The organism is Streptomyces sp. NPDC052301 (genome assembly GCF_044593395.1).
GTDB lineage: Bacteria > Actinomycetota > Actinomycetes > Streptomycetales > Streptomycetaceae > Streptomyces.
Genome location: NZ_JBIUBE010000009.1, coordinates 1 through 54,279, shown reverse-complemented (window position 1 = coordinate 54,279; position 54,279 = coordinate 1). Strand labels below are relative to the sequence as shown.

The window sequence follows — 54,279 nt, the reverse complement described above, 5'->3', positions numbered from 1 at the left end:
GTCACGCACGTTCGCTCGGCCACCGGCCCCTCCCCCTTCGCCGCACGCTGACGGCCCTTCGGGCGCGCACGCGGCTCTTCGGGCGCACTCATGCCACCCTGTTGTGATCTTATGAGCGGCAGGGCCGAGGGGGACCAGCGTATGAGCACGGCTTCCAGGGACACGACGGCGGACCCCGCCGTGCCCGGCGACGAGCACACTGCACGGCCCGGCCGCGGCCGCCGCCCGACCCTGCCCCCCGCGGTCCGGCCGTATCTTCCCGCACTCGTCCTGTTCGGGGTCACCAAGATCGTCGGTCTCTCCGTGTTCGCGTACCTGCTGGACCACGCGGGCGACTACCGGCACAAGGAACCGCGCTTCGGCGGGGGCGCCCACTGGTGGGACGTGCTGTCGACCTGGGACGGCTGGTGGTATCTGCAGGTCGCCGGGCACGGGTACGACCCGAAGCCGCTGCAGCCGCTGCCCCCGGGCGGGGTCTTCACGGTCCAGCAGAACTCGGTCGCCTTCTTCCCGCTCTACCCGGGCCTGATCAGGGGCGTGTCCGAGGTGACGGGGCTGAGTCTGGCCGGTGCCGGGATCCTGGTATCCGTGGTGGCCTCCTTCGTGGCCGCCGCCGGCATCTACGCCGTGATCTCCACCCTCGCCGGTGCCCGGGCGGGCACGATCGCGGCAGGGCTGTGGGCCGTCGCGCCCGGGGCGGGCGTCGAGTGGGCGGTGTACTCCGAGTCCCTGTTCGTCGCGCTCGCCGCCTGGACCTGCCACTGCGTGATGCGGCGCCGCTGGGTCGCGGCCGGGCTTCTCGCCTTCGCCGCGGGCCTGAACCGGCCGACCTCGGCGGCACTGATCGGCGCGGTGGGGCTGGCCGCCCTGGTCACGCTGGTGCGCCGGGACAGCCGACGGGAACAGGGGATCTCCGGGCCGGTGTACGCGATGATCGCGGCGCCGCTCGGTCTGCTCACCTACGTCGTCTGGGTCGGGCTGAGCATGGGGAACCTGACGGCGTACTTCACGCTGCAGCGCGAGGGGTGGGCGCACTACTTCGACTGGGGCGCGTACACGCTGGACGTGCTGCGCAACGTCGCGGTCGGCCGCAACGGCTATCTGTTCGCCTTCTCCACGCCCGACCTGCTGGCCGTGCAGGTGGTGATCGCGCTGCCGTTCCTGATCGCGCTGATGCTGCGCAAGCGGCCGCCGCTGGTGCTGGTGGCGTACACGCTGGCGAGCATCGTGACGGTGCTGGGCACCCAGCAGATGTTCGGCAACACCGGCCGCTATCTGCTGCCCGCCTTCCCCCTGCTGCTCGCCCCGGCCGCCGCCATGAGCCGGCTGAAGTGGCCGAGCCTGACGGTGTTCTTCACGACGGCGGCGGTGGCGTCCGGGTGGTACGCGCACTACGTGATCTTCGAGTTGGGGATTCCGTAGCAGGAGTTCGGCTCGGAGGGGACGGCGTTCGAATCGTCGCCCGCCCGGCGGGCCCGGCGGGCCGTGCCGCGGGCCGCCCGCTCGGCCGCGAAGACGTCCTCCAGCCGGAACAGCTGGGCCCGGCCCGCCTTGCCGGCTGCCGTCAGATGCCCCAGCTGGACCCACTTGCGGATCGTGGCGGGGGCGACACCGGCCTCCTGGGCCGCGAGGGGGCCGGGGATCAGGGTGGGCAGGACCGGGTTCGGCCGACCGCTCGTCTCGCAACCGCTCATCGGCCGTCCTTCCCCTCGGTCGTCGTACGTTCCCACTCCCTCGCGTCCCAGGTGTGCCGGTAGGCCGGGTCGTCGTGGCAGCCGCACAGCGCTTCCGTGCAGCGGCAGCCGGGGTTGATGCACAGCACCGCGGCACGGTCGGGGAAGGCCCGCAGCGACACCGAGTCGCACCAGGGGCAGCGCCCGGACACCCGTACGACGGTCTCGGTGTCCCCCAGTGCGCGGGCGCAACGGCGAGCCATGCGGCGGGTCTCGTCGCGCACGTGGGCGGCCAGGACGGGGTCGGCGGACACACCGTCGAGCAGCTCGGCGATCCGGCGCAGCCGCTCGGGCACCTCGGCCCTGCGCACGCGGGGCAGGCCGAGCCGGTCCCGGACGGCCTCCTCCAGCTCGATCACGCCGTCGGTGATGTCGCGGATGGTGTCCGAGATGTGCAGGCGCAGCGGTGCGGCACTGTATCCGGGGGCGACCAGGCCGTGCTGCTGCCGGAGGAGCAGGGCCTCCTCGCGTTCCTCGCGGAGCCGTTCGGCGAGATCGGCGGGCGGCGGGGCCGGGGCACGGTGGCCCGGGGCGGCACGGCCGGGAGCGAGTTCGGTGGCCAGCTCCGGAAACTGCTGCAGGAGCATGCCGATCCAGAGGGCGGCTTGGGCGGTGGGGCGGTCGTCGGGGGAGGGGTGGGTGCCGGAGGCGGGCCGGTCGCCGGAAGTCGGGCGCTGGTCAGGCAACGCGGCCTCCGTCGTGGGCGGCGTGGGGGCCGGTGACCGGCACGGCGCGGTGGACGCCGGTCGGCGTGACGAAGTCTGCGGGGAGCTGGACGGGACGGCCTCGGCGCCAGAGGCGGCCACCGCAGACGCCGTCGAACCAGTTGTCCGCCGGAGCGACCGCCTTCTCGCAGTTGCGGCGGACCGGGCAGCCGACGCAGGCCCGCAGCGCGGGCGCGGCCTCCTTCACCTTCTTGGAGAAGACGACCCGGGGCGGCAGCCCGGCGCAGGCGGCGGCGGACTGCCAGCCCGGGGGGTCGAGCGGCGGGATGGCGCGGGCCGCCCCGGGAGCGGGGTCGGAGTGTGCGGCGTCACTCAGGTGCGGGGCGTCGTGAAGGTCCGGTGGGCAGGAGCCGGAGACGGACATGGGACCTCCTGGTGGGGCGGCTGGGGCACGAGCGCACTCAGACTTACAGATTGCGCGCGCGCTCGCAACAAACTTTGTCGCCGGAGGCCCTCTTGCGCGTTTTGCGCGGCTTCTTCACAGTGCTTGCACGAAAGCACGTAATACCGTGCGCGCAAGCAAGCTAAACTCGTGGCCTCCGAAGGAAGCGAGCACACAGATGACCAGCCAGGATCTGGACGCGTTCGCCGCATGGGTCGAGGACCTCATGCGCGACCGCGGATACGACATCGACAGCCCGCGCGGGGGCGGGAAGTCGAAGATCGCGGACGAGGCGGGGGTGCACCGGGCCGCCGTCACCCGTCTGTTGCAGCGACAGAGCATGCCGGACCTCGAGACCACCCGCCGGCTCGCTCGCGTGCTCGGTGTTCCGGTGCGCGAGATGCTCATCCGCTCCGGCCGGCTGACCGCCGAGGAACTGGCGGACCCGCATGAGCACTTGGCCTCCCCCGCGCCCAGCGCCGAGTTCGCCCGCCGGCCCACGCTGGAGGAGGTCGCCGAGCTGCTGGGGATTCCCGCCGACCGGCGCGAGATGTTCGTGAAGGTGGTCGAGCAGTTCCTGCCGCACGAAGCCGAGCCGCCCGTGACACAGGTTCCCGAAGAGCCTCGGATGCCGGTGGAGACGGGCGTCGGGAGGGCGACCGTCGGCGGCTGATCGCCGACCTCCCGCGCCCCGAACCGAGAAGAGCACCCGCGCACCGACGGGTGCATCGGCATGTTCGGGGTCCGTTCACAACTGCCCCCCATCCCCCTCGCGTAACGGGAATCCCCGTCACCCACCCTGTCTGACGATTACTCCCCGCGTTCAGTTCCCCACACAGGCTCCCCTTTCGGGCTCCCCACGCCCGACTCCCCGCTCGCCCCCCTCTCCGGCCGTCCTCGCGGGCGCCGACGCACCCCACCGGCCCCTCCCCCAGGCGTCGGCCTCGCCGCTTCGCTGCCCGCTTCCCCCTCCTCCCGCAGGCGCCCTGGCACCCCTTCCGTGCGCGACACCCCACCTGGCTCACCAGCCCCGAACATCGACTCGCCGTTTTAGTTGCGTGCGCGCACGCTCCTCTGTCACAGTTGGTGCAGCGGCGGAGCTGTGACCGCAGCCCGGAAGGGCCGGACGGACGGCTCCGCGCCGCTCCGCCGGGCCGAGGCGCCGCGCCTCCCCCGCCGCCCCACGCGGCGCCCGCCCGGCGGTCACCGCTTCCGGTGCCGGGGTCCCGGGCCCCGCGCCCGCCACCCACACGGCGCCCCGCGCGCCCCACAGCCCCCGAGGTGACCCGGCACATGACCACACCCACACCCCCGAGTTCCTTCCCGGACGTCGAGGCCCTGGTCGTCGACATCCTGAAGCAGGACCCGGCGCTCTCGACGGCCCTCGTCACCGTCCAGCCCCCGTCCGACTTCAACGGCACGACCGCCGCCGTCCTCGTCAACCGGCGCGGCGGCGCCTGGGTCGGTGAACTCCACGTCGACCAGCCGCTGATCGAGCTGGAGGTGTACGGCCCGACCAAGCAGGCCGCACACGTCCTGGCCAACTCGGCCCGGCGCGCGCTGCTGGCCACGGCCGGCAACCGGTACGGCACCAACCTCATCACCGAGGTGGAGGAACAGGACGGCCCGCGCTGGCTTCCCGACTACCTCTACCACGCGGCCAACCGGTACGTGAGCGTGCACAAGGTGTACCTCGACGTCTACTGACGCGTACCGGACGTCCCCCGAAGGACGCCGCCCCACAGACCGAAGGCCCCGCCACCCCGGCGGGGCCTTCGCCGTACCCGGAACCGCCGGGTGCGGCACACCTGCGCACCACCCTTCACTCGAGGAGAGACATCACCATGGCAGGAACCAACTCGTCCGAGATCCGCGTCGCGGGCGTAGGCCGCCTGTACGTCGCCACCGCCGACACCAAGGTCCCGACGACCTTCTCCACCGACTCCTCCACCGACTGGGCGAGCTGGAAGAACCTCGGCTTCACCACCGGTGACGGCGTCACCTTCAGCAAGAAGGACAAGCTGGAGCCGATCGACGTGTGGCAGGCCGTCAGCCCGGTGCACTTCGTGTACTCGGACCGCGACCTGACGCTGAAGTTCTCGCTGCTGCAGTTCAACGAGGACACGCTCCCGTTCTTCATGGGCGGCGGCACCGTCGATGCGGTGACCGGTTCCACCGGCGTCTACAAGTACGACATCGCCGAGCGCCCGTTCGCCGACGTGCGCGCCCTCGGCCTGGAGTTCACCGACGTCCGGGCGAGCGACGGCTCCACCGTGACCTACCGCTTCGGCATCCCGCGCGGCCAGGTCACGGCGGCGGACGACATCAAGCTGGCCCGCAAGGCGGCCTCCCAGCTCGGCATCACCTTCACGGCGATGTCCGCGGCCGACGGCTCGGCGCTGGCCTCCTTCGTCATGAAGGACTCGGCCTACGCCGCCGGCTGATCCAGCCGGACCACATGGGTGGGGCGGGCTCCGGCCCGCCCCACCGCCCTCTCGTCACCATCTGACTCACGGACTTCAAGGAGCACCCACCATGGCCCGTTTCGACGTCAACGCAGCCCGCGCCCAGCGCCTGGAAGCCCTCGGCCGCACGTGGTCGTTCGACCTCGACGGCGAGAGCTACACGCTGCCCACGGAGCTGACCCGCGCCACCGCGAAGGCGCTGCGCAAGCTCGACGACAACGACGTCGACGGGCTGCTGCGGCTGCTCATGGGCGAGAAGCAGTTCGCCCGCTTCGAACAGCACGAGATCACCATGCAGGACATCGCCGCCATCCTGGAGGCCTACGGCAAGGAGACCGGGCTCGGCCTGGGGGAAGACTGAGCCTCGTCGGGTTCGTCGACGAACACGCCGAGGCCCTCGAAGCGGACCTGCTCCGCTACTACGGCATCGACCTGCTGGACTGGCACCGCGACCGCCTCTCCGCCCGGCGGCTCGCGGTGCTCATCAAGCAGCTGCCGCGCGACAGCGCCCTCAACCGGGAGCTGCACGGCGAGGCGGCCGACTGGTCGGTGACGGACCATCTGCTGGCGGCGGTCGTGGACCATCTGGCGGCCGCCAACTGGATGTTCGCCTCCGTCAACTCGGGCGAGGGCGAGCAGCCGGAGTACCCGGAACCGGTGCCACGCCCGGTCGACGCGGCGGAGGAGACGGACGGGGACGGCGACGAGGACCGGGACGAGGACGGGGCGGCGCGGACATCCGCGGCCACGGGACGCAGGGCCACCGCACGGCCGGCCCGTTCCGAACCGCGGAGCACCGACCCCGCTTCCGGATCCCCCTCGGCCGTCCAGCTGGCCCGATTCTTCGGCTGACCGTCGGGCCCGGGCACGGCAGAGCCGTCGTACCCGGCTCCGGGCCGCGGGTTCAACCGGAATCCGCGGGCCCGGACGGCTCGTCCTTCCGCCGGCCCGTCGCCCTGCCCTCGAACTCGTCGGCGAGGGCACGGGCCCGGTCGGACAGGCGTGGCCGTTCACCGGCGCGGGCCGCCGGTGCATCGGCGTGTTCCGCCGACTCCGCCCGTCGCCCCTTGTCCCGCCCGGCCCCCGCGTCGGCGGGCCGGGCGAGCGGCGGCACGCTGGGCCGGCCGTTGCGCCGGACCACCGGCCGTCGTTCCACCGGTCCGGTCCGCTTCTCCCGGACCTCACGCGTGGAGAACAGGGCGTCACCGGAAGCCGGGACGGCACCGGTGTGCGGCTGCCCGGTGTCGCCGCGCGAGCCGACGCCGTCGTCCGCCACGTCGTCGGAATCGCTCACGGTCCCGTCGTACGACACGGCCGCCGACGCCAGGGCCGGCCCGCCGCCCGTACCACCGCCGGCCCCCCCGACCGGAAGCCCCGGCCCCGGTGCGGGCACCGGACTGCCGTCGGCCACCGACCGTTCCCGTTGGCCGCGCTGCTCCACCCGCGTCAGTTCGGACGGGGGACGCAGAAGCTGGACATACGGCAGCGGAATGACCTCGCCGCCGTCGTGTTCCCGCTCACCTTCGGGCCGGCGGGCCCGGCGCGGCCGGCGGCCGGTGCGGGCGTCCTCCTGGCCCTGGAGATAGGCGGCGGTGATCCGCTGCTCGTACGCCTGGCGGACGGCCGGGAGTTGCTCGTCCACGACATCGGCCCACCCGGCGCTGTAGGCGGCCAGCTCCCGCCGGTCGAGCTCGGCGCGCGGCATGACCACGAGGTCTTCGGGCTCGTAACCGAGGCGGAGGACGAGCTCGGAGACACGAGCGATGAGATGCGGCAGATCGGAGGCTTGTTCGAGCCAATCGATCACATGCCGCTGCCGCGCGTAACTCGCGTCGTCCACCCCGTTGGCCTTGCTCTCGTCCCTGCCCGATCGCGCCCCCGCGCGAGGACGGCTGCCCTGCCGCCGTCCACCGTCGTGTGACTGAGCTTCAGGTCCTGTGCCAGGCCTTGACGTTCACCCTTCATTCACCGACGGAAGGACGGCCGGATCCTACTCCACAGCTTTGACACACAATCAGGCCGGACCCCCACATCGTCGCAGCTCGCCCCCGCATGACGACGGAGAGTCCTCGACAAACACGCTCCGACACCAGAGGATTCCTCGTACACTAGTTCGAACAGACGCTTCGAACGCCACAGGGGCGCCGCCTGTACCACCAGCACAGCCCAGCGGACAGACCGGAAAGCAGGACGACATGGCGACTCGCACGAGCAACATCCCGGAGCAGCCGATCGACACCTACACCCGCCTCGCCGACCTCCTGCGCTCCCCCGCGCCCGACCGCGAGGCCTTGCTCGACCGGCTGTACGAGGAACTGCTCACGCGGGAGTCGAAGGCCTATGCGGCGGGGTGGACGGACGCACTGACGGAGGCGCGGCGGACGCGACCGCGCGGCTGACCGCCCGGCCGGACGCCGCGGGGGGCAGGCCGGCCGACTTCCACCTCTGAAGAAAGCCCGCCGGGCCGAGCCCGGCGGGCTTTCGGCGTGCGAGCACTTCCGCTGGTATTCACGGCTTGCATGTATAGAAAACGTACATGAGCCCTTCTGAGGCGACCCCTGCACAGAACCAGGCCAGAAATTTCGGGAACGTCGGCCGCTCCATACCCTGCCGCCACCCGATGAACATCAAAAGGGCAACGAAGAGACAGAACAATCCCCCAAGGAAGAAGCAACTGCCGATAACCCAGAACAAGAAGCCGACCATTCATCCCCCCTGAATTCCGCGTCAAGCCCTTGAGGCTACCGGGGATCCGCGACGCGAGCAAGACCCAGAACGGGACAAAGCCCCAGGTGAGCGATACCAACGAGGAGTGGACGCATGGGACAGCACACCACGGACGAGGTCTACGACCGGCTGACCGAAGTAAAGCAGCAGCTGGAGAAGAATGTCACCACCGCTCACTTCGACGACAAGATGGCCGAGCTCAAGACGGCGATCGAGAAGGGAGGCAAGGGGGCCGAGGAGAAGAAAAAGGAAGCACCCAAGACCATTTGGGACATCATCAAGAGCCTGCCCCTTGTCAAGCAGGCTCTGGATCTTTTCCAGCAGCTCAAGGACCTTTTCAACGGTGCGAATCTGATAGGCCAGATGGCTCTGATCGGCACGGTGGCCACCGGCGCCCTCGCTTTCTATCGAAAGATCCGCGAGACGATCACCGGAACCATCGGGAAGATCAAAGGCATTCTGGCGACGCTCAAGAACGCGACGCTGAAGGTCACGGGCCGCTTCTTGGGAGAGCGCAAGTACTTCGGGCGGAACGACCAGGGGAAGTTCCGGCTCCGGCCCGAGCGCACCTCCGACGAGATACGGCGGGCTGTGCGCGAGGGGAACCGGCGGGCCCGTCGGGGAGGGCGCGGTGGTGGCGCCTCAGCTGACTCCGGTGCCGGCGACGCGCGCGATCTCGGACAGGCGCTCGGCAGGGTCAACAGTCAGGTCGAGGCCTTCGACAGGCTGAAGTCGAAGCTCCCGTCCGCATCCAAGATGAAGCGGACGGCCGGCGCCGCAACCAAACTGAGCGGCGCTCTGGAGAAGGTCACCGAACGGCTGCGCCCGGCCGAGCTCGACGAGCTGACCGCGGCCACGGACAGGCTCAACCAGAAGATGTCGGCCTTCGACCACGAGAAGCTCCCCAAGCCCCGGACGCTGAAGGACATCTCGAAGGCCGCCAAGGAACTCCACGACAACGCGGACAAGGTCCGAGAGATGTTCCAGAACCTCGCCACCGCCTCCACCCACGCCGCCGACGCCATCTCCTGATGACCCTGCTTCCTCGAAAGGAGGTGCTCCATGAGTCTCGTCAGTTCCCTGAAGAAGGCCTCCGGCTCCCTTGAGGACTTCAAGTCCAAAGCCTCCGGCGCCGCGACGTCGGCCAAGGGAATCGGCAGCGCCGGCCAGAAGGGCGCCGGTCAGCTGAAGTCCCTCAAGTCGGCGGCCGACGGTTCCGGCAAGGAGCTCAAGGACCTCAAGACCGCGTCGGACAAGGCCGAGAAGTCGCTCGGCAAGGCCGGCAAGACCGGGTCCAGCGCCGGCAAGAACCTCGGGAAGTACGAGTCCGGGGCGAAGAAGGCGGCCAAGGGCCAGGACAAGATGAACAAGTCGATGAAGGGCAACTTCTTCGGCCTGCTCATGCAGTTGCTGCAGCCGCTCATCGACAAGGTCATCGACATGGTGACCAACTCGAAGACCATGCAGAAGGTCCTGAAGCAGGCCTTCACCGTCATCAAGACCGTGATCAGCAGCGTCATGCAGGCCATCGGGCCGATCATGAAGAACGCCGGAAAGCTGATCAAGTCGATCTGGTCCGGCGTCAAGTCGTCGGTCTCGTCCATCTTCAAGGCGATCGTCAGCGTCATCCGGTCCAGCGTCAACGCCTGGAAGTCGGTCATCAGCAACACGCTGAAGGCCATCAGGTCGGTCGTCTCCGGGGCCTGGAACGGCATCAAGGCCGTCATCTCACCGGTCGTCAGCTGGATCAAGTCCGTGATCCCGAACTCCTTCAAGGCCGTCAAGGACCGGCTCTCCAGCATCTGGGGCGGCCTGAAGGGCATCGCGAGCAACGCCTTCAACGGCATCAAGAGCGCGGTGACCAGCCCCATCAACGGCGTCATCAGCATCATCAACCGTGCGATCAGCGCCCTGAACGGCATCCACGTGTCGATCCCGGGCTGGGTCCCGATGGTCGGCGGCAAGACGTTCGGCGTCAGCCTGCCGCACATCCCCGCGCTCGCCACCGGCGGTGTCGTCATGCCCCGCTCCGGCGGCGTGCCGGCGCTCCTGGCGGAGGCCGGTGAGGCCGAGGCCGTGCTGCCGCTCAGCAAGCTCGACCGGCTGCTCCGCAGGGCCGCCGCACAGGGCCGGGCGTACCACGGTGGCTCCGGCGCGGGCGCCCTGCACATCGAGCACTACTACGCGGCCGAGAAGAGCAGCCCGCAGCGGACCGCCGACGCCCTGATGTACCTCGCCAAGGCGCGCGGATGAGCAGCGCGGTCGTACGCAACCCGTTCAAGGGGGCCGTACCCGTCCTGCGCTCCATCCGGACCAGGGCGGAGCAGGCCCAGGCCGGGATGCGGTCCTTCACCGACCGCCTCAAGGACACCGCCCGCGACCTGGACCACGTCGGTACCCCCACGCGCCAGAGTGCCACCGCCGTTCAGAAGATCAAGACGAATGCCGACACCGCCGCCCGTTCGGTCGCCAGGGCCGGACAGACCGCCACCGGCGCCAGGTCGGGCATCAAGTCCATCGGAAGCAAGGTCAAGAGCGCCGGGAAGACGCTCGGAAAGCTCGGTGGCGCTCTCGGCGGTGTCTTCGCCGTCGTAGGCGCGCTCCTCGACGCCTCCGGTGTCCTCGGCGACCTCCTCGACAAATTCGGCCTCGCCATGACCATCGGCTCCGGCGTGATGATGCTGATCAACCTCATCACCAAGGCCAACCCCATCGGCTTCGTCACCGGCATCCTGCTCCCGATGGCTGGCTGGCTGCTGGACCTCGCGATGAACTCCGAGACCGGGCAGCGGCTGATGGACCAGCTCGCCAAGCTCGTCCTGAAGTACGTCGAGAGCGTGCTCACCGTCCTCGCGCCGGTGCTCAAGGTCATCGCGACCGTGGTCGGCACCTACGTGTCCGGCTACCTGCACCTCATCGCCGGCACCCTCAAGGTCCTCAGCACGCTGATCGGCACCGGCTTCGCCGTGCTCAAGGCGCTCACCACCGGCGACACCCGCGCCCTCAAAGGGAAGATGTCGGCGATCTGGAGCGGCTTCAAGGACGCCGTCCGGCCGGTGACCGACTGGATCAGCAAGCGCATCCCCGAGATGTTCCAGCGGGTCAAGGACGCCCTCTCGGGCACCCTGCGCGGGATGGGCCAGTTCGTCACCACCGGCGCGCAGACCGTCGCGGGGGTCGTCAAGGGCCCCATCCAGGGCCTGATCGCGTTCGCCAACTGGATCATCGACGGGCTCAACAGCCTCAGCTTCAGCTTCTTCGGCAAGAAGTTCGGCGTCCACCTGAACAAGATCCCGATGCTCGCGCAGGGCGGCATCGCGGTGCCCGGCGCCCACTCCCACACCGGCCGGGTGCTCCCCCTCACCGCCCTGGAACGGCAGCGCGCGCTGGCCGCCCGCCACCGGACCGGCACCCCGTACCCGCACCGCATCAAGGAGTTCCACGAGAGCCGGAGCGCCGGCGCCTTCGGCACGGCGGAGGACCTGCTCTTCCTGGCCTCCGCCCACGCCTGCGCATGACAGTCACGACAGTGAGGTGACGGCCCCATGGCCGAGACGACCACAATCGCATACACCGACGACGTTGCACCCGGCTCACTCATCACCCTCGACGGGCAGATGCAGTGGGCCGGACTGCTGATGGGGCCCGGCACGCCGTACGAGATCGACAGCGGCGGCCTCACCGGCTGGGAGGACCTGCCCGACTACGACACCTCCGACGCCGACCACCCCACCTCGCACGGCGCCTGGCCGGGCGCCCGCTACGCCAAGCCCCGCAAGGTCGGCGGCACGGTGTGGACCCTGCCGCCGCAGGACGACACCGCCTCCTCGCTCGCCGCGATGCGCGCCCTGCGCCAGGCGCTGCTCCTCGGCGACGAGGAACGCTGGCTGGCGGTGCGGCTGCACGGCGAGACGCTGGCCGTGCGCGCCCGCGTCAGCCAGCGCGTGCTGGCCGCCGACCGGACGTACACCACGCAGGGCGTCTCCAAGGCGTCCGTGCAGTGGTACGCCACCGATCCGCGCCGGTACGCCGTCGACGAGCAGACGGCGGTGACCGGTCCCCCGCAGCCGGAGAGCGGGCTGACCTGGCCGCTGACGTGGCCGCTGTACTGGGGGCAGACGGCCACCACCGGTGACGTCGACGTCTACAACGACGGCTCCGCACCCACCCATCCGGTCCTCACCTTCACCGGCCCGTGCGTCAACCCGACCGTGAACGAGCGCGTCTCCGGCCGTCGGCTGCGCTACGAGATCGGGCTGGCCGCCGGGGACGAGCTGGTCGTCGACACCGCCGCCGGCACGGTCACCCTGAACGGCACCGCTTCCCGCCGGAACACGGCGGCGGCCGACAGCAGCCCCGAGGAGCTGTTCTCCTTCCGGCCGGGCGGTGCCCAGCTGGCCTTCCGGCCCGATTCCTTCGGCGCCGGAGCCCAGATGTCGGTCCGCTGGCGCTCCGCGGAGTGGTGACCGTGCGGCGGACGCGCCCCGCACCCGCCCTGACGGCCCCTCACCCTTCCCGTCCGCTTCGGAAGTCCCAGGAGAGTCTCATATGAACCTGCGCAGCTCATGGGTGGCCACGACCGGCCAGACCCGCGAGGACACCCGCCTGACCCAGATGGGCGCGACGACCCCGGCCGACCCGATCCAGGTCCGCTCCGGCATCCTGCCCGGCACCTACGACGGCCTCTACCGCCTCGGCGGCTTCTGGCTCAGCGGGGACGCGGGCGCGATGACCGCGACCGTGCACGAGGGCCGTGCCGTCATCCAGGCCGACAGCGGCCAGGGAGCCTACCCCGTCACGCTGCCCGAGCAGCTGAAACTCACCTTCGCCGACGGCAACGCCTCGTACGACCGCATCGACATGGTCATCCTCCATGTCTACGACGACATGTACGACAAGTCGGGCTTCAACAAGGTCGAGGTCGAGGTCGTCACGGGCACCGCCGGTCCCACTCCGGTGCCGCCCGCCCTTCCCAAGATCTGCCTGCCCATCTACCAGGTCACCGTCCGCCACGGGGCGAGCGCCGGCTCCGGTGGCATCCACTGGGACACCGACGTGACCGACCTGCGCACGCCGGTCGTGGCGATCGGCGGCATCCTTCCGGCCGTCGGCGAGACCGGGACCGGCGCCTACCCGGGCCAGTACCGGGACTTCGGCGGCGCCCTGCAGCGCTGGGACGGCTCGATGTGGGTGTCGTACCCGAGCGCGCTGGGCGGCATCGCCCCGTCCGGTGCGGTCAACACCGCCACCTACACCGGGCAGTACCGCGACACCTCCGCCGGACTGCAGCGCTGGAATGGTTCGGCGTGGGTGTCGTACCAGCCGAACTGGACCGACTACACACCGGTCTGGGGCGCCGAGGCCGGCACCGCCCCGAGCATCGGCAACGGCACGCTGGCCGGGTCGTACGTGAAGATCAACAACCTGGTGCACGTGCGGATCTACCTCAAGATCGGCTCGACGACCAATCTGTCCGCCCAGGCCTCCGACGGCCGCTGGACCTTCTCGCTGCCGGCGCCGCCGAACTCCAAGCAGGCCTGGAAACTGGACCACCGGTCGCTGAGCATGGAAGCCTTCGACGCCTCGGCCCTCCTCCTGTACCAGGGCTCGGGCCAGCTCTCGGTGACCAACGGCATCGGATACGTCCACGGGATGCGCGACTCCATCAAGCTCGCCACCGGCCTGTGGGGCAAGTCGCTGCCGTTCGCCTGGGCCAGCGGGGACACGCTGTCGATCCACGGCACCTACGAATCCGCTTCCTGAGAGGGGGACCCCCATGACGATCAACTCCGCCTGGCTGTCCCCGGACAGCCAGACCCGGGCGGACACCCGGGTCACCCCGATCGGGGCGGTCACTCCGGTCGGCGAACTGCAGGGCCGCTCGGGTGTCCTGCCCGGCTCCTCCGACGGAAAGAGCCGGATCACCGGCCTGGACCTGACCGGCACCGGTGCCATGACCGCGACCGTCGGTGTGGGCCGGGCGGTGATCCAGACCGCCGCCGCCCGGGGCGCCTACCCGGTGGCCGTCACCGACCCGGTCCCGCTCACCTTCGCCGGCGGCGACGCCCAGTACAGCCGCATCGACCTGGTCGTACTGCGCATCTACGACGACGCCTACGACGGCCTCACCCGCAACGAGGCCGCCGTCGAGGTCGTCAAGGGCACCCCCGCCGCCACTCCGGCCGTGCCGGCCACCCCCGACGCCGCGCTGGCCCTGTTCTCCGTGACGGTCCCGGCCGGCGCCAGTGCCACCAAGGGCATCGACTGGACCACCGCACGCACCGACCTGCGCACCGCCACCGTCGCGGTCGGCGGCATCCTGCCGTCCACCAACGCCGACAGCGTGGCCGGCGCGTACCCGGGCCAGTACCGGGACGCGCCCAACGGCATCCTGCAGCGCTGGAACGGCACGCTCTGGCAGCGGGCCAACACGCCGTACCACGCCTCGTCGCTGGACGCCGGCTCCACCACTTCCACGACGTACACGGCGGCGCTCACGGGCACGACCGTGACCTCGCTGGACCTCGTCTTCATCGCCCCGCCCACCGGCGCGGTGATACTCCACTTCGGGGCCCGCATGTGGACCGCCAACAACACCACCACCTCCGCGCTGATGGCGCCGAAGATCACCGCCCAGGACGGCACCGTGTACTTCGCCCCGAACGACGAGTACGCGTGCTCGCACGGAGGCCCCATAGGCTCCTCCGTCTCGACCATGTGGCGGCTGTACGGCCTCACCCTCGGCGCCACCTACACGATGACCGCCATGCACCGCTCCGGCGACGCCACCGTCACCAGCTGGTTCGACAACATCTTCATGCGCGTCGAGATGTCGAGCTGACCCGACCCCAAGGGAGTTGACCATGCCCGTCCGCTCCGGCTGGCTCTCCGACAGCCAGTCACGTGAGGACACCCGCCTCGTCTCGCTCGGTGCCCTCACCCCTACCTCGCCGACCGCCACGCGCTCCGGCATCCTGCCGGGCTCCCCCGACGGCCAGTCCCGGATCTCCGGCTTCACCCTGACCGGTACCACCGGCACGATGAACGCCACCGTCAGCCCGGGACGCGCCGTCATCCAGGGCACGGACGCCCGCGGCGCCTACCCGGTCGCACTGACCGAGTACCTGCCCCTGACCTTCGCCAACGGCGACCCCCAGTACAGCCGCATCGACCTGGTCGTACTGCGCATCTACGACGACCCCTACGACGGCTCCGCCCGCACCGAGGCGGTCGTCGAGATCGTCCCGGGCACCCCGGCCGCCACCCCGGCCGTACCCGCCGCGCCGGGCCTGTCGCTGCCGCTGTACGAGGTGGTCGTGCCGGCCGGGGCGAGTACGGGCACCACCGCCATCCCCTGGACCACCGCCCTCACCGGACGGCGCAACGCCACGGTCGCCGTGGGCGGCATCCTGCCGGTCACCACCGACACCGCCGGCGGCGCCTATCCGGGCCAGTACCGCGACAGCAGCGGTGTCCTGCAGCGCTGGTCGGGCACCGCCTGGACCGACTACCAGCCGCCGGTCGCCGTCGAGACGGCCACCACCGGAGCCATCTCGACGGGCAACTGGACGCTGACGTCGTACAACGCCCGCCGGACGCGTGGTGTGTGCTCGTTCACCATGGCGCTGACCCGCACGACCGCCAACCTCACCGCCACCGCGGCCGGCACCACCAACCCGGGCAACGTCAACGACGAGCTGATCGGGACCCTGCCGGCCGGCTGGCGGCCCACCACCGACACCTACGCGGTCGCCACCGACGGCTACGCGGACGGCAGCGTCCGGCTCACCCCGGACGGCTCGGTCTACCTGATCACCTGGGCGACGAGCGGCGTGATCCAGGTCGGCAACAGCCTGCGCCTGTCCGCGTGCTTCGTGCTGTGAGCGCCGTCCATCCGCTCGAGAGCCACGGGAGCTGCACCGTATGACCGTCAACACCCCCTACCGCGCGATCTTCTGCGATCTGCGCACCGACCGGACCATCGACATCCTTCCGCTCCGCGACGTCACCGTCGACGACTACATCGGCAAGCCCGGCTCGCTCTCCGGCACGGTCCCCGTCCCCGACGCGGCGATGGCCGTGCGGGTCCGCCGCATCGAGGAGGGCCGGACCTCGGTCTACCTCCAGCGCGGCGACGACCTGTGGTGGGGCGGGATCGTCTGGACCAGCACCCTGCAGAGCGACGACCACGGTGTGATCACCCTGGGCATCCAGGCGGCCACCTTCGAGTCGTACGCGGGCCGACGCATGATCCGGGCGCCCAAGCCCGAGTACGACCCCACCTACAGGCTGTCGTTCCCCCCTGCGGGCCAGGCGCACAGCGATCAGCTGGAGATCGTCCGGGGCCTGTGGGCGGACCTGCAGACCTCGTTGCCCGGAGGTGACATCGGCGTCACCTACGGGAGCGAGGTGTCCCAGCCCCCGCAGTACCGCACCGTCACCTATCGCGACGGCGACGAGACCGTCTACCTCGACGCCATCGACGCGCTCGCCGCGATGGAGAACGGTTTCGAGCACTACATCTCCGTGTACACCGACCCCACCACCAGGGCCCGCGTGCGCCGGCTGCGGCTGGGCAGTCCGAAGATCAAGACCGGCTTCACCGACCTGGTGCTGGACCGGCCGGGCTCGATCCTCGCGTACTCCTTCCCGCGCGACGCGACCCGCGGTGGCACCACCGCCCGGGCCCGAGGAGCGTCGGTCAACGCCAACCAGGCCTCGGAGTCACGCCCGCTCGCCTCCACCGTCGCATCCGCGGACAACCTGATCGGCCAGGCCGGATATCCGCGCATCGACCTGTCCTCCGACCACAACGACATCACCGACACGGCCACCCTGGACGCCTTCGCCCGGGCCGAACTGGCCGCGGCCACGGGGGCGGTGGTGATCCCCGAGCTCACCATCCGCCTCGACGACCTGGTGCCGACCGCGCTGCTCGGCCGCACCGCCCGTGTCCGGATCACCGACGAATGGTGGTCCGAGGGGCTCGACGCCCGCTACCGGATCGTCGGCGTCAAGGTCGACCCGGCGCAGCGTGGGCGTCCCGACACCGCGGACCTGTACCTGGAGGAGGCCTGATGCCCCAGCTGCCCGAAGACATCATCGACCGGCTCACCCAGATGGAGCGGCGGATCCAGCAGCTGGCCACCGCGGTGAACAGCCGCCCCGCCCTGAACAAGATCTCCGGCGGCGGTGTGGAGATCAGCGACGGCGGCTACCTCGCCGTGCGGCCGCCGAGCGGCGGCGACGCCGTCTTCACGGTCGGACGCTGGAGCGGAGACGAGTACGGCCTGGCGATCCGCCGCCAGACCGGCGCCAGAGCACTGACCCTGCAGAACGGCGACGGCACCAGCACCTCGGCGCAGCCGCTGCGCATCTTCGACTCCTCCGGGGACCGCGAGCTGTTCTCCGACGACATCGCCACCGGTGGTCTCGCCCGGCCCTGGCTGCCCATGCTGCCTCCGCAGGACACCTCCACCGCCCGCTGGCCGCAGACCACCGCGACCGCGTGGACGACGATCGCGATGTCCTACAACGTGGTCTGGCAGCCGTACATGCGCCTGCTGGTGAACACCCGGGCCAGCTCCGGCGCCACCGGCTACGTCCGGGTGCTCGTCAACGGCGCCCAGTGGGGCGGCACCGTCACCGTCCCGGCGGACTTCGACAACACCGGACCGATCGCCAACGACTTCTCCGCGGTCTTCGCCAAGCAGGTGAAGGTCGAGGTACAGGCCTACGTCTCCAGCACCTCCGGCACCGTCTACGCCAACCCCGTGCTCATGCACGGCCGCCAGACCTGAGGAAGGCAGCGCACCCATGGACATCGACACCAGCCAGCCCTGGGGCCTCGCAATCGACTACGCCGGCCGCGCCACCATCACCGAGGCCAGCCACACGATCTACGTGAACGTCGCCGACACCAGTCTGAGCAGCATCATCGGACCGGACTCGATCACCGGCACCTACTCGCCCGTCACCGTCACCGCCCAGTTCAGCGAGACGGGCGCGAACGGTGCCATCCTGCGCGGCTACGGTCGCGTGACGGTCATGCCGGTCGGCGCGGACCCGGTCGTCCCGGACCAGACGGCGGTGCAGCACGCGGTCGCCGACGCCCTGGCCGACTTCCTGGCGAATACGGCCGCCTACGCCGACCTGTGCGCCAAGTGGACGGCCGGCGGCGGCGATCCGGGCACGGGCACGGCACCCGGCACCGGCACCACGACCGGCACGGGCACCGGGGCCGACGCCGGGACGACGGCCGACACCGCCACCGCCACCGCCACCGGCACCGGCACGGACACCGGCGCCTGATCTTCGAACGCCCCGCGCCTCCACCTCTCGCCCCGCGCCCCCCGGCCCGGGGCTTCTTCATGTCTGGAGTTCCCATGGCCACACCCCTGTCCGCCGACGCCCTCGTCTCCGCCCTGCGGGCCGAGGGCGTCAGCGTCGTCGAACACCCCGGCTGGCGCAGCCACAACCGCAATCAGAAGGGAGCATGGGGCCCGGTCCACGGCGTGGTCATCCACCACACCGTCAGCGCCGGCACCAGCTCCAGCGTCGCACTCTGCTTCAACGGCGACTCCGCCCTGCCCGGTCCGCTCTGCCACGGCGTGATCGCCAAGGACGGCACCGTCCACCTCGTCGGCAACGGCCGCGCCAACCACGCCGGCGGCGGCGATCCCTCGGTCCTCCAGGCCGTGATCACCGAGACGTACGGGGACCGGCCGCCGGTCCCGCACGAGCACGAGGGCAGCGCGGGCGCCGTCGACGGCAACTCCCGCTTCTACGGCTTCGAGTGCGTCAACCTCGGCGACGGCCACGACCCCTGGCCGGCCGCCCAGCTCGACGCCATCGAACGGGTCGCGGCGGCGCTGTGCCGGGCCCACGGCTGGGGCGCCAAGTCCGTCATCGGGCACCTGGAGTGGTCGGACTGGAAGAGCGACCCGCGCGGCTTCTCCATGACCGGCATGCGCCGCCGGGTCCAGAGCCGGCTCTCCTCCTCGCACGGCGGACAGAACCCGCAGCCCCCGCAGCCCCCGCAGCCCCCGAAGTACCAGCCCTTCCCCGGCGTCTCCTTCTTCAAGGGCGCCCCGGACTCCCCGATCGTCACCGCGATGGGCCGCCGCCTGGTGGCCGAGGGCTGCGGTCGCTACCACGTGGGTCCCTCCTCGCACTGGTCCGAGGCCGACCGGGAGTCGTACGCCGCCTGGCAGCGCAAGCTCGGCTACGGCGGCAGCGCCGCCGACGGCTGGCCGGGCCCGACGTCCTGGGCCGCGCTGAAGGTCCCGTACAGCTCCTGAACCCCTCCGCGCCCCACCTGAGCACTCCTTAGAGCACATCCCGAAAAGCGAGGTCCCCCCATGTCAGAGGCCGCCAAGCGCACCCTCCGTACCGTCCTGCAAACCGCTGTCGGCCTGTGCGTGCTGCTGCCGACGGTCGTCGACGCCGCCGGCATCCCCCGCACGCTCCCCTGGGCCGCCGGAGCCCTGGCCGTCGCCGCGGCCGTGACCCGGCTGATGGCCGCCCCCGGTGTCCAGGCCCTGCTCCCCGCCTGGCTGCGGACGGACGCCCGGCCGAACTCGGACGCCGACCTGCTGTCCCTGCCCGGGGCGCGCACGGAAACCGGCGCGGAGCGGGGGGACGCGTGAACCAATCCGGCTCCCGCCCCTCCTCCCTCTCCGACCCCACCGCCGTCGCCGTGGAGCTGGAACGGCTGCGCGGGACCGTGGAGGCCGGCTTCGCCCGGGTCGACGGCTCGCTCGCGCTGCTGGTCCAGCGCAGCGACCAGACCGACAGACAGCTCGCCGACCACGAGCAGCGGCTGGACGCCCTGGAGCGCTCCCGGTGGCCGCTGGCCAGCATCGGCGCGCTGGCCGCGGTGGCGACGGTGGTCGTCACCGCCTGGGAGCTGGCGGCCCGCTGACACGCCGAAGGGCGGTCACCCCGTGCCCGGGGTGACCGCCCTTCGACTCATGCCCGCTTACTGGTTGTACGGACCGTAGTCGTAGTCCTCCAGCGGAACGGCCTGGCCGGAGCCGGTGCCGAACGGCGAGTAGTCGATGTCGTCGTAGCCGACGGCCGAGTACATCGCGGCCTTGGCCTCCTCGGTCGGCTCGACCCGGATGTTGCGGTAGCGGGACAGACCCGTACCGGCCGGGATGAGCTTACCGATGATGACGTTCTCCTTGAGGCCGATGAGGCTGTCGGACTTGGCGTTGATCGCCGCATCCGTCAGGACTCGGGTCGTCTCCTGGAAGGAGGCGGCCGACAGCCAGGACTCCGTCGCCAGCGAGGCCTTGGTGATACCCATCAGCTGCGGACGACCGGAGGCCGGGTGACCGCCCTCCTGGACCACACGACGGTTCTCGGTCTCGAACTTCGAGCGCTCGACCAGCTCGCCGGGCAGCAGCTCGGCGTCGCCGGACTCGATGATCGTCACGCGGCGGAGCATCTGCCGGATGATGATCTCGATGTGCTTGTCGTGGATCGACACACCCTGCGAGTTGTAGACCTTCTGGACCTCGCCGACCAGGTGGACCTGGACGGCACGCTGACCCAGGATGCGCAGCACGTCGTGCGGGTTGGTGGCACCCACGGTGAGCTGCTGGCCCACCTCGACGTGGTCGCCCTCGCGGACCAGGACCTTGGCACGCTTCGAGATCGGGAACGCCGTCTCGTCACTGCCGTCGTCCGGGGTGACGACGATCTTCTTGGTCTTCTCGGTCTCCTCGATCCGCACGCGGCCGTTGGCCTCGGAGATCGGGGCGACACCCTTCGGGGTACGGGCCTCGAAGAGCTCGACGACACGCGGCAGACCCTGGGTGATGTCGTCACCGGCCACACCACCGGTGTGGAAGGTACGCATCGTCAGCTGGGTACCGGGCTCACCGATGGACTGGGCGGCGATGATGCCGACCGCCTCACCGATGTCGACCAGCTTGCCGGTGGCCAGCGAACGGCCGTAGCACATCGCGCAGGTGCCGACGTGCGACTCGCAGGTCAGGATCGAGCGGGTCTTGACCTCCTCGACGCCGTGGCGCACGAGCTGGTCGATGAGCACGTCGCCCAGGTCCACGTTGGCCGGCGCGATCACCTTGCCGTCGATGACGACGTCCTCGGCGAGCATGCGGGCGTAGACGCTGGTCTCGACGTCGTCGGCCTTGCGCAGCACGCCGTCGGCGCCGCGCGAGGCGATCCGCAGCTTCAGACCGCGCTCGGTGCCGCAGTCCTCCTCGCGGATGATGACGTCCTGCGAGACGTCCACCAGACGACGGGTCAGGTAACCCGAGTCGGCGGTACGCAGGGCGGTGTCCGCCAGACCCTTACGGGCACCGTGCGTGGAGATGAAGTACTCCAGCACGGACAGACCCTCACGGAACGAGGCCTTGATCGGACGCGGGATGGTCTCGTTCTTCGCGTTCGACACCAGACCACGCATACCGGCGATCTGCCGCATCTGCATCATGTTTCCTCGGGCACCCGAGTCAACCATCATGAAGATGGGGTTCGTCTTGGGGAAGTTCTCGTTCATCGCCTCGGCGACCTCGTTGGTCGCCTTGGTCCAGATCGCGATGAGCTCCTGAGTGCGCTCTTCCTTGGTGATCAGACCGCGCTCGTACTGCTTCTGGACCTTCTCGTCCTGCGCCTCGTAGCCGCGGACGATCTCCTTCTTCGCCTCGGGAACGACGACGTCGGAGATGGCCACGGTGACACCGGAACGGGTCGCCCAGTAGAAGCCGGCCGCCTTCAGGTTGTCGAGCGTCGCCGCCACGATGACCTTGGGGTAGCGCTCGGCCAGGTCGTTGACGATCTCGGAGAGCTGCTTCTTGCCCACCGAGTAGTCGACGAACGGGTAGTCCTCGGGCAGCAGCTCGTTGAAGAGCGCGCGGCCCAGGGTGGTGCGCAGGCGGAACGAGTCACCCTGCTGCCACTCGGGCTCGCCCTCCTCGCGCGCCGGCGGGGTCCAGCCGCGCGGCGGGATGGTGCCCACCGGGAAGCGGATGTCGATCGCCGACTGCAGCGCGAGCTCGCCGGCGTCGAACGCCATGATCGCCTCGGCCGTGGAGCCGAACGCGCGGCCCTCGCCCTTGGTGTCACGCAGCTCGCCGTCGGTGGTGAGGAAGAACAGACCGAGGACCATGTCCTGGGTCGGCATCGTCACCGGACGGCCGTCGGCCGGCTTGAGGATGTTGTTCGAGGACAGCATCAGGATGCGGGCCTCGGCCTGCGCCTCCGCGGACAGCGGCAGGTGCACGGCCATCTGGTCACCGTCGAAGTCCGCGTTGAACGCGGTGCAGACGAGCGGGTGGATCTGGATGGCCTTGCCCTCGACCAGCTGCGGCTCGAAGGCCTGGATGCCGAGGCGGTGCAGGGTGGGAGCACGGTTCAGCAGAACCGGGTGCTCGGCGATGACCTCTTCGAGGACGTCGTACACGACCGTACGGCCGCGCTCCACCATGCGCTTGGCGCTCTTGATGTTCTGCGCGTGGTTCAGGTCGACCAGGCGCTTCATCACGAACGGCTTGAACAGCTCCAGCGCCATCGCCTTCGGCAGACCGCACTGGTGCAGCTTCAGCTGCGGACCGACGACGATCACGGAACGCGCCGAGTAGTCGACACGCTTACCGAGCAGGTTCTGACGGAAGCGGCCCTGCTTACCCTTCAGCATGTCGCTGAGGGACTTCAGCGGGCGGTTACCGGGACCGGTCACCGGCCGGCCGCGACGACCGTTGTCGAAGAGGGCGTCAACAGCCTCCTGAAGCATGCGCTTCTCGTTGTTGACGATGATCTCCGGGGCACCGAGGTCCAGGAGCCGCTTCAGACGGTTGTTGCGGTTGATGACACGGCGGTACAGGTCGTTCAGGTCGGAGGTCGCGAAGCGGCCACCGTCCAGCTGCACCATCGGACGCAGGTCCGGCGGGATGACCGGGACGCAGTCCAGGACCATGCCCTTGGGGCTGTTGGACGTCTGCAGGAACGCGGAGACGACCTTCAGGCGCTTGAGGGCGCGGGTCTTCTTCTGGCCCTTGCCGGTGCGGATGATCTCGCGGAGGCGCTCGGCCTCCTCGTCGAGGTCGAAGGACTCCAGGCGCTTCTGCAGCGCCGCGGCACCCATCGAGCCGTCGAAGTACGTGCCGAAGCGGTCACGCAGCTCGCGGTAGAGCAGCTCGTCGCCCTCGAGGTCCTGGACCTTGAGGTTCTTGAACCGGTTCCACACCTCGTCGAGGCGGTCGATCTCGCGCTGCGCGCGGTCGCGCAGCTGCTTCATCTCGCGCTCGGCACCCTCGCGCACCTTGCGGCGCACGTCGGCCTTGGCGCCCTCGGCCTCCAGCTCGGCCAGGTCGGTCTCGAGCTTCTTGGCGCGGGCCTCGAGGTCGGCGTCGCGGCGGTTCTCGATCTGCTGACGCTCGACCGAGACGTGCGCTTCCAGGGAGGGCAGGTCGCGGGTACGGCGCTCCTCGTCCACGTACGTGATCATGTACGCGGCGAAGTAGATGACCTTCTCGAGGTCCTTCGGCGCAAGGTCCAGCAGGTAGCCGAGGCGCGACGGGACACCCTTGAAGTACCAGATGTGCGTGACGGGCGCGGCCAGCTCGATGTGGCCCATCCGCTCACGGCGCACCTTGGCGCGCGTGACCTCGACGCCACAGCGCTCACAGATGATGCCCTTGAAGCGGACACGCTTGTACTTGCCGCAGTAGCACTCCCAGTCCCGGGTCGGACCGAAGATCTTCTCGCAGAAGAGTCCGTCCTTCTCGGGCTTGAGGGTGCGGTAGTTGATGGTCTCGGGCTTCTTGACCTCGCCGTGGCTCCACTGACGGATGTCGTCAGCGGTGGCCAGGCCGATCCGGAGCTCGTCGAAGAAGTTGACGTCGAGCACTATGCGTCAATCCCTCTCAGGGTCGTAAGTCTGTGGTCTGTACGGGGGCCTGGGGGTCGGCGGGGCCCCTGGTGGTTCAGGGGCCCCGCCGGACTCCCGTCAGACCTCTTCGACGCTGCTCGGCTCGCGCCGGGACAGGTCGATACCGAGCTCCTCCGCAGCGCGGAAGACGTCCTCGTCGGTGTCGCGCATCTCGATGGACATGCCGTCCGAGGACAGCACCTCCACGTTGAGGCACAGGGACTGCATTTCCTTGATGAGCACCTTGAAGGACTCGGGAATGCCGGGCTCAGGGATGTTCTCGCCCTTGACGATGGCCTCGTAGACCTTCACGCGGCCGGTGACGTCGTCGGACTTGATGGTCAGCAGCTCCTGGAGGGCGTACGCGGCGCCGTAGGCCTCGAGGGCCCACACCTCCATCTCACCGAACCGCTGGCCACCGAACTGGGCCTTACCACCCAGCGGCTGCTGGGTGATCATCGAGTACGGACCGGTCGAGCGGGCGTGCAGCTTGTCGTCGACCAGGTGGTGCAGCTTCAGGATGTACATGTAGCCGACCGAGATCGGGTCCGGGAACGGCTCACCGCTGCGGCCGTCGAACAGCCGCGCCTTGCCGGACGGGAGCACCATGCGCTCGCCGTCGCGGTTGGGGATGGTGTGCTGCAGCAGACCCGCCAGCTCGTCCTCGCGGGCACCGTCGAAGACCGGGGTCGCGACGTTGGTGCGCGGGGCGACCTGGTCGGCGCCGATGGCCTGCAGGCGCTGGGCCCACTCGTCCGCGAGACCGGAGACGTCCCAGCCGCGGCTGGCGAGCCAGCCGAGGTGGATCTCCAGGACCTGTCCCGGGTTCATTCGGGACGGCACACCCAGCGGGTTGAGGATGATGTCGACCGGGGTGCCGTCCTCCAGGAACGGCATGTCCTCGATCGGCAGGATCTTCGAGATGACACCCTTGTTGCCGTGACGGCCGGCGAGCTTGTCACCGTCGGTGATCTTGCGCTTCTGCGCGACGTAGACGCGGACCAGCTGGTTCACGCCCGGCGGCAGCTCGTCGCCCTCCTCGCGGTCGAAGACGCGCACGCCGATGATCTTGCCGATCTCACCGTGCGGCACCTTCAGCGAGGTGTCACGGACCTCACGGGCCTTCTCACCGAAGATCGCGCGCAGCAGACGCTCCTCGGGGGTCAGCTCGGTCTCGCCCTTGGGCGTGACCTTGCCGACGAGGATGTCGCCGGCGACGACCTCGGCACCGATGCGGATGATGCCGCGCTCGTCGAGGTCGGCGAGGACCTCCTCGGAGACGTTCGGGATGTCCCGGGTGATCTCCTCGGGGCCGAGCTTGGTGTCACGGGCGTCGACCTCGTGCTCCTCGATGTGGATCGAGGAGAGGACGTCGTCCTGCACGAGGCGCTGCGACAGGATGATCGCGTCCTCGTAGTTGTGACCCTCCCACGGCATGAACGCCACGAGCAGGTTCTTGCCGAGGGCCATCTCACCGTTCTCGGTGGCCGGGCCGTCGGCGAGGACCTGGCCCTCGATGATCCGGTCGCCCTCGTCGACGACGACCTTCTGGTTGACCGAGGTGCCCTGGTTGGACCGGGCGAACTTGTGCAGGCGGTACGTGATGTACGTGCCGTCGTCGTTGGCGGTGGTGATGTAGTCCGCGGAGACCTCCTGGACCACACCGGCCTTCTCGGCCTTGACCACGTCGCCGGCGTCGACCGCGGAGCGGTACTCCATGCCGGTGCCGACGAGCGGCGCCTCGGACTTAATCAGCGGCACGGCCTGACGCATCATGTTCGCGCCCATGAGGGCACGGTTGGCGTCGTCGTGCTCGAGGAACGGGATCATGGCGGTCGCGACCGACACCATCTGGCGCGGCGAGACGTCCATGTAGTCCACGTCCTCGGGGCCGACGTAGTCGACCTCGCCGCCACGGCGGCGGACCAGCACGCGGGCCTCGGCGAACCGCATCTCGTCGTTCAGCGGCGCGTTGGCCTGCGCGATGACGAAGCGGTCCTCCTCGTCGGCGGTCAGGTAGTCGACCTCGTCGCTGACCTGGCCGTCGACGACCTTGCGGTACGGCGTCTCGATGAAACCGAACGCGTTGACCCGGCCGTAGGAGGCGAGCGAGCCGATCAGACCGATGTTCGGGCCTTCCGGCGTCTCGATCGGGCACATACGGCCGTAGTGCGACGGGTGAACGTCACGGACCTCGAAGCCGGCCCGCTCACGGGAGAGACCACCCGGGCCGAGGGCGTTCAGACGACGCTTGTGCGTCAGCCCCGACAGCGGGTTGTTCTGGTCCATGAACTGGGACAGCTGGCTGGTGCCGAAGAACTCCTTGATGGAGGCGACGACCGGCCGGATGTTGATCAGGGTCTGCGGCGTGATCGCCTCGACGTCCTGGGTGGTCATGCGCTCACGCACGACACGCTCCATACGGGCGAGACCCGTACGGACCTGGTTCTGGATCAGCTCACCGACGCTGCGGATACGGCGGTTGCCGAAGTGGTCGATGTCGTCGGTCTCGACCATGATCGTGCGACCGGACTCGGTCACCGTCTCGGTCTCGCCGGCGTGCAGCTTCACCAGGTACTTGATGGTGGCGAGGACGTCCTCGGTGGTGAGCACGCCGGCGTCCAGCGGCTCGTCCGCACCGAGCTTCTTGTTGACCTTGTAGCGGCCGACCTTGGCGAGGTCGTAGCGCTTCGGGTTGAAGTACAGGTTCTCCAGCAGCGTCTGCGCGGCCTCACGCGTGGGGGGCTCGCCCGGGCGCAGCTTGCGGTAGATGTCGAGCAGCGCGTCGTCCTGGCCCTGGGTGTGGTCCTTCTCCAGGGTGGCGCGCATGGACTCGTACTCGCCGAACTCCTCGAGGATCTGCTCGGTCGTCCAGCCGAGCGCCTTCAGCAGCACGGTGACCGACTGCTTGCGCTTGCGGTCGATGCGGACACCGACCATGTCGCGCTTGTCGATCTCCATCTCCAGCCAGGCACCCCGGGACGGGATGATCTTGGCGGAGAAGATGTCCTTGTCGGACGTCTTGTCGATGGTGGAGTCGAAGTAGACACCGGGGGAACGGACCAGCTGGGACACCACGACACGCTCGGTGCCGTTGATGACGAAGGTGCCCTTGTTCGTCATGAGCGGGAAGTCGCCCATGAAGACCGTCTGGGACTTGATCTCACCGGTCTCGTTGTTGGTGAACTCGGCGGTGACGAAGAGCGGGGCGGCGTACGTGAAGTCGCGCTCCTTGCACTCGTCGATGGAGTTCTTCGGCGGCTCGAAGCGGTGGTCCCGGAACGTCAGGGACATCGACCCGGAGAAGTCCTCGATCGGGGAGATCTCCTCGAAGATCTCCTCCAGACCGGACTTGGTGGGGACGTCCTGACCGTTCTCCAGAGCCTCCTCGACCCGACTCTGCCAGGCGGTGTTGCCGAGCAGCCAGTCAAAGCTCTCGGTCTGCAGCGCGAGCAGGTTCGGAACCTCGAGAGGCTCCTTGATCTTTGCAAAGGAGATGCGCAGCGGGGCGGTGCTGGCGCCGTTGTTCGTATTCGCGGTCGAGGCAGTGCGCGAGGCGGCCAAGAGGGGGTCCTTCCGAGGGCTCGGACTCACTACGCGCGTACCGGTCCCTCTCCCGTACACAGAGACGGAAACCCCAGGTCAGGGGGGCTTCGGTCGACTGTGCTCGAGTGAGGGCAGACCCCTGGTGACGGGCAGGGGACAGCTAACAGGCAGCGCAAAGGGTCAGTGTAGCCACTTGGCACACTGATGTCCAGTGCGGGTTTTTCGAGACCCTCGCTGTGCTCACCACTCTTGTCAACGCCCTCGGCATGCTGCCCTCAACGCACGTTGATACTGCCCTCTTCGTCGCCGATCCATGCCTCGGATTCGGATCCTTGTGACGACGCGTCCTGAGAATTGCGCGCTGCGTGCGGTTCGTCAAGGCCCCCCAGCCCGAACGGAGCCGACCGGAGACAGAACGAAGATCACCTTACCCCTCACCGTCGCGAGTGCAAGGCAACCGTGGCCGGGCCCTCCGGATACGCCGAAGAGCGACCACCCGGATGGATGATCGCTCTTCGGTGCGTTCGCGTTACAGCCCTACGGGGCACTTTTCACGGTGCCACGAGGCTGTGGTCGGCGCGCGTTCGAGTCCTGCGGACCCGTGAGGTCTTACTTGACCTCGACGGAGGCGCCGGCGCCCTTGAGGGCCTCGGCAGCCTTGTCCGCGGCCTCCTTGTTGACCTTCTCGAGGACCGGCTTCGGGGTGCCGTCGACGAGGTCCTTGGCCTCCTTCAGGCCCAGGGAGGTCAGCTCACGCACGACCTTGATGACCTGGATCTTCTTCTCGCCGGCGCCGGTGAGGATGACGTCGAACTCGTCCTTCTCCTCGACGGTCTCGGCCGGGGCGCCCGGGGCACCCGGGGCGGCGACGGCGACCGCGGCGGCGGCGGTGACGTCGAACTTCTCCTCGAACGCCTTCACGAACTCGGAGAGCTCGATGAGGGTCATCTCCTCGAACTGCGCGAGCAGGTCTTCCTGGGTGAGCTTCGCCATGATGGGCGATCCTTCCACTAATTCGGCAGGTGCCGGATGTACATGAGTGGCGGGCGTACGTCGGGCCCGCTGCGACCCTGCCGCGTCACGCGGCGAGGGTCAGAAAGCGAGCCGAATTACTCGGCACCGCCCTGCTCGGCCTGCTTGGCACGGAGCGCATCCACGGTGCGGACGAGCTTCGACGGCAGCGCCTGGAAGAGCTGAGCAGCCTGGGACTGCTTGCCCTTGAAGGCACCGGCCAGCTTGCTGAGCAGAACCTCGCGGGACTCGAGGTCCGCAAGCTTCTTGATCTCGTCGGCGGTCATCGCCTTGCCGTCAAGGACACCGCCCTTGATGACGAGATTCGGGTTGTCCTTGGCGAAGTCACGGAGACCCTTCGCCGACTCCACCGGGTCACCGGTGACGAAGGCGACGGCCGTCGGACCAGCGAAGAGCTGGTCGTCCAGCGTGATCCCGGCCTCGTTGGCCGCAATCTTGGTCAGCGTGTTCTTCACCACGGCGTACTGGGCGTTCTCACCGAGCGACCGGCGCAGCGTCTTGAGCTGCGCCACGGTGAGACCGCGGTACTCGGTCAGCACGGCGGCGTTGGAGCTGCGGAACTTGTCCGTCAGCTCCGCAACCGCGGCAGCCTTGTCGGGCCTCGCCATAGAGCCTCGGCCTCCTTCCGGGTGATTCGGACCGCGCGGACCCGAAGGAGGACTGGGCAAAACGAAACGCCCCGGCGCAGGCGCACGGGGCGGACTCGACCGGTCGCACACGCGCGAGGCGCGCACTCCGGGAGTTCTTCCACTGTCACCTGCGCGGGTCGCCCACTTTTCAGCGGATCCTTCGGCCACCGCACCCTCATTCGAGCGCACGGCAACGACCAGCGGTCTTTGGCTTCGGTAGGAGACTACGGGACCGGGGCGGCATCGAGCAAATCGGGCTCTGCGCCACCCCGGTCCCGGCGGTATCAGGAGCCGATGCCGCTGCCGGTCCCCGGGCTGACGGTGCCGGAGCCGCTCGACGTGTTCGCCGACCCCGGGGTGCCGAGGGACTTCATCAGGTCCTTGAAGTCCTTGGTGTCGCTCGCCGGGGGCGCCACGGCGGAGACCTTCACGCCGTAGTCGCTGTAGTAGGCGGTGCTGTTCATGGCGCCCTTGGCCGTGTCCGCCTTCTCGGTCTTCTTCACCAGCAGGTTCTGGTCGTTGATCCAGATGTCGATGGTGTCGGTGGTGATGCCGGCCTGGGTGAGCTGCTGCTTCAGGGCCGCCAGCTGGTCGGCGCTGAGGTTGCTGCTCTTGCCCGCGAGGTCGGCCACCTGCACCGTGCCCGAGTAGTGCGTGGTGTGGGCACCGTCGACCGTCTCCTCGCCGACCTTCTTCACCTGCTTGGAGGCCAGCAGCATCTTCACGGACTGGTTCGGCGTGGAGTTCTGCAGCTGGTCCTTCAGGTACGTGCCGGAGGCACCGCCGAGCTTGGCCAGGTCGTCGTACGCATACTTGAGCCAGTGCTTGCCGCCCGTCTGCTGGGCGTAGGCGTCGCTCATGTGCGCGTAGTAGGCGTCCGGCAGGTACCGGGCCTCCATCGACTCGGTGCCGGCCTTCTTCATCAGCTCGGCCATCTGGCCACCGGTGTACGTGATGGTGAGATTGCCCTTGAGGCCGTCACCCCAGGTCAGGGCGCCGTTCGCCGTCATCGACATCAGGGTGCCGATGGACGTCGTGGAGCGCACCTTGGCCGAGTCGGCCTTGTCGGTGGACTGCTCGGCGCTGCGCAGGGCGGCGATGGGGCTGACGTGGATCACGCCGCCGCCGCTCGCCTTGTCCCCCTTGCCGGAGTCCGAGGAGCCGCAGGCGGCCACTCCGGTCAGCGCGGCGACCACCGCGACACAGAGGCCCACCCGGCGCGCCGTCGTGCTCTTCATCCTGTCCTACCCCCATTGCAAGTCGAGTGCCTGCACCGTAACCCAGGCGACTGACAGTCGTACGAAAGGTCGCACAAAGAAAGGACGGGCCCCGCACCTGGAAGGTTGCAGGGCCCGCCCTCTACTTACGCGTACCTGACGCGGCTACCGGTGTGAGCGAAGGGCTCAGACGGCGGCCGGGTCCTCCTCGACGAGGAGGTTGCGGGTGCGGTTCGGGTCGACCGGGATGCCGGGGCCCATCGTGGTGGTGATGGCGGCCTTCTTGATGTAGCGACCCTTGGCGGCGGACGGCTTCAGACGGAGGATCTCCTCCAGCGCGGCGCCGTAGTTCTCCACCAGCTTGGCGTCGTCGAAGGACGCCTTGCCGATGATGAAGTGCAGGTTCGAGTGCTTGTCGACGCGGAACTCGATCTTGCCGCCCTTGATGTCGGTGACGGCCTTGGCCACGTCGGGGGTGACGGTGCCGGTCTTCGGGTTCGGCATCAGACCACGCGGGCCGAGGACGCGGCCGAGGCGGCCGACCTTGCCCATGAGGTCCGGGGTGGCGACGACGGCGTCGAAGTCCAGACGGCCCTTCGCCACCTCGTCGATGAGTTCGTCGGAGCCGACGATGTCGGCGCCCGCGGCCTCCGCGGCCGCAGCACGGTCACCGGTCGCGAAGACCAGGACCCGGGCAGTCTTGCCGGTGCCGTGCGGCAGGTTCACGGTGCCACGGACCATCTGGTCGGCCTTGCGCGGGTCGACACCCAGACGGAAGGCGACCTCGACGGTGCCGTCGAACTTGGTCGTGGAGGTCTCCTTGGCGAGACGGACGGCCTCGAGCGGGGCGTACAGCTTCTCCCGGTCGACCTTGGCGTCCGCAGCGCGGAGAGCCTTGCTGCGCTTGCTCACAACTTGCTCCTGTGTGTTCTGAAAGGAGTCGTGGTCTCTGGGCCGAGCAGGCCCTGCCACGTGCGACCGGCTACGGCCGCATGGACTGCTGGGGTGGGGTTCAGCCCTCGACCGTGACGCCCATGGAGCGCGCGGTGCCGGCGATGATCTTCGCCGCGGCGTCCAGGTCGTTCGCGTTCAGGTCGGGCATCTTGGTCGTGGCGATCTCGCGGACCTGCGCCTCGGTGATCTTGGCGACCTTGGTCTTGTGCGGCTCGCCGGAGCCCTTCTCGATGCCCGCGGCCTTGAGGATCATCTTCGCGGCCGGCGGCGTCTTGGTGACGAAGGTGAAGGAGCGGTCCTCGTAGACCGTGATCTCCACCGGGATGACCCAGCCACGCTGCGACTCGGTCGCGGCGTTGTAGGCCTTGCAGAACTCCATGATGTTGACGCCGTGCTGACCCAGCGCGGGGCCGACCGGCGGAGCCGGGTTGGCGGCACCGGCCTGGATCTGGAGCTTGATGAGCCCCGTGACCTTCTTCTTCTTGGGAGGCATAGCTCTCCGGGTCCTTTCATTCGGGTCCATGCCCGCGCGAGGATCGCGACCCTGACGCAGGCATACCGCACAACGATAACGGGTATAGATGCGCGGCTGAAAACCGAGCAGGTCAGACGGCTGAGACAGCCCGCCTGACCTGCTCGGAAGCGAATAGTGAAGAACTAGTTCTTCTGGATCTGGTCGAAGGAGAGCTCGACCGGCGTCTCGCGGCCGAAGATCTCCACCAGGCCCTTGACCTTCTTCGAGTCGGGGTTGATCTCGTTGATGGTCGCCTGCAGCGTGGCGAACGGGCCGTCGGTGACGGTGACCGAGTCGCCGACCTCGAAGTCCAGCACCTGGACCTCGACCTTGCGCTGCGGAGCGGGCTTGCCCTCGGCCTCGGCGGCCTCGCGGGCGGCCTTCTCCTCGGCCTCCGGGGCGAGCATCTTGACGATCTCGTCCAGGGTCAGCGGGTACGGGTCGTAGGCGTTGCCGACGAAGCCGGTGACGCCCGGGGTGTTGCGGACGACGCCCCACGACTCGTTGGTCAGGTCCATGCGGACCAGGACGTAACCCGGCAGCTTGTTCTGCTTGATCGTCTTGCGGTCGCCGTTCTTGATCTGGACGACCTCTTCCTGCGGCACCTCGGCCTGGAAGATGTAGTCCTCGACGTTCAGCGAGACGGCGCGCTGCTCCAGGTTGGTCTTCACGCGGTTCTCGTAACCGGCGTACGTGTGGATGACGTACCACTCGCCGGGCAGGGTGCGCAGTTCCTCGCGCAGGGCCTGGATGGGGTCGACGGGCGCCGCCGGCTCTTCCTCGGCGGCCTCCTCGGCAGCTTCTTCGCCCTCGTCCTCGACGTGCAGGGCGGCCTCCTCGGCCGGCTCCCCCGCCTCGGCCTCGGCAGCCTCGAACTCGTCCTGCTCGTCCGCGCCCTCGACGATGTCGAGCTCGTCGTCCACCATCTCGGCAGCGTTCCCGCGAGGCTCAGTGGCGTCGTCGTTCAGGTTCGGGTCAGACACGATGGCTGCTTCTTCCTGGATACATAGGGGTGGAACATGCGAAAACGGGCGCCGGTACCACGGCGCCCTTCGCTCTTGGCTCAGCCGAAGACGTACTTGGCCGCGTGGTTGAGCCCATAGTCAATCACGGTCACCAGGGCGATCATGATGGCGACGAAGAAGATCACCACGGTGGTGTACGAGGTCAGCTGGTTGCGCGTCGGCCAGACGACCTTGCGGAGCTCCGCGACGATCTGGCGGTAGAAGGTGGCCAGGCGCTTCAGCGGGCCCTTCTTGGCGCGCTTGCCGCCCTTGCGGGCCTTCTTCTTGGACTCCTGCACCTCGTCCTGAGCGTCAGGCGTGTCGATGGAGCCCACGGCGTCCGTCATTGTCCTCACCTGATCCCGGGTCGTGGCCGTGCCGCGCCCGGTTCTTGAGCCGCACGGCGGTGCATTGCTGTACGTACCTGCGCACACATCCTGGCGGTGTGTGTAGCAGGGCCGGAGGGACTTGAACCCCCAACCGCCGGTTTTGGAGACCGGTGCTCTACCAATTGAGCTACGACCCTCTGTGTGTCCCCCAACGTACCGCATCCGACCGGGTGCGGGGTGTGCACCGGTTTCGGCGGTGGCCGCTGGAGGCCAACGAGGTGAGAGTGTACGTGGTCAACGGCCCGGCGTCGAACAGAAAGTGCCCGTCCAGAGCCTCTCGGCCAAAGATCGTCCTGGCCGGGGGCCGGATTCGGACCCCTGTTCACGTCTCGACCCGTGGCTGTTCAGTCTGTGAAACCCACGTGCCCGGGGGTTTTCCGGTCTGGAACGATGGGCCCCATGAGCGCTGCAACCCCTCCCACCGAGCGCCGGGTCTCCGCCCGAGTCGGCGCGATCTCCGAGTCCGCCACCCTCGCCGTGGACGCCAAGGCCAAGGCCCTGAAGGCCGCCGGGCGGCCGGTGATCGGCTTCGGCGCCGGTGAGCCCGACTTCCCGACGCCGGACTACATCGTCGAGGCGGCCGTCGAGGCCTGCAAGAACCCCAAGTACCACCGCTACACCCCGGCCGGCGGCCTGCCCGAGCTGAAGACCGCGATCGCCGCGAAGACGCTGCGCGACTCCGGCTACGAGGTCGACGCCTCCCAGGTCCTGGTCACCAACGGCGGCAAGCAGGCCATCTACGAGGCGTTCGCCGCGATCCTCGACCCGGGCGACGAGGTCATCGTCCCGGCGCCGTACTGGACGACGTACCCGGAGTCCATCCGCCTGGCCGGCGGTGTCCCGGTGGAGGTCGTCGCCGACGAGACCACCGGCTACCGCGTCACCGTGGAGCAGCTGGAGGCGGCGCGCACGGAGAAGACGAAGGTCGTCCTGTTCGTCTCCCCGTCCAACCCGACCGGCGCGGTGTACTCCGAGGCCGAGACCGAGGCGATCGGCCGCTGGGCCGTCGAGCACGGCCTGTGGGTGCTGACCGACGAGATCTACGAGCACCTGGTGTACGGCGACGCGGTGTCCGTCTCTCTGCCGGCGCTGCTGCCCGAGCTGCGCGACAAGTGCATCGTGGTCAACGGTGTCGCGAAGACGTACGCCATGACCGGCTGGCGCGTGGGCTGGGTCATCGGCCCGAAGGACGTGATCAAGGCCGCGACCAACCTGCAGTCGCACGCCACCTCGAACGTCTCCAACGTGGCCCAGGTGGCCGCCCTGGCCGCCGTCTCCGGCGACCTGGAGGCCGTGGCGAAGATGCGTGAGGCCTTCGACCGGCGCCGCAGGACCATCGTGCGGATGCTCAACGAGATCGACGGCGTGCTCTGCCCGGAGCCCGAGGGCGCCTTCTACGCCTACCCGTCGGTGAAGGCCCTGCTCGGCAAGGAGATCCGCGGCAAGCGCCCGCAGGACACGGTCGAGCTGGCCGCGCTGATCCTGGAGGAGGCCGAGGTCGCGGTCGTCCCGGGCGAGGCGTTCGGCACGCCCGGGTACCTGCGGCTGTCGTACGCGCTCGGTGACGAGGACCTCGTCGAGGGCGTGAGCCGCATGCAGAAGCTGCTGGCGGAGGCGCGCGACTAGTTCCTGTTCTCTGCGCTTCACGCGCGCGTGCGGGCCGTTTCCCTCCGGGGAGGCGGCCCGCTCCCGTGTGCGAGCAAGACCACGTACGGGGAAACGGCTACCGGGACGCCGGTGACGTACGGCAGGATCTGGGGATGGAGCGTGTACGTGACCTCTCTGAGCTGCCGAAAGCCCATCTGCACCTGCATTTCACCGGTTCCATGCGGCCGGGCACCGTCCTGGAACTGGCCGACAAGTACGGCGTACGACTGCCCGACTCCCTGACGGAAGCGCTGACCAGCGGTGAGCCGCCGAAGCTGCGGGCGACGGACGAGCGGGGCTGGTTCCGTTTCCAGCGCCTGTACGACGCGGCGCGCTCCTGTCTGCGCGAACCGGAGGACATCCGGCGCCTGGTGCGCGAGGCCGCCGAGGAGGATCTGAAGGACGGCTCGGGCTGGCTGGAGATCCAGGTGGACCCGACGTCGTACGCGCCCCGCCTGGGCGGTCTGATCCCGGCGCTGGAGATCATCCTGGACGCGGTCGACACGGCGTCCCGGGAGACCGGTCTCGGCATGCGCGTCCTGGTCGCCGCCAACCGGATGAAGCACCCGCTGGACGCGCGCACGCTGGCCCGGCTGGCGGTGCGGTTCGCGGACCGGGGCGTGGTCGGCTTCGGGCTCTCGAACGACGAGCGGCGGGGCATGGCGCGGGACTTCGACCGGGCCTTCCACATCGCGCGTGAGGGCGGTCTGCTGTCGGCCCCGCACGGCGGCGAGCTGACCGGTCCGGCCTCGGTCCGGGACTGTCTGGACGACCTGCACGCCTCGCGGGTCGGGCACGGGGTGCGCGCGGCGGAGGACCCGCGGCTGCTGAAGCGGCTGGCCGACCGGGGCGTGACCTGCGAGGTGTGTCCGGCCTCGAACGTGGCGCTCGGCGTCTACGAGAAGCCGGAGGACGTGCCGCTGCGGACGTTGTTCGAGGCCGGCGTCCCGATGGCCCTCGGCGCCGACGACCCGCTGCTGTTCGGCTCGCGGCTGGCCGCGCAGTACGAGATCGCCCGGGACGCCCACGGCTTCTCGGACGCCGAGCTGGCGGAGCTCGCCCGTCAGTCGGTGCGGGGCTCGGCGGCCCCGGAGGACGTCAAGGCGCGGCTGCTGGCCGGCGTCGACGAGTGGCTGACCCGCCCGGTCGCCCGAGGGGGTCGCCCGGGCGCCTGAAGTGGGCGTAGGGCGGATAGGCCTTGAAGCAGATCAGCACCTCGACCGGGTGCCCGCCGCCGGGCGGCTGGGTCAGCGCGAGCCCCGCCATCAGCGCCGAGTGACCCTTGTCGGCGTCCTTCTCGTACGGCCCCCATCCGGCCGCGCGGGCGAGGTCGGTCGCGGTCTCGGCGAACACCTCCCGGGTGCCGAAGAGGAAGAACGTACGCGCGTGCGTGGCGTGCCGCAGCCAGTCCCGGAAGTCGGCCCGCTCCCGGCGCTCCCGCCAGACGGCGGCGTCCCGCGCGGTGCGCGCCTCGTCGGTGCGGACGGTCAGCGGGCTGCCGCGGCGCAGTCCGCGGCGCAGCTCGGGCCACTGGCTGGGGCGCAGGCCGAGGGTGTGGTGGGCGAGGACCAGGTCGACGCGCTCGCCGACGCCCTCGTCGGGCGGGACCCCGTCGCGCAGCGGCACGTGGACGATCGTGTGCCGGGAGTGGGCGGCGAAGGAGAACAGGCCCGCGAGCTGCTTCAGTCCGTCGTGATCGCCGAGCAGCAGACCGACGGGGTCGGGGGCGCGCAGCGAGGTGTGCCGCAGGGGGTGCCCCAGCTGGACGATCCGGTGGTCGTACGGCCCGGTCCGGGGCCTGAACTCGCGCAGCCTCAGCTGCATGTGCGCCGCCTCATGGCGTCAGGGTCGCGCGTCCGCGGGTTCCTCGGCAACGGAGATTCCGCCCAGCAGCGTCCGGGCGAGCCGGGCGGCGAAGGCGTCCACGGGCGGTCGTTCGCCGCTCTCGGTCGCGTCGTAGGCGAAGGCGCGCTGCGCGCAGGCCCCCAGCAGCAGCGAGGCGGCCGCGAGCGTGTCGGCGCCGGCGCGGACCCGGCCGGCGGCCTGTTCGGCCCGGAGATAGCCGTCCAGGTCCTCGATGGGCTTGTGCGGGCCGGAGCCGAGCGTGCGCAGGACCTCGTCGTGACGCCGCTTCAACTGGGTCTCGGCGTACAGGGAGGCTGCGATCGGGAAGCTCTGCTCGTAGAAGAGGGCGGCCTGGCGGGCGATCTCGGTGAGGTTCTCCTCGAGGGTGCCCTGGCCCGGTTCGGCGGCGAGGCTGCCGAGCAGGGGCGTCAGCCGGGGCAGGCGCTCCGAGAGGACCCGGACGAACAGGTCTTCCTTGCTGTCGAAGTACTTGTAGAGGGCCGCCTCGGAGCAGCCGGCCGCGCGGGCGATCTCCTTGGTGGTGGCGCGGGCGAGCCCGACGGTGCGCATGAGCTCGTGGGCGGCGTCGAGGATGCGCACACGTGCCGGCCTCGTCTCCATAGGACATGTCCAATCGGGGCTTGACGGGTGAGTGAGTACTTACCCACTCTAGAGGCGGGGCCGGGGTGAGTGAGCACTCACCTACCCTGCAGCGACCGCAGGAACCACCGACCGGAGGGAGACCGGAGCAGCCATGAAGCTCACCGTTTTCGGGGCCACCGGAGGAGTCGGCCGCGAACTCGTCGGCCAGGCCCTGGACGCCGGCCACGAGGTCACGGCCGTCGTACGGGACCCCGCCCGGCTGACCGTCACCGGCGCCGCCCTGCGGGTGGTCCGCGCCGACCTGACCGACCCGGAGGAGCTGCGAGCCGCCGTCAGCGGCCGGGACGCGGTCCTGTCGGGCCTGGGCGCGCGCAGCCGCAAGGACGCGGGGGTGGCGACCCGGCTGACCCGTTGCGTCCTTCAGGCCATGGAGGCGGAGGGCGTGCGACGGCTGCTGGTGGTCAGCGCGGGCCCGGTCGGTCCCGAACCGGCGGACGACGGCCCCCTGGACCGCGGCGCGCGCCGCCTGGTGTCGGCGATCCTCAAGGACGTCTACGCGGACCTGCGCGGGATGGAGGAGGAGCTGGCCCGCAGCGGCACGGACTGGACGTCCGTGCGCCCGCCGCGCCTGCAGGACAAGCCGGTCACGGGCCGCTACCGCACGGTCGTCGGCGGCTTCCCGCCCAAGGGCCGCTTCCTCGCCCGCGCGGACGTCGCGCACGCGATGCTGTCGATGATCGACGACGAGGGCACCGTGAAGCAGGGCGTGGGCGTGGCCTACTAGCCGGTGCCTCTGCCACTGCCGTGACCCGCTGCCGCTACAGGCTCGCGCCGACGGTCACCGGCTCGTTGACCAGCGTGACGCCGAAGGCCTCACGGACTCCGGCGACCACCTCTCGGGCCAGGGCCAGCAGATCCTCGGTGGTGGCGCCGCCCCGGTTGGTGAGGGCGAGCGTGTGCTTGGTGGAGATACGGGCCGGGCCGGTGCCGTAGCCCTTGGTGAAGCCCGCCTTGTCGATCAGCCAGGCCGCCGAGGTCTTCGTACGGCCCTCTCCCGCCGGGTAGGCGGGCGGCTCGGCGCCCTCCCCCAGCCGCTCACGCACGCGCGCGTGGAACGCGGCGAACTGCTCCTCGGTGAGGATCGGGTTGGTGAAGAAGGATCCCGCCGACCAGGTGTCGTGGTCCTCGGGGTCGAGGACCATGCCCTTCCCGGCCCGCAGCTTCAGCACGGTCTCGCGGGCGTCGGCCAGCGGCACCCGGTCGCCGGGCTCGACACCGAGCGCGCGGGCCGCCTCGGCGTACCTGACGGGCGCCGACATGCCGTGCGCGTCCTCCAGTTCAAAACGGACGCGCAGGACGACATAGCGGCCGGGGTCGGCCTTGAAGCGGCTGTGGCGGTACGAGAAGCCGCACTCCTCGTTCGTCAGCGTGACGGTGTCGCCGGCCTGCCGGTCGTAGGCGATCACCTCGGTGATGGTGGAGGAGACCTCCTGGCCGTAGGCGCCCACGTTCTGGATCGGCGTGGCACCGGCGGAGCCCGGGATCCCGGCCAGGCACTCGATCCCGGCGAGTCCGGCCTCGACGGTGCGGGCGACGGCGTCCGTCCACACCTCGCCGGCCGCCAGCTCCAGCGTGGTGCCGCGCAACTCCACACCGCGCGTGGCGATGCGCAGGGCGGTGCCGTCGAAGCCCTTGTCGCCGATGACCAGGTTCGATCCGCCGCCGATGACCAGCAGCGGTGTCCCGCCGTCGTCTGCCTCGCGGACGGCGGCGATCACCTCGGCGTCGGTCTCGGCCGTGACCAGCCGCGTCGCGGGACCGCCCAGCCGGAAGGTGGTCAGCGGGGCAAGAGGGGCGTCGTGGAGTACCTGCACGCGCCCAAGACTACGAGACTGCTCCGTCGGCACCGCACCCGCGCGGCCGGTGGTCACGGGGTCGGGGGTCCTGGGGCACGGGGTCACACCCGCCCACCCGGCCACCCGCCGCCGCGGCCGGCGGCACGCGCGTGTGGTCCTTCGCCCGCCCCACCACCCTGACCTCGCTCACCGCCACGCACACACACGCGCGCGTGGCCTCCCGTTTCGAGGGCCACGCGCGCGTGCAGGGGGTGCAGTCGGCCGACGACTGCTTCAGGTGTCCTTCCGCAGCCGCCGTTCCGCCTCCTCCCAGCTCACCGGCAGCTGGTCGGCGGTGGTCTCCCAGCCGGCGAAGGTGACGCCGCTCATGTGGGAGGCCAGTCCGCGGGAGATGGGCCGGTGGGAGCCGGAGTGGGCGAAGGCCTTCAGCGCGTCGGCCGACTCCCACGCCGACAAGGTCCAGAAGGTCCGCCGCAGGGGCTGCGCCCGGAGGGACGCGCCGTAGGCACCGGGCGCGCGGCCGACCTGCCGCCAGACGGCCGGGGTGCGGACCAGGAAGCGGAGGCCGCCCCACAGGGTGCGGGTCTCGAAGCGGGAGGCGAAGACGTGCGCCTCGGCACCCTGGGGCGGAGTGGTGGGAACGGTCCAGGGAAGGGTCGGCATCACGGGCTCCTTCGGGGAGGTTCCGGTTCAGCGGGCGGTGGTCTCCAGGACCGGGGCGACCGGCTGTCCGGACTCCGCGGCAAGTCGGCCGGCGCTTCGGCGGGACGGGATCAGCAGGGCGGCGACCGCGGCGAGGGCGACCACCGCCGCGCCGGTGACCAGGGCCGGCCGCAGGCCGTCCACGAAGCGCTGGGCGGACTCGTAGCCGCCCTGCGCGGAGAAGATCGACGACATGACCGCGATGCCGAGCGCGCCGCCCACCTCGCGCAGCGCGTTGTTCGCGCCGGAGGCGATGCCCTGCTCCTGCGGGCGCACGCTGGACATGACCAGGTTCGCGGCCGGCGCGAAGTAGAGGGCCATGCCGACCCCGCTGATGATCAGGGCGGGCAGCTGGACGGCGTAGGAGGCGTCAGCGGTGGCCACCCAGGCCATGTAGCCGAGGCCGGCGGCCTGCAGGAAGAGGCCCGCGGCGACGACCGGGCGGCCGCCGATGCGGTCGGAGAGGATCCCGGCGATCGGCGCGACCAGCATCGGCATGCCGGTCCACGGCAGCATCCTGAGGCCCGCCTCGGTGGGCGAGTAGCCGAGCACGCCTTGCATGTACTGGCTGAGCAGGAAGATCGAGCCGAACATCCCGACGAACATCAGCAGGCTGGCCGCGTTGATCCCGGAGAAGGCGCGGGAGCGGAACAGTCGCATGGGCAGCATCGGGTGGGCCGCGCGGGAGCTGTAGAGGACGAAGCCCATGAGCAGCGCGGCGCCGGCGAACAGCGAGGTCAGTACGACGGGGTCGGTCCAGCCGTCGGCGGGCCCGCGGACCAGGCCGTAGACGATCCCGAAGAGTCCGCCGCTGGCGAGCAGCGTGCCGGGGAGGTCGAGCCGGGCTCCGGCTCCGTAGGACTCGGCGAGGCGCAGCCGGGCGAGCGGCAGGGCGATCAGGCCGAGCGGGACGTTGAGCCAGAAGATCCAGTGCCAGGAGACGTGTTCGGTGAGGCTGCCGCCGATGAGCGGTCCGGAGGCGACGGCGAGCCCGTTCACGGCGCCCCAGATGCCGTACATGGTGCCCCGCTTGGCGGCCGGGACGGCCGCGGTCAGCAGGGTCAGCGTGAGCGGCATCATCACGGCGGCGCCGACGCCCTGCACCGCGCGGGCGGCGATCAGGGAGCCGATGCCGGGTGCCATGGCCGCGGCGGCGGAGGCGCCGGTGAAGACGGCGAGTCCGGCGATGAAGAGCCGGCGGCGCCCGAAGCGGTCACCGAGCGCCGCACCCAGCATCAGCAGTACGGCGAAGGTGAGCGTGTAGGCGCTGACGGTCCACTCCAGGTCGTCCAGCGCACCGCCGAGGTCCTCGCGGATGGAGGGCAGGGCGGTGGTGACGACCAGGTTGTCGAGGGCCGCCATGAACCCGGCGACGCTGGTGATGACGAGGGCCCAGAGGGCGCCCCCGCGTCCCGCGCTCGTCTGTTCGGTCTTCTCTGACATCTCTCCCCCAGAGAGTGATCGCTAATTAGTTATCGATGACTAACTTCTGCGCCCATGAGAAAGGGCGGCGACACCCTTCTTCGCCCGCACTACTTCTCGAGACGGCCCTTGAGCCGGGCCGACGGGAAGAGCCCCTCCCACACCCGGTGCTCGGGCGGAAAGCCCATGGCCACCAGACAGTTGATGAGCATTCCGCACGCCATGAAGGTGGTCGTCTCGCCGATGTCCGCACCGAGCGGCCCATGGACGGTGTCCCACAGCCGCATCCAGCCGGCCCGCACGTGTTCACCGAACTCGCGGTCGCCCTCCTCCTCGGCGGCCTTCACGGCGACGTACATCTGCATCTGCATCATCAGCCGCTCGGGCCGCTCCGCGATGACCTTGGTGTACGCGTTCGCCATGGCGTGCAGGGCCTCTTCGCCCTGCAGCCCCTCACAGGCCTCCTCGAAGGTCCGGACGGTGTCCTCCATGCAGCGTTCGGACGCCGCCAGGAAGATCGCCTTCTTGCCCGGAAAGAGCCGGAAGAGGTACGGCTGCGACACCCCGACCCGCTTGGCGATCGCCTCCGTGGAGGTGCCGTGATAGCCGCCGCGCGCGAACTCGGCCGTCGCCGCGCGGATGACGCTCTCGCGTCGCTCCTCTGCGCTCATCCTGGGCATGCCGGTAAGTTAGTACTCAATCACTAACTTGGTCAAGAGGCTGCCCGGACACGCGTAAGGGGCGCCTCGTCGTGGAGGGCGCCCCTTACCCACGCGTCCCGGCTCGCCGTCAGGCCAGCCGTACGACCGCCCGGGACATGCCGAGCACCTTCTGGCCGGCGCAGGTCGCCGTCAGGTCCACGCGCACGGTGTTGTCGTCCAGCTTGGCCGTGACCTTGCCACTGACCTCGATCAGGGCACCCTGGTCGTCGTTCGGCACGACGACGGGCTTGGTGAAGCGGACTCCGTACTCCACGACCGCGCCCGGGTCACCGGTCCAGTCGGTGACCACGCGGATCGCCTCGGCCATGGTGAACATGCCGTGCGCGATGACGTCCGGCAGGCCCACCTCCTTGGCGAACTTCTCGTTCCAGTGGATCGGGTTGAAGTCACCGGAGGCGCCCGCGTACCGCACGAGCGTGGCCCGGGTCACCGGGAAGTTCTGCGCCGGCAGTTCGGTGCCGACTTCGACGTCGTCGTACGCGATCTTCGCCGTCATCAGGTCCTCACGCCTCCTCGGCCGCGCGGGCCACGAGCTTGGTCCAGGCGGTCACGACGTGCTCGCCGGCCTCGTCGTGCACCTCACCGCGGATGTCCAGGATGTCGTTGCCCGCCATGGACTTGATCGCCTCGATGGTGGAGGTGACCGTGAGGCGGTCGCCGGCGCGCACCGGGCGGCTGTAGGCGAATTTCTGGTCGCCGTGCACCACGCGGCTGTAGTCCAGACCGAGCTGCGGGTCCTCGACGACCTGTCCGGCGGCCCGGAAGGTGATGGAGAACACGAACGTCGGCGGAGCGATCACGTCGGGGTGACCGAATTCCTTGGCGGCCTGCGGGTCCGTGTACACCGGGTTGGCCTCGCCCACCGCCTCGGCGAACTCGCGGATCTTCTCCCGGCCCACCTCATAGGGGGCGGTGGGCGGATAGGTCCGTCCCACGAAGGACTGATCGAGCGCCATGGCCCGGCACCTCCTGATGTCTGCTGTGGTGGCCCCAAATTAGCCGGTCACCGACCGGTGAAACGCCGCGAGGCCGCCCCCTCGGAAGGGGACGGCCTCGTGTACGAGCCTGTTTATCGCGTCTCGCGGTGCGCGGTGTGCGCGTTGCAACGCGGGCAGTGCTTCTTCATCTCAAGACGGTCCGGGTTGTTACGCCGGTTCTTCTTGGTGATGTAGTTCCGCTCCTTGCACTCCACGCAGGCCAGCGTGATCTTCGGGCGGACGTCGGTGGCAGCCACGTGAGTGCTCCTAAGACGAACGGATGGACTTGATTTAACGCAAGAAAGAGTAGCCGATCGAAGGACCGACCCCACAATCGGCTACTGTGAGTAGCGGTGACCGGACTTGAACCGGTGACACAGCGATTATGAGCCGCTTGCTCTACCGACTGAGCTACACCGCTTTGATGAGATCAGCCCCCGCCTTGCGACGGGAACCTCTCACACCAGAGCCCCAAAACGGAATCGAACCGTTGACCTTCTCCTTACCATGGAGACGCTCTGCCGACTGAGCTATTGGGGCGAGCGATGAAGACATTACACGGTCCGCCGCCGTTCACCCAAATCCGTATCCGGCCGCCGGTCACCCCCCGCATCGCGACGCCCTCCGCAGCCCCTTGAGCCCCAGCGTGCGCGGGGTTTGCCCCACGGGGTCCGACGTGCCGGGTACGGCTCTGCCCGGCCCGGGGCGAGGCGCCCCACGCACGCGTGGGGGGCGATGAGTGACGCATGGGCGGTTGTGCGGTGCGGCACCGGCGGACGTGCGCAGGCCCGCGCGTGGGCCGTCCGCGTACGGCCTGGGGCGGACCACGCCGGTACGACTATTGCGCCCCTACGCGTCCCGCGCGGCTCGTCACCCTAGGCTCGACTCGCTCTGCGTGATCTTGGGGCGCGCACGCCCCGAAGCCCTCGCGCCGGGCCGCCCCGAGCCCCCGGCCCCGAACCTGGAGCGCGATGCCCGACAGCCAGCCGCAACCCCACCAGCCGTCGAACTCGTCGGGGTCCTCGGGCCAGTCCGACACGGCCGCCCTGCTGCTGTGCGGGGCACGGCTCACCGACGGCCGGAGGGTGGACGTACGGCTGGGCGGCGGGCGCATCGAGGCGGTGGGCACCGCCGGCAGTCTCACATCGGGCCCGGCCCGGACGAGCGTCACGCGGGTGGACCTGAGCGGCTATCTGCTCCTGCCGGCCCCGGCCGAACCGCACGCCCACAGCGACACCGCCCTGTCCGCCGAGCGCCCCGGCCCGGTGTCGTACGCGCCGGAGGACGTCCAGCGCCGGGCCACGGAGGCGGCCCTGCTGCAGCTCGGGCACGGGGCGACGGCGGTACGCGCGCACGTGCGCGTGAGCGACGTCCAGGGGCTCGGCGCGCTGGGTGCGGTGCTGCAGGCCCGGCGGTCGCTGCGGGGACTCGCGGAGCTGACCACGGTGGCGATGCCGCGGCTGCTGACCGGGGTGGCCGGGGCCGACGAGCTGGCGATGCTGCGGGACGCGATGAAGATGGGCGCCTGTGTGGTGGGCGGCTGTCCGGACCTGGACCCGGATCCCACGGGCTATGTGGAGGCGGTCCTGGAGGTGGCCTCCGAGCACGGCTGCCCGGTCGACCTGCACACGGATGCCGCCGACTCGGCCCGGTTGTCCCGGCTCGCGGCGATGGCGGGTGGCCTGCGCCCCGGCGTGGCGATCGGGCCGTGCGCCGGTCTTGCGCGCCTGCCCAGGGAAGCCGCCTCCCGCGTAGCGGACCAGCTCGCGGCGGCCGGAGTGACGGTGGTGTGCCTCCCCCAGGGCGGCTGCGGCGGCGCCGACCGGCGGGGCACGGCTCCGGTACGGCTCCTGCGCGCGGCCGGGGTGCGGGTGGCGGCCGGCAGCGGCGCCCTGCGTGACGTCTCCAACCCCGTGGGCCGCGGGGACCCCCTGGAGGCGGCCTACCTCCTCGCCTCCGCCCACGGGCTGCGCCCGGAGGACGCCTACGACGCCGTGAGCGGCTCGGCCCGCGCGGTCCTCGGTCTGCCGGAGGTCCGCGTGGAGGCGGGCTTCCCCGCGGAGCTCCTGGCCGTACGCGGCGACCACCTGTCCGGCGCCCTCTCCCTGGCCTACAGCCGCATCGTGGTGCACCGGGGCCGGGTGGTGGCCCGTACGAGCGCTGTCCGCGAGTACTGCAACTCGGCGGCGGCAGCGGAACTCGGACTGCCGCGGCAGGGGCGTGGGGAGCTGTCGTGAGGTGATGCGATGCTGCGGAGCGGGGCCGGGGCCCGGGGAGCGTGAGTGACGTCGGCGGGCGGCCTCGCCCCCCGGCCTCGGACGCCCACGACACCCAGCGCGTGTCCGAGGTGTGCGCGCTCCGCGGCCGGCGCGTACTCGTGCCGTATGCCCCGCCGCGCACCCGGGCCGCACGCTCGGCGTGCGCTCCCGGCGCGCTCCGGCCGCGCCGGTTGACTCGTGCGGCGGCTGCGTCTCTTCGGGCGTACGGTCGGATTCATGCGCATTGTCATCGCTGGTGGTCATGGTCAGATCGCGCTGCGGCTGGAGCGCCTGCTCGCCGCGCGCGGGGACGAGGTGGCGGGCATCATCCGCAAGGCCGAGCAGGGCGGCGATCTGCGGGCGGCCGGTGCCGAACCGGTCCTGCTCGACCTGGAGTCCGCCTCGGTGGAGGAGGTCGCGGCGCATCTGCAGGGCGCGGACGCGGCGGTGTTCGCGGCAGGCGCGGGCCCGGGCAGCGGAGCGGCCCGCAAGGAGACGGTGGACAAGGGCGCGGCGGTGCTGTTCGCGCACGCGGCTGTCCGCGCGCGCGTGCGCCGCTTCGTGGTCGTGTCCTCGATGGGCGCGGATCCTGCGCACCGGGGCGACGACGTCTTCGACGTGTACCTGCGCGCCAAGGGCGAGGCGGACGCGTACGTCACCCGGCAGGAGGCCCTGGACTGGACGATCCTGCGCCCGGGCTCGCTGACGGACGACGCGGGTACCGGCCTGGTCCGCCTGGAGGCGCACACCGGGCGCGGTTCGATCCCGCGGGCCGATGTGGCGGCCGTACTGGCGGAGTTGGTGGACACGTCCGCGACGGCGGGCCTGACCCTGGAGCTGATCAGCGGGTCGACGCCGGTGTCGGTCGCGGTGAAGTCCGTGGCCGGGAACTGAGGACGGCGCCCGTCCGTTGAACGGTCGCCTCCGCTGTCACCCCGTCAGTCCTTCACCCCCGCACGTACTGCGGGCCTCAGAACAGAGGGAGCTGCCCGGGAAAGTCCGGCACGGCGTACCCGTCCAACGACGGCTGGACCACCCCGAGTTGCGCCGGCTGGCGGGACCCGGCGCAGGAGACGAGGTCCCCGTTCTCCCGCGCGCCCGGTGGGTCGTGGCGCGCGAAGCGGCCCGCGACGACGGCGATGTCGCGGCGGCACACGGGGCAGGTTCTGCGTCGGGAGGACATGCCGTCAGTCTGCCCCCCGGCAGGGCGGGCACGACACCGTGCTCAGGTGCGGGTCTCCGCCTCCCAGCGGTCGGGTCCCACCCCGCGCCAGTCGATCAGCGGCGAGTCGGCCACCTGCTCCGGCTCGATCTCCAGCCCGGCCCGGCGCAGGAACTCCACCAGGTCCCGCACGTTGTGCGCCAGGCCGAGGATCTCGCCGTCCACCCGGACCCGGCGACCGCCGGTCGGGGAGGGCAGGTGCACGATGATGGGGCGTTTCCCGGCCATGGCTCCAGCATCGTCCGGACCGCCCGGAACCGCACCCGGGCCGGTCATTCGAGAATCCCCAGAACGGTGTCCGGGCGGCACAGCGGGCATGGTGTGATGCCTCCTTCGGTGAGCGCTTGTACGGCTTGCTCCCTGCCGGCTCCCCGCGCACGGGAGCCGGCACCGGTGCAGCCGCCGACATGGACGTAGACCGCTCCGCGGCCGTTCAGAGCGCGCTCGATCAGCCAGTCCGGGGCGGCCTGCCGGGCGGCGAGGCGGCGTTGCCGTTCCGCCTCCCGGCGCTCTTCGTCCGCGATCCACCGGTCCATCAGCGCGAGCTGCCGGGCAGCCTGATGTTCGACGACGCGGCGGGCGAAGCGCAGCATGTCGAGACGCGTCAGCGGACGGTCATCGTTCACATGTTCGATTCTAGTGAACGCGGCCAGAAGTGCGACCATCGGGAGCGGGTCAGACGATCGGGAGCCGATCAGACCGCCGCCCCGCCGAGGTGAAGCGCGCTCGGTGTCGCTTCCTGAGCGGCCCCCGCTCGCGTCGGCAGGATTTCCGTCCGGCTCCGAGGCGCGAGATTCTGGTACTCCGACGCGCACCGGCGAACAATTGCGCGCCGGTGCGCATCTCAGCGTCGTAGACCAACCTCATGCTCATACGCCCCCAGCGCGACCGCACCGTCGCGACTTCCCGAAGGAGGCCGGGCGATGAATCTTCCGTCGCACCGTGACCGCAGAAGCGCGACGCCACCGCCGCGGGTTCCCGGCCGGGCCAGGACCACACGAAGGCTGAGCGCGGCCGCCGCCGTGGCGGCGATGCTCCTGGCGGGCTGTGGCACAGGCACTCCGAAGGCGTCCCCGCACTCCAGCGGCACCGGCGTGTCCCTCGCCCCGACCACCGCGCCGTCCCACTCCCCTTCGTCCTTCACCCCCGACCTCACCACCACCCATGCCGCCACCACCGCCACCGCCACCGCCACCGCCACCGCGTGCACCAACAGCACGAAGCTGGCCGGGTGGTCGAACCGCCGGCTGGCCATGCTGACCATCGCCGTCCCGGTGTCGGAGACCTCGGTGTCCGACGTCACGTCCGAGGTGAGCGCCGGCGCGGGCGGTGTGCTGCTGTTCGGCAGCAAGGCGCCGTCCGACCTCGGGTCACGGCTGACCACGCTGAAGTCTCACGTACCCGGTCACCTGGGCCTGCTGGTGATGACCGACGAGGAGGGCGGTGGCATCCAGCGCATGGCGAACCTCGTCGGGTCCCTGCCCTGGGCCGCGTACATGGGGACGCACTGGACCCCGGCCCAGATCCAGCAGAACGTCACCAAGGTCGCCGCCAGGATGGCGGCCGCCCAGGTCAACATGGACCTCGCGCCGGTGGTCGACGTCGACGGCCGGAACGTGGCCCCCAGTCACACCAACCCCGACGGATGGCGATCCTTCAGCGGCAGCACCTCGGTGGTATCCAAGGACGGTGTCGCGTACATGAACGGGTTGCGCGCCGGACATGTGATCCCCGTCGTCAAGCACTTCCCGGGCCTCGGCGGCTCCACCTACAACTCCGACTTCGGCCCGGCCCGCACGCTGCCCTGGTCGACCCTGCAGAAGGTGGCCATCCCGCCGTTCACAGCGGCGATCAAGGCCGGTGCCCCGGCCATCATGGTCTCGAACAACATCGTGCCGGGCCTGGCCGGCAATCCGGCGAGCCTGTCACCCACCGTCATCAGCTCCGAGCTGCGCGGCAAGCTGGGCTTCAAGGGGCTGGTGGTCACCGACTCGCTGAGCGCCAAGGCGATCTCCGCCGCCGGCTACAGCGTCCCCGCCGCCGCCGTCCAGGCCCTGCGCTCCGGCGCCGACATGGTCATGTTCGACCTGAGGGGCAACATCAGCGCGCAGACGTCGTCGATCGCCACGGCGATCACCAACGCGGTGTCCGGCGGACACCTCAGCCGCAGCCGCCTCGTCGACGCGGCGGGCCACGTCCTGGCCGTCCGGCACGTGAACCTCTGCTCCTGAGCGCCGACGGTGCTTTCGAGACCGCCTCCCGGCAGGGCCGCAGACACCCCTGCGAAGACGGCGAGGCGGTCCCGGGTGTGAGACTCGGTCCGTGTTCGTCCAGCTTCTGGCGGCCACGGGTGTGCTCGCCGTCCTGACCATGGTTCCCGGTCCCGACATGGCGGTGGTGACGAAACGAGCCATCGCCTCCGGCCGACAGGACGGCCTGCGCGCGGTCGGCGGCATCACGGCGGGACTGCTCATCTGGCGGCATCACGGCGGGACTGTTCGTCTGGGGTGTGCTCACCGTGGTCGGCCTGGCCGCCGTCCTGGCGGCGTCCGCCGCCCCGCCCGGGGCTGACCACGTCCCCGCGCGAGCGGTCGGCCGGCTGGAGGGGTATACCGACGGCCTGCCGATGTGGCAGGACGCGCCCGGCCGGTACTACTACACGCTTGCCTTCGTCCTCGACGACGCCGGTCCCTTCCGTCTCACCGGAGACGACCACCGAGGCGTCCTCCACCAGGCCGGAGCCGTGATGCAGCCGGACCGCGCCGTCATTCGTGGAGTGGGGCTACCGCGGCCCCGAGATACCGCTGCACGCCAGAATCTGCAGCACCTCGAGCCACCGCTGCCTCACAGACGCCGACTGATCCGACTCGCCGCGGGCAAACATTGCCGGCTCGCCCGGGCCGGACACCCCCCGCCTGCCCTGATCACCCCCGACGGCACCGCCCGCCTCGTCGACCTGCCTTCTGGCGCACCGCTCGGCATCGGCGGCATCACTTACACGACCACCGAGATCCCCGTCGCTCCCGGGACCGGCCTCGTCCTCTACACCGACGGACTCGTCGAAGCGCGAGAGTACGACCTCGATGAGCGCCTGGAGGAGCTCACCTTCCTCCTCGCCGGTACCCACCCGTCCCTCGACGAGCTGGCCGACACCCTCATCGACCGCCTCGCCCCAACCCCCGCGCAGGACGACATCGCCCTCCTCATCGCCCGCGTCGGCACCTCGATCCCCCGGTGAACGCCCTGGCCGCAGCGGTGTACGACAGGACGGACCCAGGCAGCGAGGTGGGAGCCGAGGCGGTACGGGGTGCGACACGGTCACGCTTCGTCCACGGCGAATCGAACGGGGGCCGACAACGAGAAACCCCCTCTGATCAGGTATTTAGCCTGATCAGAGGGGGTTTCCCACCGTGTGGCGGCGCCAGGATTCGAACCTGGGAAGGTAGAACCGGCAGATTTACAGTCTGCTCCCTTTGGCCGCTCGGGCACACCGCCATGGTGTCTGCCAATCGAACCCGCTTTCGGCGGTGCTCCCTGGCAACGACGTAAACAATACCCGATGCACGGGGGTGCTTCGCCACCCGGTTGATCTCCACCCGTCGGGTCGCGGGGTGGCTAGGCTGTTCCGGATGGGCCTGGTCTTCCGCCGGGCCCGGCGGCCGTCGCCGCGCACGCCGGCACGCACCGATACGCACCCCGATACAAGGAGCCACAGGACATGGCCGACTCCAGTTTCGACATCGTCTCGAAGGTCGAGCGGCAGGAGGTCGACAACGCCCTCAACCAGGCCGCCAAGGAGATCTCGCAGCGCTACGACTTCAAGGGCGTGGGTGCCTCGATCTCGTGGTCCGGCGACAAGATCCTCATGGAGGCCAACTCCGAGGACCGGGTGAAGGCTGTGCTCGACGTCTTCCAGTCCAAGCTGATCAAGCGTGGCATCTCGCTGAAGGCGCTGGACACCGGCGAGCCCCAGCTCTCCGGCAAGGAGTACAAGATCTTCGCGTCGATCGAGGAGGGCATCTCCCAGGAGAACGCGAAGAAGGTGGCGAAGATCATCCGCGACGAGGGCCCGAAGGGCGTGAAGGCCCAGGTCCAGGGTGACGAGCTGCGGGTCAGCTCCAAGAGCCGCGACGACCTGCAGGCCGTGATCGCCCTGCTGAAGGGCAAGGACTTCGACTTCGCGCTGCAGTTCGTGAACTACCGGTAGGACACCGGCGGGAAGAGGGCAAGAAGGGTGGGCACCGGCCGGTGCCCACCCTTCTCGTTCTCGCTCAGTCGCGGGAGTTCCCGAACAGGATGCGGTAGAGGATCAGCAGCACCAGGGAGCCGCCGATGGCAGCGGCCCAGGTGGCGCCGTCGTAGAAGTGCTTGCTGATCGGGTGGTCCAGCCAGCGGGCCGAGATCCAGCCCCCGATGAACGCGCCCGCGATACCGATGAGGGTCGTACCGATGAAGCCGCCGGGGTCCCGTCCCGGCAGCAGAACCTTGGCGATGGCTCCGGCCAGCAGTCCCAGGATGATCCAACCGATGATGCTCATGCCGTGAACCTGCCCTTCCACGCTGTGTCCGCACTGTCCGGTCCCTGAGTTTTCGGTGCGGACCTGCTGTCCACGCGCGTGCGTGCATGTCGTGTCGTGTCTATGAAGAGGACGTCAGCGGCCCGGCAGCCGGTTGCCCTGGTCAGTAGGGTGCGGCACATGACACCTTCCGCCGCCGTCCTGAGACGCACCCTGGGGGTGCGGGACGCCGTGGTCGTCGGGCTCGGCTCGATGATCGGGGCCGGTGTCTTCTCCGCTCTGGGACCCGCCGCACGCGCGGCCGGCACCGGACTGCTGCCCGCCCTGGCCGTCGCGGCCGTGGTGGCCTACTGCAACGCCATGTCCTCCGCCCGTCTCGCCGCCCGCTACCCGGCCTCGGGCGGCACGTACGTGTACGGGCGGGAGCGGCTGGGCGCCTTCTGGGGGTATCTCGCGGGCTGGGCGTTCGTCGTCGGCAAGACGGCCTCCTGTGCGGCCATGGCGCTCACCGTGGGCGCGTACGTCTGGCCGGGGCAGGCGCACACCGTGGCGGTCGCCGCCGTGGTGGCCCTGACCGCCGTGAACTACGGCGGCATCCAGAAGTCGGCATGGCTGACGAGGGTGATCGTGGCGGTGGTCCTGGCCGTTCTGGCCGCCGTGGTCGTCGCGTGCCTCGCCTCGGGGCGGGCGGACGCGGGGCGGCTCGGCGTCGGACTTTCGTCGGGAGCCGGCGGGGTGCTGCAGGCGGCCGGGCTGCTGTTCTTCGCCTTCGCCGGGTACGCGCGGATCGCCACCCTCGGGGAGGAGGTACGAGACCCTGCGCGCACCATTCCGCGCGCGATCCCGCTGGCCCTGGGGATCACTCTTGCCGTGTACGCGTGCGTGGCCGTCGCGGTGCTCGGTGTCCTCGGTACGGGCCGGCTCGGGCACGCGACTGCGCCACTGGCCGACGCCGTGCGTGCGGCGGGGGTGCCGGGGCTCGTGCCCGTGGTGCGGGCGGGAGCGGCGGTGGCCGCGCTGGGGTCGCTGCTCGCGCTGATCCTCGGTGTGTCCCGTACGACGCTCGCCATGGCCCGGGACGGTCACCTGCCGGGCGGGCTGGCGGCCGTGCACCCTCGCTTCCACGTACCGCACCGGGCCGAGCTGGCCGTGGGCGCGGTGGTCGTCGTACTGGCCGCCACAGTGGACGTGCGCGGCGCAATCGGCTTCTCCTCGTTCGGCGTTCTGGCCTATTACGCCGTCGCCAACGCCTCGGCGTGGACGCTGAGTCCGGCCCCGCTGTCCCGCGTGGTCCCGGTGGTGGGCCTGCTGGGTTGCGCCGCGCTGGCATTCGCCCTGCCGACCGTCTCGGTGGCCGTCGGAGCGGGGGTGCTCGCGGTGGGTGTGGCCGCCTACGGCGCACGGCAGTGGTGGGCGGCCCGGCGGGCGGGTCGCCGCGAGGAGTGACGTACCGTCAGCGCGCGGGTATACCGACCGCATTCACGACGTCGACGAGCGCGAAAGGAATCACCGGGAGCCGACCGTGCCGAGCGGGAACGTCTCGGGACCTTCCCGGTCACGTCACAAGGGCTCTCTGTTTCCGCCCAGGCGCGTGATCAGCTGATACTGGTGGCAGCAGGCATGCCGACGGAGCGACCTGGAAAGGTACCGATCATGAAGGTGTTCAACCTGCTGCTCAATATCCTGTGGCTCGTCCTCTGCGGGCTCTGGATGGCGATCGGTTACCTGATCGCTGCCCTGATCTGCTTCGTCCTGATCATCACCATCCCCTTCGGCATCGCATCGCTGCGCATCGCCGGATTCGTCCTCTGGCCGTTCGGCCGCACCACTGTGGAGAGGCCGGAGGCCGGGGCCCCGTCGTGCGTCGGCAACGTCATCTGGGTGGTCTTCGCGGGATGGTGGCTGGCGCTGGCCCACCTGATCACCAGCATCCCTCTGTTCCTGTCGATCATCGGGATTCCCTTCGGCTGGGCGAACCTGAAGCTCATCCCCATCTCGCTCATGCCCCTTGGACGCGAGGTCGTGCCCACGGATGAGGCATTCGGCGGGCGCTGACTTCGATCCCGTCATCGGATCTGTTATCGGATGCTCTTACTGCCGACTCGCCTGGATGCGGACCTACTGGTGTCCGACAATGGGATCGTGTGATGGCCGCGCTTTCGTGAACCGATGGGCCGATCAGCCCACCCGCGGTGTTCATCCGACCGTTCGGCGCGGCCATGGTTCTCGCGCTCCGTCCGTGGTGCGGGACGACGGTTCGAAAGGTGCGGCCCATGAGTGCACAGCACAGCAAGCGCCTCTTCGCGGTGTCCGCCGTAGGTGTTCTGCTGGCCGGCGGTGCCGCGGTCGGTGCGGCGGGGACCGCTTCGGCGGCCACCACGGCTCACGTCACCTCGTACTATCCCCACTCGAGCCGCGGCTGCGACGAGGTCTGGGGGAACGGCGGTTGCGACACCTACGACGACCAGGGTTGGTTCGACCAGGGCGGCGACCGTGGTGACGGCTACGGTGACTACTGCCTCGTATTGCTCGGGCGAACGTCATCCAGACTCTCGACGACCATCACCGACGGCGCATGCGAAGGCGTAGGAACCTGAATGAGGATGGGCACATAGACCATTTCGCCGTGCCTGTACTCGGCCTTCCATGAATTTCGGTAGCACACGACAGCATTCGGATTGCCGCGAGTCGCATAGCACTGAGTTGCCGACTCCGTGGCCACGGTCTGCGGTTTCCGCGGCAAGGCACCCGATTCACCCGCTGCAGCGTTCCATGTGCCGAGCGCCATACAGGAGACGGCCGCTATCGCGAGGGTGCAACTCCACAGGACCGCTTTCTTCATTCTCATCACCTTGAAATCCGTGAGGGAGCTGCCGCCGGCGCACTGCAGGGCACACACATGACAGTCCGGCAGCCGGGAAACTTCGCACCACCCCGGCCGCCGGACCACCAAGTTCAGCCGTTGTTGTTATTGTTGTTGTTCGCGCCCCCGCCACCGTTGTTGTTGTTATTGTTGTTGTTCGCGCCCCCGCCACCGTTGTTGTTGTTATTGTTGTTGTTCGCGCCCCCGCCACCGTTGTTGTTGTTATTGTTGTTGTTCGCGCCCCCGCCACCGTTGTTGTTGTTATTGTTGTTGTTCGCGCCCCCGCCACCGTTGTTGTTGTTATTGTTGTTGTTCGCGCCCCCGCCACCGTTGTTGTTGTTATTGTTGTTGTTCGCGCCCCCGCCACCGTTGTTGTTGTTATTGTTGTTGTTCGCGCCCCCGCCACCGTTGTTGTTGTTATTGTTGT

General features: G+C 69.9%; 58 protein-coding genes, 4 tRNA genes and 1 pseudogene (1 of these 63 only partly in view). 32 read left to right on the top strand and 31 right to left on the bottom strand.

The features are described 5' to 3' along the window. Positions 1 to 23: the 5' end (the start) of a glycosyltransferase family 2 protein gene (locus ACIHEJ_RS25260; RefSeq protein ID WP_400138931.1), read on the bottom strand. Its footprint begins 1,030 nt before the window's first position; 23 of the gene's 1,053 nt are visible here — the first part of the coding sequence; the start codon lies at positions 21 to 23; the stop codon falls past the left edge of the window. Between the two features lie 118 nt (positions 24 to 141). Between ACIHEJ_RS25260 and ACIHEJ_RS25255 the strand changes: the two genes are divergently transcribed. Further along, complete coding sequence (locus ACIHEJ_RS25255; RefSeq protein WP_400138930.1) at positions 142 to 1,422, top strand: hypothetical protein; 1,281 nt, start codon at positions 142 to 144, stop codon at positions 1,420 to 1,422. A gap of 50 nt (positions 1,423 to 1,472) precedes the next feature. Here ACIHEJ_RS25255 and ACIHEJ_RS25250 read toward each other — a convergent pair. From ACIHEJ_RS25250 to ACIHEJ_RS25240, 3 genes and pseudogenes are all read right to left on the bottom strand, one after another. After that, positions 1,473 to 1,694: pseudogene (locus ACIHEJ_RS25250) on the bottom strand (hypothetical protein); the annotation flags it as partial. Continuing rightward, positions 1,691 to 2,419, bottom strand: a complete 729-nt coding sequence (locus ACIHEJ_RS25245) for a hypothetical protein (RefSeq protein ID WP_400138929.1) — start codon at positions 2,417 to 2,419, stop codon at positions 1,691 to 1,693. The pseudogene ACIHEJ_RS25250 and the gene ACIHEJ_RS25245, both read right to left, overlap by 4 nt. Continuing rightward, on the bottom strand, positions 2,412 to 2,822 hold the full coding sequence (locus tag ACIHEJ_RS25240; RefSeq protein WP_400138928.1) for a WhiB family transcriptional regulator: 411 nt from the start codon (positions 2,820 to 2,822) through the stop codon (positions 2,412 to 2,414). The genes ACIHEJ_RS25245 and ACIHEJ_RS25240 overlap by 8 nt, the downstream gene beginning before the upstream one ends. 196 nt (positions 2,823 to 3,018) lie before the next feature. Between ACIHEJ_RS25240 and ACIHEJ_RS25235 the strand changes: the two genes are divergently transcribed. The 5 genes from ACIHEJ_RS25235 (at position 3,019) to ACIHEJ_RS25215 (ending at position 6,157) form a co-directional block, all read left to right on the top strand. Continuing rightward, positions 3,019 to 3,513, top strand: a complete 495-nt coding sequence (locus ACIHEJ_RS25235) for a helix-turn-helix domain-containing protein (protein WP_400138927.1) — start codon at positions 3,019 to 3,021, stop codon at positions 3,511 to 3,513. A 620-nt stretch (positions 3,514 to 4,133) separates the two neighbouring features. Further along, the gene (locus tag ACIHEJ_RS25230; protein WP_400138926.1) at positions 4,134 to 4,547 is read left to right on the top strand and encodes a hypothetical protein; all 414 of its coding nucleotides are present in this window, start codon (positions 4,134 to 4,136) and stop codon (positions 4,545 to 4,547) included. 137 nt (positions 4,548 to 4,684) lie between these two features. Further along, positions 4,685 to 5,284 (top strand): phage tail protein, encoded by a 600-nt coding sequence (locus ACIHEJ_RS25225; RefSeq protein WP_400138925.1) that lies wholly within the window; start codon positions 4,685 to 4,687, stop codon positions 5,282 to 5,284. 91 nt (positions 5,285 to 5,375) lie between these two features. Next, complete coding sequence (locus ACIHEJ_RS25220) at positions 5,376 to 5,666, top strand: hypothetical protein (RefSeq protein ID WP_400138924.1); 291 nt, start codon at positions 5,376 to 5,378, stop codon at positions 5,664 to 5,666. Between the two features lie 116 nt (positions 5,667 to 5,782). Beyond that, positions 5,783 to 6,157 (top strand): hypothetical protein, encoded by a 375-nt coding sequence (locus ACIHEJ_RS25215; RefSeq protein WP_400138923.1) that lies wholly within the window; start codon positions 5,783 to 5,785, stop codon positions 6,155 to 6,157. A 52-nt stretch (positions 6,158 to 6,209) separates the two neighbouring features. On the opposite strand, the gene ACIHEJ_RS25210 is transcribed toward ACIHEJ_RS25215, so the two are convergent. Further along, the gene (locus tag ACIHEJ_RS25210) at positions 6,210 to 7,145 is read right to left on the bottom strand and encodes a hypothetical protein (protein ID WP_400138922.1); all 936 of its coding nucleotides are present in this window, start codon (positions 7,143 to 7,145) and stop codon (positions 6,210 to 6,212) included. Between the two features lie 355 nt (positions 7,146 to 7,500). Here ACIHEJ_RS25210 and ACIHEJ_RS25205 point away from each other — a divergent pair, with 355 nt between their 5' ends. From ACIHEJ_RS25205 to ACIHEJ_RS25140, 14 genes are all read left to right on the top strand, one after another. Then, on the top strand, positions 7,501 to 7,704 hold the full coding sequence (locus tag ACIHEJ_RS25205; protein ID WP_400138921.1) for a hypothetical protein: 204 nt from the start codon (positions 7,501 to 7,503) through the stop codon (positions 7,702 to 7,704). Between the two features lie 421 nt (positions 7,705 to 8,125). Further along, positions 8,126 to 9,064: a hypothetical protein gene (locus tag ACIHEJ_RS25200; RefSeq protein ID WP_400138920.1), complete on the top strand. Its 939-nt coding sequence runs from the start codon at positions 8,126 to 8,128 to the stop codon at positions 9,062 to 9,064. Positions 9,065 to 9,094: 30 nt separating this feature from the next. Continuing rightward, on the top strand, positions 9,095 to 10,285 hold the full coding sequence (locus ACIHEJ_RS25195; RefSeq protein ID WP_400138919.1) for a phage tail protein: 1,191 nt from the start codon (positions 9,095 to 9,097) through the stop codon (positions 10,283 to 10,285). Continuing rightward, positions 10,282 to 11,550 (top strand): tape-measure protein, encoded by a 1,269-nt coding sequence (locus ACIHEJ_RS25190; protein WP_400138918.1) that lies wholly within the window; start codon positions 10,282 to 10,284, stop codon positions 11,548 to 11,550. The genes ACIHEJ_RS25195 and ACIHEJ_RS25190 overlap by 4 nt, the downstream gene beginning before the upstream one ends. A gap of 27 nt (positions 11,551 to 11,577) precedes the next feature. Next, a complete protein-coding gene (locus tag ACIHEJ_RS25185) occupies positions 11,578 to 12,498 on the top strand; it encodes a phage distal tail protein (protein WP_400138917.1) in 921 nt (306 codons plus the stop codon). Between the two features lie 82 nt (positions 12,499 to 12,580). Next, entirely contained in the window at positions 12,581 to 13,795 is a 1,215-nt protein-coding gene (locus tag ACIHEJ_RS25180) for a hypothetical protein (protein WP_400138916.1), read from the top strand. A 13-nt stretch (positions 13,796 to 13,808) separates the two neighbouring features. Next, positions 13,809 to 14,873, top strand: a complete 1,065-nt coding sequence (locus tag ACIHEJ_RS25175) for a hypothetical protein (protein ID WP_400138915.1) — start codon at positions 13,809 to 13,811, stop codon at positions 14,871 to 14,873. Positions 14,874 to 14,895: 22 nt separating this feature from the next. Continuing rightward, on the top strand, positions 14,896 to 15,915 hold the full coding sequence (locus ACIHEJ_RS25170; protein ID WP_400138914.1) for a hypothetical protein: 1,020 nt from the start codon (positions 14,896 to 14,898) through the stop codon (positions 15,913 to 15,915). A gap of 40 nt (positions 15,916 to 15,955) precedes the next feature. Next, positions 15,956 to 17,110 carry a hypothetical protein gene (locus ACIHEJ_RS25165; protein ID WP_400138913.1) on the top strand — a complete coding sequence of 385 codons (1,155 nt, stop codon included), beginning with the start codon at positions 15,956 to 15,958 and terminating at the stop codon, positions 17,108 to 17,110. Next, the gene (locus tag ACIHEJ_RS25160) at positions 17,110 to 17,832 is read left to right on the top strand and encodes a hypothetical protein (RefSeq protein ID WP_400138912.1); all 723 of its coding nucleotides are present in this window, start codon (positions 17,110 to 17,112) and stop codon (positions 17,830 to 17,832) included. The genes ACIHEJ_RS25165 and ACIHEJ_RS25160 overlap by 1 nt, the downstream gene beginning before the upstream one ends. Positions 17,833 to 17,848: 16 nt before the next feature. After that, positions 17,849 to 18,343 carry an ATP-binding protein gene (locus tag ACIHEJ_RS25155; protein WP_400138911.1) on the top strand — a complete coding sequence of 165 codons (495 nt, stop codon included), beginning with the start codon at positions 17,849 to 17,851 and terminating at the stop codon, positions 18,341 to 18,343. A gap of 74 nt (positions 18,344 to 18,417) precedes the next feature. Beyond that, positions 18,418 to 19,332 (top strand): peptidoglycan-binding protein, encoded by a 915-nt coding sequence (locus tag ACIHEJ_RS25150; RefSeq protein WP_400138910.1) that lies wholly within the window; start codon positions 18,418 to 18,420, stop codon positions 19,330 to 19,332. A 60-nt stretch (positions 19,333 to 19,392) separates the two neighbouring features. Beyond that, positions 19,393 to 19,680 (top strand): hypothetical protein, encoded by a 288-nt coding sequence (locus tag ACIHEJ_RS25145; RefSeq protein WP_400138909.1) that lies wholly within the window; start codon positions 19,393 to 19,395, stop codon positions 19,678 to 19,680. Further along, positions 19,677 to 19,955 carry a hypothetical protein gene (locus ACIHEJ_RS25140; protein ID WP_400138908.1) on the top strand — a complete coding sequence of 93 codons (279 nt, stop codon included), beginning with the start codon at positions 19,677 to 19,679 and terminating at the stop codon, positions 19,953 to 19,955. The genes ACIHEJ_RS25145 and ACIHEJ_RS25140 overlap by 4 nt, the downstream gene beginning before the upstream one ends. A gap of 57 nt (positions 19,956 to 20,012) precedes the next feature. Here ACIHEJ_RS25140 and ACIHEJ_RS25135 read toward each other — a convergent pair whose 3' ends face one another. The 10 genes from ACIHEJ_RS25135 to ACIHEJ_RS25090 all read right to left on the bottom strand — a co-directional run bounded on the left by ACIHEJ_RS25135 (position 20,013) and on the right by ACIHEJ_RS25090 (position 33,355). After that, positions 20,013 to 23,912 (bottom strand): DNA-directed RNA polymerase subunit beta', encoded by a 3,900-nt coding sequence (locus ACIHEJ_RS25135; RefSeq protein ID WP_400138907.1) that lies wholly within the window; start codon positions 23,910 to 23,912, stop codon positions 20,013 to 20,015. Between the two features lie 99 nt (positions 23,913 to 24,011). Further along, positions 24,012 to 27,497, bottom strand: a complete 3,486-nt coding sequence (gene rpoB, locus ACIHEJ_RS25130; protein ID WP_400138906.1) for a DNA-directed RNA polymerase subunit beta — start codon at positions 27,495 to 27,497, stop codon at positions 24,012 to 24,014. Between the two features lie 591 nt (positions 27,498 to 28,088). After that, complete coding sequence (gene rplL / locus ACIHEJ_RS25125; RefSeq protein WP_400138905.1) at positions 28,089 to 28,472, bottom strand: 50S ribosomal protein L7/L12; 384 nt, start codon at positions 28,470 to 28,472, stop codon at positions 28,089 to 28,091. A gap of 116 nt (positions 28,473 to 28,588) precedes the next feature. Next, positions 28,589 to 29,119 (bottom strand): 50S ribosomal protein L10, encoded by a 531-nt coding sequence (gene rplJ / locus ACIHEJ_RS25120; protein WP_400138904.1) that lies wholly within the window; start codon positions 29,117 to 29,119, stop codon positions 28,589 to 28,591. 305 nt (positions 29,120 to 29,424) lie between these two features. Beyond that, positions 29,425 to 30,378, bottom strand: coding sequence for a hypothetical protein (locus ACIHEJ_RS25115; RefSeq protein WP_400138903.1), 954 nt, complete (start codon positions 30,376 to 30,378; stop codon positions 29,425 to 29,427). A gap of 165 nt (positions 30,379 to 30,543) precedes the next feature. Beyond that, positions 30,544 to 31,269 carry a 50S ribosomal protein L1 gene (rplA, locus tag ACIHEJ_RS25110; RefSeq protein WP_225824988.1) on the bottom strand — a complete coding sequence of 242 codons (726 nt, stop codon included), beginning with the start codon at positions 31,267 to 31,269 and terminating at the stop codon, positions 30,544 to 30,546. Between the two features lie 100 nt (positions 31,270 to 31,369). After that, complete coding sequence (gene rplK, locus ACIHEJ_RS25105) at positions 31,370 to 31,804, bottom strand: 50S ribosomal protein L11 (RefSeq protein ID WP_033528316.1); 435 nt, start codon at positions 31,802 to 31,804, stop codon at positions 31,370 to 31,372. A 164-nt stretch (positions 31,805 to 31,968) separates the two neighbouring features. After that, positions 31,969 to 32,808: a transcription termination/antitermination protein NusG gene (gene nusG, locus ACIHEJ_RS25100; RefSeq protein WP_400138902.1), complete on the bottom strand. Its 840-nt coding sequence runs from the start codon at positions 32,806 to 32,808 to the stop codon at positions 31,969 to 31,971. An 80-nt stretch (positions 32,809 to 32,888) separates the two neighbouring features. Next, positions 32,889 to 33,176 (bottom strand): preprotein translocase subunit SecE, encoded by a 288-nt coding sequence (gene secE / locus ACIHEJ_RS25095; RefSeq protein ID WP_366015785.1) that lies wholly within the window; start codon positions 33,174 to 33,176, stop codon positions 32,889 to 32,891. Between the two features lie 106 nt (positions 33,177 to 33,282). Then, a tRNA-Trp gene (locus tag ACIHEJ_RS25090) sits at positions 33,283 to 33,355 on the bottom strand. 262 nt (positions 33,356 to 33,617) lie between these two features. Between ACIHEJ_RS25090 and ACIHEJ_RS25085 the strand changes: the two genes are divergently transcribed. After that, positions 33,618 to 34,844, top strand: coding sequence for a pyridoxal phosphate-dependent aminotransferase (locus ACIHEJ_RS25085; protein WP_400138901.1), 1,227 nt, complete (start codon positions 33,618 to 33,620; stop codon positions 34,842 to 34,844). A 134-nt stretch (positions 34,845 to 34,978) separates the two neighbouring features. After that, a complete protein-coding gene (locus tag ACIHEJ_RS25080) occupies positions 34,979 to 36,040 on the top strand; it encodes an adenosine deaminase (RefSeq protein ID WP_400138900.1) in 1,062 nt (353 codons plus the stop codon). Here ACIHEJ_RS25080 and ACIHEJ_RS25075 read toward each other — a convergent pair. Then, positions 35,964 to 36,689, bottom strand: coding sequence for a hypothetical protein (locus ACIHEJ_RS25075; protein WP_400138899.1), 726 nt, complete (start codon positions 36,687 to 36,689; stop codon positions 35,964 to 35,966). The two genes, ACIHEJ_RS25080 and ACIHEJ_RS25075, sit on opposite strands and share 77 nt — an antisense overlap. An 18-nt stretch (positions 36,690 to 36,707) precedes the next feature. Further along, complete coding sequence (locus tag ACIHEJ_RS25070; RefSeq protein ID WP_400138898.1) at positions 36,708 to 37,331, bottom strand: TetR/AcrR family transcriptional regulator; 624 nt, start codon at positions 37,329 to 37,331, stop codon at positions 36,708 to 36,710. A gap of 133 nt (positions 37,332 to 37,464) precedes the next feature. Between ACIHEJ_RS25070 and ACIHEJ_RS25065 the strand changes: the two genes are divergently transcribed. Continuing rightward, a complete protein-coding gene (locus tag ACIHEJ_RS25065; protein WP_400138897.1) occupies positions 37,465 to 38,097 on the top strand; it encodes an NAD(P)-dependent oxidoreductase in 633 nt (210 codons plus the stop codon). A gap of 34 nt (positions 38,098 to 38,131) precedes the next feature. Here the strand turns inward: ACIHEJ_RS25065 and ACIHEJ_RS25060 are convergent, their stop codons facing one another. The 9 genes from ACIHEJ_RS25060 to ACIHEJ_RS25020 all read right to left on the bottom strand — a co-directional run bounded on the left by ACIHEJ_RS25060 (position 38,132) and on the right by ACIHEJ_RS25020 (position 43,532). Continuing rightward, positions 38,132 to 39,220 carry a UDP-N-acetylmuramate dehydrogenase gene (locus ACIHEJ_RS25060; protein ID WP_400139153.1) on the bottom strand — a complete coding sequence of 363 codons (1,089 nt, stop codon included), beginning with the start codon at positions 39,218 to 39,220 and terminating at the stop codon, positions 38,132 to 38,134. Between the two features lie 222 nt (positions 39,221 to 39,442). Continuing rightward, positions 39,443 to 39,832, bottom strand: a complete 390-nt coding sequence (locus tag ACIHEJ_RS25055; protein ID WP_400138896.1) for a DUF3291 domain-containing protein — start codon at positions 39,830 to 39,832, stop codon at positions 39,443 to 39,445. Positions 39,833 to 39,859: 27 nt separating this feature from the next. Continuing rightward, positions 39,860 to 41,314, bottom strand: a complete 1,455-nt coding sequence (locus tag ACIHEJ_RS25050; protein ID WP_400138895.1) for a DHA2 family efflux MFS transporter permease subunit — start codon at positions 41,312 to 41,314, stop codon at positions 39,860 to 39,862. Positions 41,315 to 41,403: 89 nt separating this feature from the next. Then, complete coding sequence (locus ACIHEJ_RS25045) at positions 41,404 to 41,973, bottom strand: TetR/AcrR family transcriptional regulator (RefSeq protein WP_400138894.1); 570 nt, start codon at positions 41,971 to 41,973, stop codon at positions 41,404 to 41,406. A gap of 109 nt (positions 41,974 to 42,082) precedes the next feature. Further along, positions 42,083 to 42,511, bottom strand: a complete 429-nt coding sequence (locus tag ACIHEJ_RS25040; protein WP_400138893.1) for a MaoC family dehydratase — start codon at positions 42,509 to 42,511, stop codon at positions 42,083 to 42,085. A gap of 7 nt (positions 42,512 to 42,518) precedes the next feature. Continuing rightward, positions 42,519 to 42,971: a MaoC family dehydratase N-terminal domain-containing protein gene (locus tag ACIHEJ_RS25035; protein WP_366014856.1), complete on the bottom strand. Its 453-nt coding sequence runs from the start codon at positions 42,969 to 42,971 to the stop codon at positions 42,519 to 42,521. 113 nt (positions 42,972 to 43,084) lie between these two features. Beyond that, positions 43,085 to 43,249, bottom strand: a complete 165-nt coding sequence (gene rpmG / locus ACIHEJ_RS25030; protein WP_003948671.1) for a 50S ribosomal protein L33 — start codon at positions 43,247 to 43,249, stop codon at positions 43,085 to 43,087. Between the two features lie 91 nt (positions 43,250 to 43,340). After that, a tRNA-Met gene (locus ACIHEJ_RS25025) sits at positions 43,341 to 43,413 on the bottom strand. Positions 43,414 to 43,459: 46 nt separating this feature from the next. Continuing rightward, a tRNA-Thr gene (locus tag ACIHEJ_RS25020) sits at positions 43,460 to 43,532 on the bottom strand. 431 nt (positions 43,533 to 43,963) lie between these two features. Here ACIHEJ_RS25020 and ACIHEJ_RS25015 point away from each other — a divergent pair. Together ACIHEJ_RS25015 and ACIHEJ_RS25010 are read left to right on the top strand one after the other, a co-directional pair. Then, positions 43,964 to 45,229, top strand: coding sequence for an amidohydrolase family protein (locus tag ACIHEJ_RS25015; protein ID WP_400138892.1), 1,266 nt, complete (start codon positions 43,964 to 43,966; stop codon positions 45,227 to 45,229). Between the two features lie 258 nt (positions 45,230 to 45,487). Next, positions 45,488 to 46,144, top strand: coding sequence for an NAD(P)H-binding protein (locus ACIHEJ_RS25010; protein ID WP_400138891.1), 657 nt, complete (start codon positions 45,488 to 45,490; stop codon positions 46,142 to 46,144). Between the two features lie 76 nt (positions 46,145 to 46,220). On the opposite strand, the gene ACIHEJ_RS25005 is transcribed toward ACIHEJ_RS25010, so the two are convergent. The 3 genes from ACIHEJ_RS25005 to ACIHEJ_RS24995 are packed head-to-tail and all read right to left on the bottom strand — an operon-like array spanning position 46,221 to position 47,137. Further along, positions 46,221 to 46,433, bottom strand: coding sequence for a hypothetical protein (locus ACIHEJ_RS25005; RefSeq protein WP_400138890.1), 213 nt, complete (start codon positions 46,431 to 46,433; stop codon positions 46,221 to 46,223). 42 nt (positions 46,434 to 46,475) lie between these two features. Further along, positions 46,476 to 46,700: a hypothetical protein gene (locus tag ACIHEJ_RS25000; protein ID WP_356940795.1), complete on the bottom strand. Its 225-nt coding sequence runs from the start codon at positions 46,698 to 46,700 to the stop codon at positions 46,476 to 46,478. Positions 46,701 to 46,744: 44 nt separating this feature from the next. Further along, complete coding sequence (locus ACIHEJ_RS24995; protein WP_400138889.1) at positions 46,745 to 47,137, bottom strand: DUF6233 domain-containing protein; 393 nt, start codon at positions 47,135 to 47,137, stop codon at positions 46,745 to 46,747. Positions 47,138 to 47,395: 258 nt separating this feature from the next. On the opposite strand from ACIHEJ_RS24995, the gene ACIHEJ_RS24990 reads away from it, so the two are divergent. Further along, positions 47,396 to 48,703: a glycoside hydrolase family 3 N-terminal domain-containing protein gene (locus ACIHEJ_RS24990; RefSeq protein ID WP_400138888.1), complete on the top strand. Its 1,308-nt coding sequence runs from the start codon at positions 47,396 to 47,398 to the stop codon at positions 48,701 to 48,703. 278 nt (positions 48,704 to 48,981) lie between these two features. Next, positions 48,982 to 49,710: a PP2C family protein-serine/threonine phosphatase gene (locus tag ACIHEJ_RS24985; RefSeq protein WP_400138887.1), complete on the top strand. Its 729-nt coding sequence runs from the start codon at positions 48,982 to 48,984 to the stop codon at positions 49,708 to 49,710. A gap of 175 nt (positions 49,711 to 49,885) precedes the next feature. Here the strand turns inward: ACIHEJ_RS24985 and ACIHEJ_RS24980 are convergent. Continuing rightward, positions 49,886 to 49,967, bottom strand: a tRNA-Tyr gene (locus ACIHEJ_RS24980). A gap of 223 nt (positions 49,968 to 50,190) precedes the next feature. On the opposite strand from ACIHEJ_RS24980, the gene ACIHEJ_RS24975 reads away from it, so the two are divergent. Then, on the top strand, positions 50,191 to 50,679 hold the full coding sequence (locus ACIHEJ_RS24975) for a YajQ family cyclic di-GMP-binding protein (RefSeq protein WP_400138886.1): 489 nt from the start codon (positions 50,191 to 50,193) through the stop codon (positions 50,677 to 50,679). A 64-nt stretch (positions 50,680 to 50,743) separates the two neighbouring features. Here the strand turns inward: ACIHEJ_RS24975 and ACIHEJ_RS24970 are convergent, their stop codons facing one another. Continuing rightward, positions 50,744 to 51,010, bottom strand: a complete 267-nt coding sequence (locus ACIHEJ_RS24970) for a GlsB/YeaQ/YmgE family stress response membrane protein (protein WP_400138885.1) — start codon at positions 51,008 to 51,010, stop codon at positions 50,744 to 50,746. A gap of 159 nt (positions 51,011 to 51,169) precedes the next feature. Here ACIHEJ_RS24970 and ACIHEJ_RS24965 point away from each other — a divergent pair, with 159 nt between their 5' ends. The 4 genes from ACIHEJ_RS24965 to ACIHEJ_RS24950 form a co-directional block, all read left to right on the top strand. Then, on the top strand, positions 51,170 to 52,435 hold the full coding sequence (locus ACIHEJ_RS24965) for an APC family permease (protein WP_400138884.1): 1,266 nt from the start codon (positions 51,170 to 51,172) through the stop codon (positions 52,433 to 52,435). 207 nt (positions 52,436 to 52,642) lie between these two features. After that, positions 52,643 to 53,044 (top strand): YccF domain-containing protein, encoded by a 402-nt coding sequence (locus tag ACIHEJ_RS24960; protein WP_400138883.1) that lies wholly within the window; start codon positions 52,643 to 52,645, stop codon positions 53,042 to 53,044. A gap of 218 nt (positions 53,045 to 53,262) precedes the next feature. Next, complete coding sequence (locus ACIHEJ_RS24955; protein WP_400138882.1) at positions 53,263 to 53,586, top strand: hypothetical protein; 324 nt, start codon at positions 53,263 to 53,265, stop codon at positions 53,584 to 53,586. A gap of 302 nt (positions 53,587 to 53,888) precedes the next feature. Next, the coding region (locus ACIHEJ_RS24950) for a hypothetical protein (protein ID WP_400138881.1) at positions 53,889 to 54,279 on the top strand (391 nt) is incomplete at its 3' end.

Bases quoted from the DNA above. Each gene is read 5' to 3' on its own strand.
- ACIHEJ_RS25255 (WP_400138930.1), top strand. From the start codon at position 142: ATGAGCACGGCTTCCAGGGACACGACGGCGGACCCCGCCGTGCCCGGC.
- ACIHEJ_RS25240 (WP_400138928.1), bottom strand. From the start codon at position 2,822: ATGTCCGTCTCCGGCTCCTGCCCACCGGACCTTCACGACGCCCCGCAC.
- ACIHEJ_RS25235 (WP_400138927.1), top strand. From the start codon at position 3,019: ATGACCAGCCAGGATCTGGACGCGTTCGCCGCATGGGTCGAGGACCTC.
- ACIHEJ_RS25230 (WP_400138926.1), top strand. From the start codon at position 4,134: ATGACCACACCCACACCCCCGAGTTCCTTCCCGGACGTCGAGGCCCTG.
- ACIHEJ_RS25225 (WP_400138925.1), top strand. From the start codon at position 4,685: ATGGCAGGAACCAACTCGTCCGAGATCCGCGTCGCGGGCGTAGGCCGC.
- ACIHEJ_RS25220 (WP_400138924.1), top strand. From the start codon at position 5,376: ATGGCCCGTTTCGACGTCAACGCAGCCCGCGCCCAGCGCCTGGAAGCC.
- ACIHEJ_RS25205 (WP_400138921.1), top strand. From the start codon at position 7,501: ATGGCGACTCGCACGAGCAACATCCCGGAGCAGCCGATCGACACCTAC.
- ACIHEJ_RS25200 (WP_400138920.1), top strand. From the start codon at position 8,126: ATGGGACAGCACACCACGGACGAGGTCTACGACCGGCTGACCGAAGTA.
- ACIHEJ_RS25195 (WP_400138919.1), top strand. From the start codon at position 9,095: ATGAGTCTCGTCAGTTCCCTGAAGAAGGCCTCCGGCTCCCTTGAGGAC.
- ACIHEJ_RS25190 (WP_400138918.1), top strand. From the start codon at position 10,282: ATGAGCAGCGCGGTCGTACGCAACCCGTTCAAGGGGGCCGTACCCGTC.
- ACIHEJ_RS25185 (WP_400138917.1), top strand. From the start codon at position 11,578: ATGGCCGAGACGACCACAATCGCATACACCGACGACGTTGCACCCGGC.
- ACIHEJ_RS25180 (WP_400138916.1), top strand. From the start codon at position 12,581: ATGAACCTGCGCAGCTCATGGGTGGCCACGACCGGCCAGACCCGCGAG.
- ACIHEJ_RS25175 (WP_400138915.1), top strand. From the start codon at position 13,809: ATGACGATCAACTCCGCCTGGCTGTCCCCGGACAGCCAGACCCGGGCG.
- ACIHEJ_RS25170 (WP_400138914.1), top strand. From the start codon at position 14,896: ATGCCCGTCCGCTCCGGCTGGCTCTCCGACAGCCAGTCACGTGAGGAC.
- ACIHEJ_RS25165 (WP_400138913.1), top strand. From the start codon at position 15,956: ATGACCGTCAACACCCCCTACCGCGCGATCTTCTGCGATCTGCGCACC.
- ACIHEJ_RS25160 (WP_400138912.1), top strand. From the start codon at position 17,110: ATGCCCCAGCTGCCCGAAGACATCATCGACCGGCTCACCCAGATGGAG.
- ACIHEJ_RS25155 (WP_400138911.1), top strand. From the start codon at position 17,849: ATGGACATCGACACCAGCCAGCCCTGGGGCCTCGCAATCGACTACGCC.
- ACIHEJ_RS25150 (WP_400138910.1), top strand. From the start codon at position 18,418: ATGGCCACACCCCTGTCCGCCGACGCCCTCGTCTCCGCCCTGCGGGCC.
- ACIHEJ_RS25145 (WP_400138909.1), top strand. From the start codon at position 19,393: ATGTCAGAGGCCGCCAAGCGCACCCTCCGTACCGTCCTGCAAACCGCT.
- rplL (WP_400138905.1), bottom strand. From the start codon at position 28,472: ATGGCGAAGCTCACCCAGGAAGACCTGCTCGCGCAGTTCGAGGAGATG.
- rplJ (WP_400138904.1), bottom strand. From the start codon at position 29,119: ATGGCGAGGCCCGACAAGGCTGCCGCGGTTGCGGAGCTGACGGACAAG.
- ACIHEJ_RS25115 (WP_400138903.1), bottom strand. From the start codon at position 30,378: ATGAAGAGCACGACGGCGCGCCGGGTGGGCCTCTGTGTCGCGGTGGTC.
- rplK (WP_033528316.1), bottom strand. From the start codon at position 31,804: ATGCCTCCCAAGAAGAAGAAGGTCACGGGGCTCATCAAGCTCCAGATC.
- secE (WP_366015785.1), bottom strand. From the start codon at position 33,176: ATGACGGACGCCGTGGGCTCCATCGACACGCCTGACGCTCAGGACGAG.
- ACIHEJ_RS25085 (WP_400138901.1), top strand. From the start codon at position 33,618: ATGAGCGCTGCAACCCCTCCCACCGAGCGCCGGGTCTCCGCCCGAGTC.
- ACIHEJ_RS25080 (WP_400138900.1), top strand. From the start codon at position 34,979: ATGGAGCGTGTACGTGACCTCTCTGAGCTGCCGAAAGCCCATCTGCAC.
- ACIHEJ_RS25075 (WP_400138899.1), bottom strand. From the start codon at position 36,689: ATGCAGCTGAGGCTGCGCGAGTTCAGGCCCCGGACCGGGCCGTACGAC.
- ACIHEJ_RS25070 (WP_400138898.1), bottom strand. From the start codon at position 37,331: ATGGAGACGAGGCCGGCACGTGTGCGCATCCTCGACGCCGCCCACGAG.
- ACIHEJ_RS25065 (WP_400138897.1), top strand. From the start codon at position 37,465: ATGAAGCTCACCGTTTTCGGGGCCACCGGAGGAGTCGGCCGCGAACTC.
- ACIHEJ_RS25055 (WP_400138896.1), bottom strand. From the start codon at position 39,832: ATGCCGACCCTTCCCTGGACCGTTCCCACCACTCCGCCCCAGGGTGCC.
- ACIHEJ_RS25050 (WP_400138895.1), bottom strand. From the start codon at position 41,314: ATGTCAGAGAAGACCGAACAGACGAGCGCGGGACGCGGGGGCGCCCTC.
- ACIHEJ_RS25045 (WP_400138894.1), bottom strand. From the start codon at position 41,973: ATGCCCAGGATGAGCGCAGAGGAGCGACGCGAGAGCGTCATCCGCGCG.
- ACIHEJ_RS25040 (WP_400138893.1), bottom strand. From the start codon at position 42,511: ATGACGGCGAAGATCGCGTACGACGACGTCGAAGTCGGCACCGAACTG.
- ACIHEJ_RS25035 (WP_366014856.1), bottom strand. From the start codon at position 42,971: ATGGCGCTCGATCAGTCCTTCGTGGGACGGACCTATCCGCCCACCGCC.
- ACIHEJ_RS25015 (WP_400138892.1), top strand. From the start codon at position 43,964: ATGCCCGACAGCCAGCCGCAACCCCACCAGCCGTCGAACTCGTCGGGG.
- ACIHEJ_RS25010 (WP_400138891.1), top strand. From the start codon at position 45,488: ATGCGCATTGTCATCGCTGGTGGTCATGGTCAGATCGCGCTGCGGCTG.
- ACIHEJ_RS25005 (WP_400138890.1), bottom strand. From the start codon at position 46,433: ATGTCCTCCCGACGCAGAACCTGCCCCGTGTGCCGCCGCGACATCGCC.
- ACIHEJ_RS25000 (WP_356940795.1), bottom strand. From the start codon at position 46,700: ATGGCCGGGAAACGCCCCATCATCGTGCACCTGCCCTCCCCGACCGGC.
- ACIHEJ_RS24995 (WP_400138889.1), bottom strand. From the start codon at position 47,137: ATGGTCGCACTTCTGGCCGCGTTCACTAGAATCGAACATGTGAACGAT.
- ACIHEJ_RS24990 (WP_400138888.1), top strand. From the start codon at position 47,396: ATGAATCTTCCGTCGCACCGTGACCGCAGAAGCGCGACGCCACCGCCG.
- ACIHEJ_RS24975 (WP_400138886.1), top strand. From the start codon at position 50,191: ATGGCCGACTCCAGTTTCGACATCGTCTCGAAGGTCGAGCGGCAGGAG.
- ACIHEJ_RS24970 (WP_400138885.1), bottom strand. From the start codon at position 51,010: ATGAGCATCATCGGTTGGATCATCCTGGGACTGCTGGCCGGAGCCATC.
- ACIHEJ_RS24965 (WP_400138884.1), top strand. From the start codon at position 51,170: ATGACACCTTCCGCCGCCGTCCTGAGACGCACCCTGGGGGTGCGGGAC.
- ACIHEJ_RS24960 (WP_400138883.1), top strand. From the start codon at position 52,643: ATGAAGGTGTTCAACCTGCTGCTCAATATCCTGTGGCTCGTCCTCTGC.
- ACIHEJ_RS24955 (WP_400138882.1), top strand. From the start codon at position 53,263: ATGAGTGCACAGCACAGCAAGCGCCTCTTCGCGGTGTCCGCCGTAGGT.